General features: G+C 72.4%; 54 protein-coding genes (2 of these 54 running past the window's edge). 30 read left to right on the plus strand and 24 right to left on the minus strand.

The annotated features are described in order from the left end of the window. From ACWD35_RS24535 to ACWD35_RS24555, 5 genes are all read left to right on the plus strand, one after another. Window positions 1-376 carry the 3' portion of a TauD/TfdA dioxygenase family protein gene (locus tag ACWD35_RS24535; protein WP_451353428.1) on the plus strand. Its footprint begins 524 nt before the window's first position, so only the last 376 of its 900 coding nucleotides appear in the window; its start codon lies off the left edge, out of view; the stop codon is at window positions 374-376. Window positions 377-468: 92 nt separating this feature from the next. Beyond that, window positions 469-927: an RrF2 family transcriptional regulator gene (locus ACWD35_RS24540; RefSeq protein WP_451353429.1), complete on the plus strand. Its 459-nt coding sequence runs from the start codon at window positions 469-471 to the stop codon at window positions 925-927. A 471-nt stretch (window positions 928-1,398) separates the two neighbouring features. Beyond that, the gene (locus tag ACWD35_RS24545) at window positions 1,399-2,505 is read left to right on the plus strand and encodes an aliphatic sulfonate ABC transporter substrate-binding protein (protein WP_451353430.1); all 1,107 of its coding nucleotides are present in this window, start codon (window positions 1,399-1,401) and stop codon (window positions 2,503-2,505) included. A 15-nt stretch (window positions 2,506-2,520) separates the two neighbouring features. Continuing rightward, window positions 2,521-3,342: an ABC transporter ATP-binding protein gene (locus ACWD35_RS24550; RefSeq protein WP_451353431.1), complete on the plus strand. Its 822-nt coding sequence runs from the start codon at window positions 2,521-2,523 to the stop codon at window positions 3,340-3,342. After that, entirely contained in the window at window positions 3,329-4,255 is a 927-nt protein-coding gene (locus ACWD35_RS24555; protein ID WP_451353432.1) for an ABC transporter permease, read from the plus strand. The genes ACWD35_RS24550 and ACWD35_RS24555 overlap by 14 nt, the downstream gene beginning before the upstream one ends. Before the next feature lie 174 nt (window positions 4,256-4,429). Here the strand turns inward: ACWD35_RS24555 and ACWD35_RS24560 are convergent, their stop codons facing one another. Next, window positions 4,430-4,894 (minus strand): phosphatase PAP2 family protein, encoded by a 465-nt coding sequence (locus ACWD35_RS24560; RefSeq protein ID WP_451353433.1) that lies wholly within the window; start codon window positions 4,892-4,894, stop codon window positions 4,430-4,432. Window positions 4,895-5,857: 963 nt separating this feature from the next. Here ACWD35_RS24560 and ACWD35_RS24565 point away from each other — a divergent pair. Continuing rightward, window positions 5,858-7,243: an MFS transporter gene (locus ACWD35_RS24565; protein ID WP_451353434.1), complete on the plus strand. Its 1,386-nt coding sequence runs from the start codon at window positions 5,858-5,860 to the stop codon at window positions 7,241-7,243. A gap of 45 nt (window positions 7,244-7,288) precedes the next feature. On the opposite strand, the gene ACWD35_RS24570 is transcribed toward ACWD35_RS24565, so the two are convergent. The 4 genes from ACWD35_RS24570 to lnt all read right to left on the minus strand — a co-directional run bounded on the left by ACWD35_RS24570 (window position 7,289) and on the right by lnt (window position 12,341). Then, window positions 7,289-9,214: a helix-turn-helix domain-containing protein gene (locus ACWD35_RS24570; RefSeq protein WP_451353435.1), complete on the minus strand. Its 1,926-nt coding sequence runs from the start codon at window positions 9,212-9,214 to the stop codon at window positions 7,289-7,291. Between the two features lie 85 nt (window positions 9,215-9,299). After that, complete coding sequence (locus tag ACWD35_RS24575; protein WP_451353436.1) at window positions 9,300-10,121, minus strand: 3-hydroxybutyrate dehydrogenase; 822 nt, start codon at window positions 10,119-10,121, stop codon at window positions 9,300-9,302. Between the two features lie 55 nt (window positions 10,122-10,176). Continuing rightward, window positions 10,177-10,659 carry an NUDIX hydrolase gene (locus ACWD35_RS24580; protein ID WP_451353437.1) on the minus strand — a complete coding sequence of 161 codons (483 nt, stop codon included), beginning with the start codon at window positions 10,657-10,659 and terminating at the stop codon, window positions 10,177-10,179. 68 nt (window positions 10,660-10,727) lie between these two features. Then, window positions 10,728-12,341 carry an apolipoprotein N-acyltransferase gene (lnt, locus tag ACWD35_RS24585; protein WP_451353438.1) on the minus strand — a complete coding sequence of 538 codons (1,614 nt, stop codon included), beginning with the start codon at window positions 12,339-12,341 and terminating at the stop codon, window positions 10,728-10,730. A 371-nt stretch (window positions 12,342-12,712) separates the two neighbouring features. Here lnt and ACWD35_RS24590 point away from each other — a divergent pair, with 371 nt between their 5' ends. Further along, window positions 12,713-13,684 carry an O-antigen ligase family protein gene (locus ACWD35_RS24590; RefSeq protein WP_451353439.1) on the plus strand — a complete coding sequence of 324 codons (972 nt, stop codon included), beginning with the start codon at window positions 12,713-12,715 and terminating at the stop codon, window positions 13,682-13,684. Between the two features lie 37 nt (window positions 13,685-13,721). On the opposite strand, the gene ACWD35_RS24595 is transcribed toward ACWD35_RS24590, so the two are convergent. Beyond that, complete coding sequence (locus tag ACWD35_RS24595; RefSeq protein ID WP_451353440.1) at window positions 13,722-14,261, minus strand: hypothetical protein; 540 nt, start codon at window positions 14,259-14,261, stop codon at window positions 13,722-13,724. 88 nt (window positions 14,262-14,349) lie between these two features. Then, window positions 14,350-15,129, minus strand: a complete 780-nt coding sequence (locus ACWD35_RS24600; protein WP_451353441.1) for a glutamate racemase — start codon at window positions 15,127-15,129, stop codon at window positions 14,350-14,352. Window positions 15,130-15,213: 84 nt separating this feature from the next. Between ACWD35_RS24600 and ACWD35_RS24605 the strand changes: the two genes are divergently transcribed. Further along, complete coding sequence (locus ACWD35_RS24605; protein WP_451353554.1) at window positions 15,214-16,386, plus strand: glycosyltransferase; 1,173 nt, start codon at window positions 15,214-15,216, stop codon at window positions 16,384-16,386. Between the two features lie 21 nt (window positions 16,387-16,407). Here the strand turns inward: ACWD35_RS24605 and ACWD35_RS24610 are convergent, their stop codons facing one another. After that, window positions 16,408-17,778 (minus strand): TerD family protein, encoded by a 1,371-nt coding sequence (locus ACWD35_RS24610; RefSeq protein ID WP_451353555.1) that lies wholly within the window; start codon window positions 17,776-17,778, stop codon window positions 16,408-16,410. A 292-nt stretch (window positions 17,779-18,070) separates the two neighbouring features. On the opposite strand from ACWD35_RS24610, the gene ACWD35_RS24615 reads away from it, so the two are divergent. The 4 genes from ACWD35_RS24615 to ACWD35_RS24630 all read left to right on the plus strand — a co-directional run bounded on the left by ACWD35_RS24615 (window position 18,071) and on the right by ACWD35_RS24630 (window position 22,853). Beyond that, the gene (locus ACWD35_RS24615) at window positions 18,071-18,520 is read left to right on the plus strand and encodes a DUF6643 family protein (protein WP_451353442.1); all 450 of its coding nucleotides are present in this window, start codon (window positions 18,071-18,073) and stop codon (window positions 18,518-18,520) included. Window positions 18,521-18,562: 42 nt separating this feature from the next. After that, a complete protein-coding gene (locus ACWD35_RS24620) occupies window positions 18,563-19,387 on the plus strand; it encodes an MOSC domain-containing protein (RefSeq protein WP_451353443.1) in 825 nt (274 codons plus the stop codon). A gap of 260 nt (window positions 19,388-19,647) precedes the next feature. Further along, window positions 19,648-20,253: an Rv1733c family protein gene (locus ACWD35_RS24625; RefSeq protein WP_451353444.1), complete on the plus strand. Its 606-nt coding sequence runs from the start codon at window positions 19,648-19,650 to the stop codon at window positions 20,251-20,253. A 161-nt stretch (window positions 20,254-20,414) separates the two neighbouring features. Then, window positions 20,415-22,853 (plus strand): right-handed parallel beta-helix repeat-containing protein, encoded by a 2,439-nt coding sequence (locus tag ACWD35_RS24630; RefSeq protein ID WP_451353445.1) that lies wholly within the window; start codon window positions 20,415-20,417, stop codon window positions 22,851-22,853. 49 nt (window positions 22,854-22,902) lie between these two features. On the opposite strand, the gene ACWD35_RS24635 is transcribed toward ACWD35_RS24630, so the two are convergent. Continuing rightward, window positions 22,903-25,305 (minus strand): hypothetical protein, encoded by a 2,403-nt coding sequence (locus ACWD35_RS24635; RefSeq protein ID WP_451353446.1) that lies wholly within the window; start codon window positions 25,303-25,305, stop codon window positions 22,903-22,905. A gap of 292 nt (window positions 25,306-25,597) precedes the next feature. On the opposite strand from ACWD35_RS24635, the gene ACWD35_RS24640 reads away from it, so the two are divergent. Next, window positions 25,598-26,428, plus strand: coding sequence for a DeoR/GlpR family DNA-binding transcription regulator (locus ACWD35_RS24640; RefSeq protein WP_451353447.1), 831 nt, complete (start codon window positions 25,598-25,600; stop codon window positions 26,426-26,428). 63 nt (window positions 26,429-26,491) lie between these two features. Continuing rightward, a complete protein-coding gene (locus ACWD35_RS24645) occupies window positions 26,492-26,956 on the plus strand; it encodes an SRPBCC family protein (protein WP_451353448.1) in 465 nt (154 codons plus the stop codon). 29 nt (window positions 26,957-26,985) lie between these two features. On the opposite strand, the gene ACWD35_RS24650 is transcribed toward ACWD35_RS24645, so the two are convergent. Further along, window positions 26,986-28,110: a PLP-dependent cysteine synthase family protein gene (locus ACWD35_RS24650; RefSeq protein WP_451353449.1), complete on the minus strand. Its 1,125-nt coding sequence runs from the start codon at window positions 28,108-28,110 to the stop codon at window positions 26,986-26,988. A gap of 295 nt (window positions 28,111-28,405) precedes the next feature. On the opposite strand from ACWD35_RS24650, the gene ACWD35_RS24655 reads away from it, so the two are divergent. Both ACWD35_RS24655 and ACWD35_RS24660 read left to right on the plus strand, forming a co-directional pair. Beyond that, window positions 28,406-28,729: a hypothetical protein gene (locus tag ACWD35_RS24655; RefSeq protein WP_451353450.1), complete on the plus strand. Its 324-nt coding sequence runs from the start codon at window positions 28,406-28,408 to the stop codon at window positions 28,727-28,729. Window positions 28,730-29,008: 279 nt separating this feature from the next. Next, on the plus strand, window positions 29,009-29,650 hold the full coding sequence (locus ACWD35_RS24660; RefSeq protein ID WP_451353451.1) for an ATP-binding protein: 642 nt from the start codon (window positions 29,009-29,011) through the stop codon (window positions 29,648-29,650). A gap of 61 nt (window positions 29,651-29,711) precedes the next feature. Here the strand turns inward: ACWD35_RS24660 and ACWD35_RS24665 are convergent, their stop codons facing one another. Genes ACWD35_RS24665 through ACWD35_RS24675 form a run of 3 tightly spaced genes read right to left on the minus strand, consistent with a single transcriptional unit; the run spans window position 29,712 to window position 33,315 of the window. Then, complete coding sequence (locus ACWD35_RS24665) at window positions 29,712-32,273, minus strand: ABC transporter permease (protein ID WP_451353452.1); 2,562 nt, start codon at window positions 32,271-32,273, stop codon at window positions 29,712-29,714. Further along, entirely contained in the window at window positions 32,270-33,028 is a 759-nt protein-coding gene (locus tag ACWD35_RS24670) for an ABC transporter ATP-binding protein (RefSeq protein ID WP_451353453.1), read from the minus strand. Before ACWD35_RS24670 ends, ACWD35_RS24665 begins: the two co-directional genes overlap by 4 nt. Beyond that, complete coding sequence (locus ACWD35_RS24675; protein ID WP_451353454.1) at window positions 33,025-33,315, minus strand: SHOCT domain-containing protein; 291 nt, start codon at window positions 33,313-33,315, stop codon at window positions 33,025-33,027. The genes ACWD35_RS24670 and ACWD35_RS24675 overlap by 4 nt, the downstream gene beginning before the upstream one ends. Before the next feature lie 203 nt (window positions 33,316-33,518). Here ACWD35_RS24675 and ACWD35_RS24680 point away from each other — a divergent pair, with 203 nt between their 5' ends. From ACWD35_RS24680 to ACWD35_RS24700, 5 genes are all read left to right on the plus strand, one after another. Further along, the gene (locus ACWD35_RS24680) at window positions 33,519-34,082 is read left to right on the plus strand and encodes a TetR/AcrR family transcriptional regulator (protein WP_451353455.1); all 564 of its coding nucleotides are present in this window, start codon (window positions 33,519-33,521) and stop codon (window positions 34,080-34,082) included. Between the two features lie 51 nt (window positions 34,083-34,133). Then, window positions 34,134-34,523 (plus strand): (R)-mandelonitrile lyase, encoded by a 390-nt coding sequence (locus tag ACWD35_RS24685; RefSeq protein WP_451353456.1) that lies wholly within the window; start codon window positions 34,134-34,136, stop codon window positions 34,521-34,523. Between the two features lie 37 nt (window positions 34,524-34,560). Then, window positions 34,561-35,163, plus strand: coding sequence for a DUF4865 family protein (locus tag ACWD35_RS24690; protein ID WP_451353457.1), 603 nt, complete (start codon window positions 34,561-34,563; stop codon window positions 35,161-35,163). Beyond that, a complete protein-coding gene (locus tag ACWD35_RS24695; RefSeq protein WP_451353458.1) occupies window positions 35,160-36,068 on the plus strand; it encodes a phosphotriesterase family protein in 909 nt (302 codons plus the stop codon). Before ACWD35_RS24690 ends, ACWD35_RS24695 begins: the two co-directional genes overlap by 4 nt. 161 nt (window positions 36,069-36,229) lie before the next feature. Beyond that, entirely contained in the window at window positions 36,230-36,418 is a 189-nt protein-coding gene (locus ACWD35_RS24700) for a DUF1272 domain-containing protein (RefSeq protein ID WP_451353459.1), read from the plus strand. Window positions 36,419-36,425: 7 nt separating this feature from the next. Here ACWD35_RS24700 and ACWD35_RS24705 read toward each other — a convergent pair whose 3' ends face one another. Both ACWD35_RS24705 and ACWD35_RS24710 read right to left on the minus strand, forming a co-directional pair. Then, window positions 36,426-37,664 carry an ROK family protein gene (locus ACWD35_RS24705; protein ID WP_451353460.1) on the minus strand — a complete coding sequence of 413 codons (1,239 nt, stop codon included), beginning with the start codon at window positions 37,662-37,664 and terminating at the stop codon, window positions 36,426-36,428. Between the two features lie 46 nt (window positions 37,665-37,710). Then, window positions 37,711-38,361, minus strand: a complete 651-nt coding sequence (locus ACWD35_RS24710) for an alpha-ketoglutarate-dependent dioxygenase AlkB family protein (RefSeq protein WP_451353461.1) — start codon at window positions 38,359-38,361, stop codon at window positions 37,711-37,713. A gap of 79 nt (window positions 38,362-38,440) precedes the next feature. Between ACWD35_RS24710 and ACWD35_RS24715 the strand changes: the two genes are divergently transcribed. Then, window positions 38,441-39,574: a methyltransferase gene (locus ACWD35_RS24715; RefSeq protein ID WP_451353556.1), complete on the plus strand. Its 1,134-nt coding sequence runs from the start codon at window positions 38,441-38,443 to the stop codon at window positions 39,572-39,574. Between the two features lie 40 nt (window positions 39,575-39,614). Here the strand turns inward: ACWD35_RS24715 and ACWD35_RS24720 are convergent, their stop codons facing one another. Then, window positions 39,615-40,475, minus strand: a complete 861-nt coding sequence (locus ACWD35_RS24720; protein WP_451353462.1) for a class II fructose-bisphosphate aldolase — start codon at window positions 40,473-40,475, stop codon at window positions 39,615-39,617. A 99-nt stretch (window positions 40,476-40,574) separates the two neighbouring features. Further along, entirely contained in the window at window positions 40,575-41,456 is an 882-nt protein-coding gene (locus tag ACWD35_RS24725; protein WP_451353463.1) for an SIS domain-containing protein, read from the minus strand. A 179-nt stretch (window positions 41,457-41,635) separates the two neighbouring features. Between ACWD35_RS24725 and ACWD35_RS24730 the strand changes: the two genes are divergently transcribed. Further along, entirely contained in the window at window positions 41,636-42,415 is a 780-nt protein-coding gene (locus ACWD35_RS24730; RefSeq protein ID WP_451353464.1) for a DeoR/GlpR family DNA-binding transcription regulator, read from the plus strand. Between the two features lie 12 nt (window positions 42,416-42,427). Here ACWD35_RS24730 and ACWD35_RS24735 read toward each other — a convergent pair whose 3' ends face one another. Next, on the minus strand, window positions 42,428-42,823 hold the full coding sequence (locus ACWD35_RS24735) for a luciferase domain-containing protein (RefSeq protein WP_451353465.1): 396 nt from the start codon (window positions 42,821-42,823) through the stop codon (window positions 42,428-42,430). 243 nt (window positions 42,824-43,066) lie between these two features. On the opposite strand from ACWD35_RS24735, the gene ACWD35_RS24740 reads away from it, so the two are divergent. Together ACWD35_RS24740 and ACWD35_RS24745 are read left to right on the plus strand one after the other, a co-directional pair. After that, complete coding sequence (locus ACWD35_RS24740; RefSeq protein WP_451353466.1) at window positions 43,067-44,233, plus strand: MFS transporter; 1,167 nt, start codon at window positions 43,067-43,069, stop codon at window positions 44,231-44,233. Between the two features lie 77 nt (window positions 44,234-44,310). Next, a complete protein-coding gene (locus ACWD35_RS24745) occupies window positions 44,311-45,054 on the plus strand; it encodes a maleylpyruvate isomerase family mycothiol-dependent enzyme (RefSeq protein ID WP_451353467.1) in 744 nt (247 codons plus the stop codon). A gap of 37 nt (window positions 45,055-45,091) precedes the next feature. Here the strand turns inward: ACWD35_RS24745 and ACWD35_RS24750 are convergent, their stop codons facing one another. After that, window positions 45,092-45,496 (minus strand): MarR family winged helix-turn-helix transcriptional regulator, encoded by a 405-nt coding sequence (locus tag ACWD35_RS24750; protein WP_451353468.1) that lies wholly within the window; start codon window positions 45,494-45,496, stop codon window positions 45,092-45,094. Between the two features lie 85 nt (window positions 45,497-45,581). On the opposite strand from ACWD35_RS24750, the gene ACWD35_RS24755 reads away from it, so the two are divergent. Then, on the plus strand, window positions 45,582-47,072 hold the full coding sequence (locus tag ACWD35_RS24755) for an MFS transporter (protein WP_451353469.1): 1,491 nt from the start codon (window positions 45,582-45,584) through the stop codon (window positions 47,070-47,072). Between the two features lie 102 nt (window positions 47,073-47,174). Continuing rightward, a complete protein-coding gene (locus ACWD35_RS24760) occupies window positions 47,175-47,468 on the plus strand; it encodes a DUF6332 family protein (protein ID WP_451353470.1) in 294 nt (97 codons plus the stop codon). Here ACWD35_RS24760 and ACWD35_RS24765 read toward each other — a convergent pair. The 3 genes from ACWD35_RS24765 to ACWD35_RS24775 form a co-directional block, all read right to left on the minus strand. Next, on the minus strand, window positions 47,429-48,094 hold the full coding sequence (locus ACWD35_RS24765) for a response regulator (protein ID WP_451353471.1): 666 nt from the start codon (window positions 48,092-48,094) through the stop codon (window positions 47,429-47,431). The genes ACWD35_RS24760 and ACWD35_RS24765 overlap by 40 nt on opposite strands. Then, window positions 48,091-49,311, minus strand: a complete 1,221-nt coding sequence (locus ACWD35_RS24770; RefSeq protein WP_451353472.1) for a sensor histidine kinase — start codon at window positions 49,309-49,311, stop codon at window positions 48,091-48,093. Before ACWD35_RS24770 ends, ACWD35_RS24765 begins: the two co-directional genes overlap by 4 nt. Before the next feature lie 109 nt (window positions 49,312-49,420). Further along, the gene (locus tag ACWD35_RS24775) at window positions 49,421-50,107 is read right to left on the minus strand and encodes a TetR/AcrR family transcriptional regulator (RefSeq protein WP_451353473.1); all 687 of its coding nucleotides are present in this window, start codon (window positions 50,105-50,107) and stop codon (window positions 49,421-49,423) included. A 127-nt stretch (window positions 50,108-50,234) separates the two neighbouring features. On the opposite strand from ACWD35_RS24775, the gene ACWD35_RS24780 reads away from it, so the two are divergent. Next, window positions 50,235-50,714 (plus strand): nitroreductase family deazaflavin-dependent oxidoreductase, encoded by a 480-nt coding sequence (locus ACWD35_RS24780; protein WP_451353474.1) that lies wholly within the window; start codon window positions 50,235-50,237, stop codon window positions 50,712-50,714. On the opposite strand, the gene ACWD35_RS24785 is transcribed toward ACWD35_RS24780, so the two are convergent. Next, complete coding sequence (locus tag ACWD35_RS24785; protein ID WP_451353475.1) at window positions 50,704-51,963, minus strand: geranylgeranyl reductase family protein; 1,260 nt, start codon at window positions 51,961-51,963, stop codon at window positions 50,704-50,706. The two genes, ACWD35_RS24780 and ACWD35_RS24785, sit on opposite strands and share 11 nt — an antisense overlap. A 131-nt stretch (window positions 51,964-52,094) precedes the next feature. Between ACWD35_RS24785 and ACWD35_RS24790 the strand changes: the two genes are divergently transcribed. Together ACWD35_RS24790 and ACWD35_RS24795 are read left to right on the plus strand one after the other, a co-directional pair. Continuing rightward, window positions 52,095-53,450, plus strand: coding sequence for a M20/M25/M40 family metallo-hydrolase (locus tag ACWD35_RS24790; RefSeq protein ID WP_451353476.1), 1,356 nt, complete (start codon window positions 52,095-52,097; stop codon window positions 53,448-53,450). Window positions 53,451-53,512: 62 nt separating this feature from the next. Continuing rightward, the gene (locus tag ACWD35_RS24795) at window positions 53,513-54,217 is read left to right on the plus strand and encodes an MBL fold metallo-hydrolase (RefSeq protein ID WP_451353477.1); all 705 of its coding nucleotides are present in this window, start codon (window positions 53,513-53,515) and stop codon (window positions 54,215-54,217) included. Window positions 54,218-54,224: 7 nt separating this feature from the next. Here the strand turns inward: ACWD35_RS24795 and ACWD35_RS24800 are convergent, their stop codons facing one another. Continuing rightward, a protein-coding gene (locus tag ACWD35_RS24800; protein WP_451353478.1) for an NUDIX hydrolase crosses the window boundary here: on the minus strand, window positions 54,225-55,104 show its 3' portion. It continues 176 nt past the right edge of the window; the window shows 880 of its 1,056 coding nt (coding positions 177-1,056); its start codon lies off the right edge, out of view; its stop codon occupies window positions 54,225-54,227.

Consider the following 55,104-nt stretch of genomic DNA (forward strand, 5'->3'; position numbering starts at 1 on the left):
CGTCTCCCGGAAGTACCGCACCGCCCACCCCGTCGTCCGCGTCCACCCCGAGACCGGGGAGCGCGGGCTGTTCATCGGCGGCTTCGCCCAGAGCATCGTCGGCCTCGACCCGTCCGACTCCCGCGACCTGCTGCGCATCTTCCAGTCATACGTCACCCGCCCGGAGAACATCGTGCGGGTGACCTGGACACCGGGCGACCTCGTCCTGTTCGACAACCGCATCACCCAGCACTACGCCCCCGACGACTACGGCGACCTGCCGCGCCTGCTGCACCGGGTGACCGTCGCGGGCGACGTCCCCGCCGGGATCGACGGCACCCTCAGCCACGTCATCGAGGGCGACGACGCCTCCCACTACACCCCCGCCGCGGCCTGACCCCCACGGGCTGCCGGGCAGGGACACCCGCCACCTGCCCGGCGGCCCGCCCGCAAGGGACACCGGCCGAAGCCGTACGGGATAATGCGCACATGCGGATCTCAGCCAGGGCGGACTACGCGGTACGTGCCGCGCTGCAGCTCGCCGCGTCACGGGATGACGGGCCACTGAAAGCCGAGGCCATTGCCGCCGCCCAGGACATTCCGCACAAATTCCTCGAAAGCATCCTGAACGACATGCGCCGGGGCGGCCTCGTGCTCAGCCAGCGCGGCGGCAACGGAGGCTACCGACTGGCCAGGCCCGCCGAGTCCATCAGCATCGCCGACGTCATCCGCACCGTGGACGGACCGCTGGTCTCGGTGCGCGGCGTCCGCCCCCCGGAACTGTCCTACACCGGCCCCGCCGAGTCGCTGCTCCCCCTGTGGATCGCGCTGCGGTCCAACGTGCGCGAGATCCTCGAGGGTGTGTCGCTCGCCGACGTCGCATCGGCCCAACTGCCCGCCGACGTTTCCGCGTTGACCAACGCCCCGGGTGCCTGGGTAAACCCCTGACACGCTGGGCCCATCACCCACCGATCCCAAAACGCGAGATTGCGACGTCCATCATGTGAACTACCCCTTGGGGACGACGCCACCTTCTGCCACGATCCCTAGCAACGAGGTAGGAAAACTAGGGATCTATGGGGGTGGCCATGGGAACGCTCGACCGCACAGCCCAGTCGCTGCCTCTTCTGACCTCGCGCCGGCACATCGACCTCGGCCATACCTCCAGCGCCATCTGTCGGCCCCTCTGACGCCACAGAGCCTCCTCTCTCCCAATGAGCGCTGCTCTCCCGCCCGTCCCGCCTCGGTTCGGCGTTTCGGACACCCCCGGCTGACCGCGTCCCCCACGTTCCATTTCTCAGCCCGCGACGGCTTGCCTGCCGCCGACGGCCGACGAGTGGAGTGTCGGTGCATGCCGACAAGCAGTCGCCTCGCATCTTCGTATCTCCCTGCTCACTTATCCCCTGAAAGGACACCGCCGTGTCTGCCGCAAGACCGCTCACCACCCTGCGCACCATCGCCGCCGTAGCCGCACTCCCCCTTCTCCTCACCGCCTGCAGCTACGGCTCCAAGGCCACCGACGACGGCAAGCAGACCGCGGTCCCGGCAGGCGCCAAAAAGCTCTCCGCCGACGAAGTGAAGATCGGCTACTTCCCCAACCTCACGCACGCCACCGCTCTGGTCGGCGTCCAGGAGGGCCTGTTCCAGAAGGAGCTCGGCGGCACCACGATCAAGCCGTCCACCTTCAACGCCGGCCCCTCCGAGATCGAGGCGCTGAACGCCGGCTCCATCGACATCGGCTGGATCGGCCCCTCCCCCGCCATCAACGGCTACACCAAGTCGAACGGCAAGAACCTGCGCATCATCGGCGGTTCCGCCTCCGGCGGCGTGAAGCTGGTCGTCAACCCGAAGAAGATCAAGTCCCTGGACGACGTCAAGGGCAAGAAGATCGCCACGCCGCAGCTCGGCAACACCCAGGACGTCGCGTTCCTCAACTGGATCGCGGAGAAGGGCTGGAAGGTCGACGCTCAGAGCGGCAAGGGCGACGTCTCGGTCGTCCGTACGGACAACAAGATCACCCCGGACGCCTACAAGTCGGGCTCGATCGACGGCGCCTGGGTGCCGGAGCCGACCGCGTCCAAGCTCGTCGCCGAGGGCGGCAAGGTACTGCTGGACGAGTCGTCGCTGTGGCCCGACAAGAAGTTCGTGATCACGAACATCATCGTGTCGCAGAAGTTCTTCAAGGAGCACCCGGACGTCGTCGAGGCCGTGCTGCGCGGCTCGGTGAAGACCAACGCGTGGATCAACGCCAACCCGGAGAAGGCGAAGGCGTCCGCCAACGCGGCGCTGGAGAAGCTGTCGGGCAAGGCGCTGCCCGCCGACGTCATCGACCCGGCCTGGAAGTCCATCACCTTCCTCGACAACCCGCTGGCCTCCACCCTCAACACCGAGGCAGAGCACGCGGTCAAGGCCGGTCTCCTGGACAAGCCCAATCTGAAGGGCATCTACGACCTCACCCTGCTCAACAAGGTCCTCAAGGCCCAGGGCAAGGGCGAGGTCAGTGACGCCGGTCTCGGCGCCCGGTAACGGCAACCGGATCCGATGAGTTCCCAGGAGGTGACGACCGTGGCTGCCACGATCACCGAGGCTGCCGAGGACGCCGCGGCGGTGACGCACGCCGCCCGGATCGAGCACGTCTCGAAGTCCTTCCACGCCCCGGGCACGCCCGGCGGACAGCAGCTCGTCCTGGACGACATCACGCTCGATGTCGCACCGGGCGAGTTCGTCACCCTCCTGGGAGCCTCGGGGTGCGGCAAGTCCACCCTGCTCAACCTGGTCGCGGGACTGGACCGGCCGTCCACCGGCTCGATCGATACGGACGGCCGACCCGCCCTGATGTTCCAGGAACACGCACTGTTCCCCTGGCTGACCGCGGGCAAGAACATCGAACTCGCGCTGAAACTGCGCGGAATCGCGGGGCCGGAGCGCCGGCAGGAGGCTGAGCGGCTGCTGGAACTCGTACGGCTGCAGGGCGCGTACGGCAAGCGGGTGCACGAACTGTCCGGCGGTATGCGGCAGCGCGTCGCGCTGGCCCGTGCGCTGGCCCAGGACAGCCGGCTGCTGCTGATGGACGAGCCGTTCGCCGCCCTGGACGCGATCACCCGTGACGTCCTGCACGACGAACTGACCCGCATCTGGACCGAGACCGGACTCTCGGTGCTGTTCGTGACGCACAACGTGCGGGAGGCCGTGCGGCTGGCACAGCGGGTGGTGCTGCTGTCTTCACGGCCGGGGCGCATCGCCCGGGAGTGGACGGTCGGCATTCCGCAGCCGCGCCGCATCGAGGACAGCGCGGTCGCCGAACTGTCCGTCGAGATCACCGAAGAACTGCGTGGGGAGATCCGCCGCCATGGCCGGCACTGACACGGGTGTCGACATCGGCAAGGACGGCTTGCTGGCCGCCGGGCAGCCCCGGGATCCGCACGATCTGACGGGGCTGGAGGCCGGGCTCGACGCGCTGGAGTCGGTGCAGGCCGGTCGTACGCCGCTGCGCGAGACGCTGATACGCAAGGTACTGCCGCCCGTCACCGCCTTCGCACTGGTACTGGTGGTCTGGCAACTGCTGGTGTGGGCCGAGGTCGCCCCCGACTACAAACTGCCCTCGCCTTCCGAAGTGTGGGGCGAGGTACGCGATGCCTGGCTGCAGGGCGCGCTGCTCGACTACATCTGGACCAGCGTCTCGCGCGGTCTGCTCGGCTTCCTGATGGCGCTCGCCATCGGTACGCCGCTCGGCCTGCTGGTCGCCCGGGTGAGGTCCGTGCGGGCGGCCATCGGCCCCGTCCTGTCCGGCCTGCAGTCGCTGCCGTCGGTGGCCTGGGTACCGCCCGCCGTGATCTGGCTGGGCCTGAACGACTCGATGATGTACGCCGTGATTCTGCTCGGTGCGGTCCCGTCCATCGCCAATGGCCTCGTCGCGGGCATCGACCAGATCCCGCCGCTGTTCCTGCGCGCCGGACGGACACTGGGCGCGACCGGACTGCGCGGGGCCTGGCACATCGTCATGCCGGGCGCGCTTCCCGGCTATCTCGCCGGGCTGAAGCAGGGCTGGGCATTCTCCTGGCGATCGCTGATGGCCGCCGAGATCATCGCCTCCTCGCCCGATCTGGGCGTCGGCCTTGGCCAATTGCTGGAAAACGGGCGGAACAACTCCAGCATGTCGCAGGTGTTCCTGGCCATCTTCCTGATCCTGCTCGTCGGTATCGCCATCGAACTGCTCATCTTCAGCCCACTGGAGCGGCGGGTGCTGCGCAGCCGTGGCCTGCTGGTCACCCGCTGAACGAACGGTCCCGATCGACACGGGATGCGCGCCGCATCCCGCCGCACACCAGCACACCCCCGGCGCACGGCACCGGCTCCGCAGAGGCATCACCCCACAGCGGAGCCGGTGCCGCTCTGTGCCTGGGCTCCAGGACATCCGGAACGGAGACGAGCCGGGTCGCACCGGCCGGGGTCAGCCACCGTGCGTCCTTTTCCAGCCCGACGGTTTCGACGAGCCCCGAAGCTGTCGATGCCGTGGCACCACCGCCGAACGAGATGCCTGGGTCCACCACAGCTTCACCTGCACGGACATACGGAGCTCGCACAGCTCCGAGGCGGCGAACCAGCCGTACCCGAACAACCAGCCGCCGACCACGTCCGAGGGCCAGTGAACACGTAGCGCCACGCGGCTGAGTCCGACGAGCACGGCCACCACACCGGCGGCATCCGGCACAGCCCCGGCGGACAGCCCGGTCGCCAGCAGGGCAGCGCAGTGGCCGGGATGGAAAACTCGCTCCACGGCAGTCCGACAGCCGTTCCTGCGCCGGAGGGCGGGGACGGTCGACAGCGCGGCAGAGGGCAGTGCGCGCCGCGTCGCCGGCCGCCAGAACCAACAAGGCCCGGCACCGGTCGAGTTCGGACGCGACGGCCGACTCACGTGCCAGACATCGTACGGCCACCGCGGTGTACGCCACCGGACGTGAGCCCAACGCGGTTACGGCCAACCACATCCGTCTCCCCGTACGTGTTCGTGGCGCTGGCAGGGCCGTGCGTCGATCGAAGAAAGCAAGTGGCTGCTCGTATCGAGTCGGGCTGTGAAAGTTGCCGGCCGACCTGGGCGAGTGAATCTGAGTCGACCCTCGTTCGAGGTATCCCGTAAGTCGTTCGTAGGCGTGATGGGCGTCGTTGATCAGGTGCTCGGCCTCGGCACGGGTGCCGCAGTCGGTGACCTTGCCGACGCCCGTCGCAAGGAATTCCCCTGCACTGTGCTGCCGATCGGCCGCACAGCTCGTATCGTCGCCGCCTCACTCCTCCGCGTCCTCGAGAGCGGCGAGCCGACAGCCCCGCCGGATCAGGCCGGCGGGGCTTCGTCCTGCTGTCAGGTGTCACGCGCGAATCACAGACCTCGCGGACACGCTCCCGGCACAGGATCCCAAAACTGGACATACATGTCCACATAGGACTGGACGGACGGTCCTGGACGGCTTCTACTACATGTGCCATGTAGGACCGCGGAAAGCTCCCCCCTGCACATCGGGCGATTCCGCCCGTTGCCGCAGGTCAGAAGCGGGTAGTGCTGTGTACCACCAGCAGACGAAGAATCTGCTGGGACGAACGCGCACCACGCCCAGGCACAGCGTCTTGTCCGTGCCCGCAGAACCGAGCCCTCAGCGCGGGAGTCAGCACCGCGCTGTCAAATTACCCCGAACTACGCGTCCCGGACGGCACTCGTTCCGACCACCTTCGAGCCCCTGAACCGCCCTTCCGCGAGCCGGCATGGTGGCCGCACGCATAGCCAACCCGCAAACTATGTTGCCCCGCCACATGTGCGCCTGACCTGCATGTTTCTACCGTGTGCCGACACGTTCCCGTCCCCACCGCACACGAGGAAGTGGCGCACATGGCCTCCCCGACCACCGCTCCCCCACCCCCCACCAGCCTCCCCCGCATCGTCGCCGCCAGCCTCATCGGCACCACCATCGAGTGGTACGACTTCTTCCTGTACGGCTCCGCCGCCGCGCTGGTGTTCAACAAGCTGTTCTTTCCGGGCTCCGATCCGCTGGTCGGGACGCTGCTGTCGTTTCTGACGTACGCCGTCGGGTTCGCGGCCCGGCCGCTGGGGGCGCTCGTGTTCGGGCACTACGGCGACCGGCTGGGGCGCAAGAAGCTGCTGGTGCTGAGTCTGCTGCTGATGGGCGGGGCCACCTTTGCCATCGGGCTGTTGCCCACGCACGCGACCGTCGGCACCGCCGCGCCCGTGCTGCTCACCACGCTGCGGCTCGTCCAGGGGTTCGCGCTCGGCGGCGAGTGGGGCGGGGCCGTGCTGCTGGTGTCCGAGCACGGGGACGCGCGGCGGCGCGGTTTCTGGGCCTCGTGGCCGCAGACCGGTGCGCCGGCGGGGCAGTTGCTCGCGACCGGTGTGCTCTCACTGCTCACCGCGGTGCTCTCGGACGCCGCCTTCGACACCTGGGGCTGGCGGATCCCGTTCCTGCTCTCCGGTGTGCTGGTGCTGATCGGTCTGTGGGTTCGTCTCTCCGTCGACGAATCCCCGGTCTTCAAGGAGGCGTTGGAGCGCGTCGAGTCCCGGCGGGCGACCGGTGGCACGGAGACCCTGCCGCTCGTCTCCGTGCTGCGCCACCACTGGCGGGACGTGCTCGTCGCGATGGGCGCGCGGATGGCCGAGAACATCAGCTACTACGTCATCACCGCCTTCATCCTCGTCTACGCCACGGATTCGGCCGGCGTCTCCAAGCAGACCGCGCTCAATGCCGTACTCATCGGCTCCGCCGTGCACTTCGCCGTGATCCCGGCCTGGGGCGCGCTCTCCGACCGGGTCGGGCGGCGGCCGGTGTACCTGTTCGGCGCGGCCGGTGTCGGTCTGTGGATGCTCCCGTTCTTCTCGCTCGTGGACACCGGATCGTTCGGGTACCTGGTGCTCGCGGTGACCGTCGGCCTGGTGCTGCACGGTGCGATGTACGCGCCGCAGGCCGCCTTCTTCGCCGAGATGTTCGCGACCCGGATGCGGTACTCCGGCGCCTCCATCGGCGCCCAGTTCGCCTCCGTGGCCGCGGGTGCGCCCGCCCCGCTCATCGCCACCGCGCTGCTCGCCGACTACGGCAGCTCCACCCCGATCGCCCTTTACGTGATCGCCGCCGCGGTGGTCACTCTGGTCGCCGTGGGCGTGGCCCGGGAGACGCGGCACCGGGACCTCGCGGAGGTGACGGCAGCCGGTGACGGCGAGGGCGCCACGGCGGGCAACGCGACCGCCGAGGCACGGACAGTCTGACCGGCAGCACCCCACTGCCCCCCGTACGGCGCTCGCCTACGGGGGTCAGTGCCGTTCCGGCACAGACAACCGGTGCAGTCGCAGGGCCAGTTGGATCTCCAGGGCGCGGGCCGGGGTCTGCCAGTCCTCGCCCAGGAGACGGCCCACCCGTTCCAGCCGCTGGGCGACGGTGTTCACGTGGACGTGCAGCGCGTCCTTGGTGCGAGCCGGGCTCATCCCGCAGGCGAAGTACGCGTCGAGCGTGCGCAGCAGCTCCGTGCCGCGTCGCTCGTCGTAGGACGCGATCGCGCCGATGGTGCGCTCGACGAATCCGCCCACGTCCCGTTCGCCCGCGAGGAGGAGGCCGAGGAAGCCGAAGTCCTCGGCCGCCGCGCCGTCGCCCGCGCGGCCGAGCAGGTGCAGCGCGTCCAGGCAGCGGCGGCCCTCGGCGTAGCCGGCGGTCACGGCATCGGGGTGTGCGGCCAGGTCGGCGACGGGCGCCGAGGCGCCGACGGTGACCGGCTGGTGGACGGCCGTGCCCAGCTGGCGGGCGGTGCGGCGGGCCACGTCCGCGGCGGTGTCGCCGCAGGCCAGCGGCAGCAGCAGGACCGTGCCGCCGTCGCGGGCGGCGGCCAGGCCGTGCCGGGTGGCGGCGAGGTGGGACGCGGCCGACCACAGGCGGCGGCGTGCGGCGGCCTCCTCGTCGGCGTCGGCGGACGGGCCGTCCAGGCGCGCGGCGAGGACGACATGGGTGGCGTCCAGGTTCGCGTCGAGGCGGGCGGCGCGTTCGCGCAGCAGGCGCGGATCCCGGTCGCGGGCGTCGAGGAGGTCGTCCAGCAGCTCGCCCCGTACGCGCTGCTCGGCCTCGGCCGCAAAGCGGCGGGCGAGCAGGAGCAGCGAGGTGACCATCGCCGCGCGCTCCAGCGTGCGCTGGTCGACGGGGTCGAGGCCCGGGTGCCCGCGCAGCACGAGCGCGCCGAGGAGTTCACCGCCCGCGGCCACCGCGGCGATCCAGTCGCTACCGTGCCGTACAGCGTGTCCTTCGGCGCGCGAAGCCTCCAGCGCGTCGGCGGGTGCCGTACCGTTCTCTGCGAACTCGACCGTGCCGTCCAGGACTTGGGAGACGGCGGCGGCCACGTCGTGGACCCCGCCGCCGCGCAGGACGAGTTCGGCGAGCCGGTCGTGGACCTCGGAGGCGCGCTCGATGACGGCGCTGCGGTCCCGGATGATCTCGTTGGCCCGCTCCAGGCCGGACAGGGCCGCGCGCGTCTCGGTGAGCAGGTTGGCGGTGTCGATGGCGGCGGCGGCAAGCGCGGCGAAGGAGCCGAGCAGGGCGATCTGCTCGCGCTCGAAGACGCGGGCGCGGCGGTCGGCGGCGTAGAGGACGCCGATGACGTGCGGGCCCAGCATCAGCGGCACACCGAGGATGGCGACCAGGCCCTCGTCGCGGACGCCGGTGTCGATGGCGCGGGTGTGCTGGAAGCGGTCGTCCTGGAAGTAGTCGTCGGTGACGTAGGGCCGCGCGGTCTGGGCGACCAGTCCGCCGAGTCCCTCCCCCATGCCGAGGCGCAGCTGCTGGAAGCGGGCGGCTACGGAGCCCTCGGTCACGCGCATGTAGGTGTCGCCGCGCGCGGGGTCGTTGAGGCTGAGGTAAGCGACGTCCGTGCCGAGCAGCGAGCGGGCGCGCTGCACGATCGCCTGGAGGACGGCGTCCAGGTCCCGCAGACCGGCGAGGTCGTGGGCGGTCTCGAACAGCGCGGACAGCTCCGCCTCGCGCCGCCGCCGTCCCTCCAGCTCCGACCGGACGCGCAGGGCAAGCAGCTTGGCCTGTTCCAGTGCGGCTATCCGCTCGGCCGGGAGACCCTCGGCGCGGGCGAGCAGCACCGGCTGCTCGTACGCCTCCACGGAGGCGTCACGGGCCAGCAGTGCGAGGTACGGGGCGTCGGCGTGGTCGGCGGGACGCTCGGCCGGCTGGACGTGATCGCGAGACATGGTCACAGGATTCCGCATCGGCGGCCCGGCCGTTCGGGCCTGTGGACAACTTCCGCGCCCGGCGCCGCAGGCGGGCTCAGCGGGTTCAGTGCGCTGTCCACCCGCCGTCGAGCACCAGTGAGGTCCCGGTGACGAAGGATGCCTGGGGGCTGCACAGATACGCGACGGCCTCGGCGACCTCCCCCGGTTCGAGGAGCCGCCGCACGGCGCTGTCCTTCAGCAGCACCTCCGACACCACCCGCTCCTCCGGAATGCCGTGCGCCCGGGCCTGGTCGGCGATCTGCTTCTCGACCAGGGGGGTACGCACATAGGCCGGGTTCACACAGTTGGAGGTCACGCCATGGGCCGCGCCCTCCAGCGCGGCCGTCTTGGACAGGCCCTCGAGACCATGTTTGGCAGCCACATACGCGGACTTGAATGCCGAGGCGCGCAGTCCATGGACGGAGGACACATTGACGATCCGGCCCCAGCCCTGCTCGTACATGTGCGGAAGCGCGCCGCGGATGAGCCGGAACGGCGCCTCCAGCATCACGGTCAGCACCATGTGGAAGACGTCGGGCGGGAACTCCTCGATGGGGCACACCAGTTGGAGGCCGGCGTTGTTGACCAGGACGTCGGTGCCGACGGCGGCGCGTTCGGCGGCGCCGAGATCGGTGAGGTCCAGGGTGTGCGGCACGACCGTGCCCGCGAGGTCGCCGTCCCGCCGGGCGAGTTCCGCCAGCTCGGCCAGGCCCGCCGCGTCCCGGTCGACGGCTCTCACCCGGGCGCCTGCCGCGGCGAGCCGCAGCGCACAGGCGCGGCCGATGCCGCTCGCGGCACCCGTGACGAGGGCGGTCCGGCCGCCGAGGTCGAGCGGGACGGGCTGGGTGTGCGGCTGGGCGGCGAGCGGGGGGCTGGACGAGGTCATGTGCCGACCCTAGGCCGGACCCCAGCCCTCAACACATGTGGTGAACAGCCATACTTCAGTCGTGGCTCGTAGGGTCAAACCATGTGGGTGCCTCGGCCAGGGCCTGCTTGATCCGGAAGAGTCCGAACTCGTTGAGGTCGGGCAGCGCGTCCACCTCGAACCACCCCACCTCCAGCGACTCGTCGTCGTTCACCCGCGCCTCGCCGCCCACGGCCCGGCAGCGGAAGGTGATGTCCATGTACTGGCAGACGTCCCCGTTGCCGTAGGTGACCGGTTCCGGGGAAGCCTGGACGAGGACGACCTCCTCGGCGACGCAGCGCACCGCCGTCTCCTCGAAGACCTCCCGCACCGCGCAGGCCGCGGGCTGCTCGCCCGGCTCCGGGATGCCCCCGATCACCGCCCACCGGCCGGTGTCGGACCGCCGCCCCAGCAGCACCCGGCCCTCGTCGTCGAAGACGATCGCGGTGACCCCGGGGAGCCAGAGCAGCTGATGGCCCGCCGAGGCCCTGATGGTGCGGATGAAGTCCGGAGTAGGCATGCGTCCGACCCTATCGGGCCGGTCCGCGGCCTTCTCGCCGGTTCAGGGGGCGTACAGCGGTCGTACGGCTACGCGCCACCGGCGCGCCGGCCGCGCACTCCGGACCCGATCGCCCAGCCGATACCGCCCGCGGCGACCAGCACCAGGGCCATCTCCGGCAGGATGCCCAGCTGCGTCGCGGGCGTCTTGGAGGTGCGCAGCGGCACCTTCTGGACGAGGTAGGCGGGCACGAACATGCCTGTCTTCTGGGTGATCTTCCCGTCCGGCATGATGATCGCGCTGACCCCGCTGGTCACCGGCACGGTGACGGTCCGGCTGTGCTCGACGGCGCGGACACGGGACATGGCGAGCTGCTGGTAGGTCATCTCGCTGCGGTCGAAGGTCGCGTTGTTGCTCGGCACGGAGATCATCTCCGCGCCGTGCGTGACGGTGTCCCGCACGGCCCAGTCGAAGGCGGCCTCGTAGCAGGTCGCAAGGCCTACCTTGGCGCCGTCGATGTCGAACACGCCCGGCGTGCTGCCCCGGCTGAAGTCCTGACGGACCATGCTGGTCCAGTTCTTGTTGATCGCGCCGACGAGCCCGCGCAGCGGGAGGTACTCACCGAACGGCTGGATCTGCCGCTTGTCGTAGGTCTGGGTCGGTCCCTGGCCCGGGTACCACAGGATCTGCTCGTTGAGCAGCCTGCCGCCCTTCTCCACCACGCCGCCGACCGAGACGGGCGCCCCGACGGCCTTGGCAGCGCCGTCGATGACGGCAGCCGCGTCGAAGTTGGTGTAGGGGTCGATGTCGGAGGAGTTCTCCGGCCACAGCACGTAGTCGGGCTTCGGGACCTTGCCCGCCTTGATCGCGGCGGCGAGCTTGAGGGTCTCGCGCGCGTGGTAGTCGAGCACGGCCCGCCGCTGGGCGCTGAACTCGAGCCCGGAGCGCGGCACGTTGCCCTGGATGACAGCGACGGTCGCGGTGCCGTCCTCCGCCTTGTCGCTCACCAGCGACCTGGCGGCGACCGCGCCCGCCACCGGCACGGCCACGCTGAGCAGCGCGGCGGCAGCGGTCGCGCGCCGGACGTCCAGGCCGCGTCGCCGCTCCACGATCAGCCGCACGGCCTCGTACAGACCGAACCCGCACAGGACGACCGCGAAGCCGAGCACCGGCGCGCCGCCCACGGCGGCCAGCGGCAGGAAGACACCGTCCGCCTGCCCGAAGGCGATCTTGCCCCAGGGGAAGCCGCGGAACGGTACGCGCGCGCGTACCGCCTCACCGGCTATCCAGACGGCGGCGGCCCACACCGGCCAGGCCGGCAGCTTGGCCACCGCGGAGATGCCGACCGCGACCAGGGCGACGAAGACCGCCTCGATGGCGACCAGGGCGAGCCAGGGGCCGGGACCGACTTCCACGCCGGTCCACACCAGCAACGGCAGCAGGAAGCCGAGCCCGAAGACGTAGCCGAGGCCGAGCGCCGCCTTCCACGTGCGTCCGCGCAGGAGCCAGGCGAAGCCGGCGAAGGCGGGCACGGCCAGCCACCACAGGATGCGCGGCGGGAAGCTGAGGTAGAGCAGCACTCCGCAGAGCGCGGAGAGGGCGGCCGGGGCCAGCCGGCGCACCAGACGGCTGCCGCGCGCGCCGGGCCCGGGCTGCGACTTGAGCTGGTCCGACTGGTCCACGGAAGTTGCGGTGACGGTCACCCGGGGAGTGTACGGCGCGTGACCAGGCCGCCGACAACGCAGCCCGGACGCCGGTACCCGCCACCGAGGCCTTCGGCGCGAGCATCCGTACATGTGCCCCAGGGGCGGCACACGTCCCGTAAGTGGGCGGGAATCACGACCTTCCTGTGCAACTCGTCCACAAACCGGCCATCAGCCGTTACGGTGTGCCCGAGCCTCGGCGCTGCGGCCGGATCCGGTGCGCGACCGAGGGCTGCACGGGCCGGGAGACCGGAGTACGAGGGCGGCGGGTGGGTCGTCAGGGGAGCGGCGGGTTGGGTTCTACGGGGACGAGGTCCGCGGGCGGGGTGGACGTGGACAGCAGCAGGCGAAACGTTTCTGACGGGGTCGGCATGATCCTGCTGGGGTCCTGCGCGGGGTGGTCGCTGATCACCGCGGCGGCTCACGACGGGCGCCCCGAGGGCGTGCTGCTCGCGGTGCTCGCCGTGGCCGCCGGCTATGCCTCGGGCCGGATCTCCGGGGCGTTGCTGCCGGTGGTCGCGCCCGGCGCCGGTGCCGTGGCCGGGCTCGCCCTCGCCGTGTCCGTCCCCGATCTCTCCCCCGGTCTGCGCTCCGCCGCCCCGCTCGGGCACGCCGGTGCCACCGGGGCCCTGCTGGCGCTTGCCACGGGTTCCGCGTGCTGCGCCGCATGGGCGACGCCCGTGCCGGTGCTGCGGCTCGGGCTGCGGGTGCTCGCGGTCGGGATCACGCTGACGGGGGCGGCGGTCGGGTCGACGGCCGGTTGCGCAGCCAGTGCCGTCGTCCTGCTGTGCTCGCTCGCCGCGGGCTCGATGCCCCACCGGGGCGCCGGTGTCGCGGGCCTGGCCGTGGCCGCGGCTCTGGTGGCGGGGACCACCTGGGCGGTCGCCGCCGACGCCCTGCCCGGCGGTCTCGCCGATGCGCTCGGCGGCCGGTTCACCGTGCACCGCGTGCAGCTCTGGCACGACGCGCTGCGGCTCGCGTGCCGGGACGCCGTCCTGGGCGCTGGTCCCGGGCGCTTCGGCGAGCTGAGCCGCACCGCGTCGCAGGCGCTGCCGCCCGACGGCAGGCCGCACTCGGCCCCGCTCCAGCAGGCGGCCGAGCAGGGGCTCGTCGGGGTGCTCCTGCTCGCGGCAGCGTTCGGCTGGGTCCTGCACGCCCTGTGGCGCACCCCGCGCTCCACCCCGGTCGCCCTCTCCGCGGGCGCGGCGTTGACGGTGCTGGCCGCGCTCGCCTCGGTCGGCAACGCACTGAGCTTCCCCACGGTGACGGCGGGGGCGGGGCTTCTGGCGGGGTGGGCGACCGCGCGCCCGTGGGCGGGTGAGGGCATGGAGCCCCCGGGGTGAGCCCTGCCTGAGGCGGACGTGGGACCTGAGCGGTGATTCAGCCTGCTGTGCCCGGCGTGATCGTCCGCAGCCGGGCCCTGATGGCCCGTACCGCCGATTCGGCGTTGTCGACGGTGATCGTGAAGGTGTGGCCGTCCCACAGGCTCAGCACGATGCCCTCGCCGCGCCGGACGACGACCGCGGTGCCCTTCTCGGGGCGCCACCGGTAGCCCCAGCCGCCCCAGTGACGCGGGGTGACGAGTGCGGTGAAGTCGGCGCCGGCGACCTGGGAGAGCGGGATGCGGCGGCGTGGCACCCCGATGTGGCCGCAGCGCACTTCGAGGGACTCCTCGTCGAGCCTGAGGTCGACGTGCACGAAGGCGAGCGTGCCGAAGAGGACCAGCAGACCGGCCGCGATGCAACCCACGACGGACATCACCAGCGGGGCGATGCCCGAGGTCCAGGCCGAGTCCACGGCCAGCTCGATACCGAGGGCCATGCAGGCCGCGCCGACCAGCGCCAGCAGCCACTGGACCCGGTTGGTGGCGCGTCCGGTCCAGACGCACGCAGCGTCCTTCGCATGGGGGCGGTCCCTCATGTTTACGAGGTTACTCAGGTTTCCGTGCGCGGGTACCCGCTCGCACAGGGTGACTGCTCCGGGCGGCCCAGCGAGGTCGCCCGCCGGTTCACGCCCGGTCGGCCAGCGGGCCGGCGGCGGTCAGCAGCCGTCCTTCGGCGTAGTGCAGCGCCGGCCCCGGCAGCTCGCCCTCCCGCCCGCTCAGCAGCACCGTCAGGGTGCCGTCGGCGGGGGCGTCGGGGGCGGGCTGTTCGCCGATGCGGCGCAGGGCCTGGGTGGCGACCGCGCCGGCGGAGCCGTGCAGGACGAGCGGGGCGGCGCCGGGGCGCTGCACAGCGGTGCGGATACGTTCCGCCACCAGTTCGTAATGGGTGCAGCCCAGGACGACGGTCGTTACATCGTCCGGCGTCAGCTCCGTCGCCGCGGCGACCGCGGCCTCGATGGCCGCCTCGTCCGCGTGCTCGACGGCCTCGGCGAGGCCCCAGCAGGGGACCTCGGTGACCTTGACCCCGTCGGCGAATTCTTCGATGAGACCGCGCTGGTAGGGGCTGCCGGTGGTGGCGGGGGTCGCCCAGATCGCGACGGATCCGCCGCCGGCCGCGGCCGGCTTGATGGCCGGGACCGTGCCGATCACCGGGATGCCAGGCTCCAGGCGGGCGCGCACGGCGGGCAGGGCGTGCACGGTGGCCGTGTTGCAGCCGATGATCAGGACGTCGGGCCGACGGGCCGCGGCGGCCTCGGCGACGGCCAGGGCACGCGCGGTGAGGTCCTCGGTGGTGCGGGGCCCCCAGGGCATGCCGTCGGGATCCAGGGAGAGGACGAGATCTGCGTCGGGCCGCAGGCGCCGTACCGCGGCAGTGGCCGCCAGCAGGCCGATTCCGGAATCCATGAGCGCGATCTTCACCCGGCAACGATAGACGATGGGCCCTTGTGAGCCCGTCCGGTGGGGCAGACTGCGCCCGTGAGCGCCCACATGTGGATGACCGTCGTATCGCTCGTCTCGCTCGCCGCCTGGTGCTGGCTGCTGCTGTGTCAGGGGTTCTTCTGGCGCACGGACGTACGGCTGCCGCCGCGCCGGGACCCGGGGGCGTGGCCGTCGGTCTGTGTGGTCGTCCCGGCCCGCGACGAGGCCGCCGTGCTCTCCGTGAGCCTGCCGTCGCTGCTGGCGCAGGACTATCCGGGGCGGGCGGAGGTCTTCCTGGTGGACGACGGGAGCACGGACGGCACCGGGGAGCTGGCCCGTGAGCTGTCCCGGCGGCACGGCGGGCTGCCGCTGACGGTGGACTCCCCCGGTGAGCCGCCCGCGGGCTGGACGGGCAAGCTGTGGGCGGTGCGGCACGGCATCGGCCTCGCACACGCGCGTGAGCCCGAATATCTGCTGTTGACGGACGCGGACATCGCGCACGCGCCGGACAGCCTGCGCGAGCTGGTGGCCGCGGCCCGCACCGGTGGCTTCGACGTCGTGTCGCAGATGGCGCGACTGCGAGTGGAGAGCCTGTGGGAGCGGCTCGTCGTTCCCGCGTTCGTGTATTTCTTCGCGCAGCTGTATCCGTTCCGCCGGATCGGGCGGAAGGGCTCGCGCACGGCGGCAGCAGCGGGCGGCTGTGTGCTGCTGCGCGCGGACATGGCCGAGCGGGCGCGGATCCCGGACGCCATCCGGCACGCCGTCATCGACGACGTGGCGCTCGCGCGCGCGGTGAAGGGCGTCGGCGGGCACGTGTGGCTGGGGCTGGCCGACCGGGTGGACAGCGTGCGACCGTATCCTCGGCTGGGCAGTCTGTGGCGGATGGTCTCGCGCAGCGCGTACGCCCAGCTGCGGCACAACCCCCTGCTGCTGCTCGGTACGGTCGCCGGGCTCGCGCTGGTCTACCTGGTGCCGCCCGCGGCCGTGGTGACGGGCATGGCCACGGGCAGTACAGCGACGGCGGTCATGGGTGCGGCTGCGTGGACGGTGATGACGGGAACGTACGTCCCGATGCTCCGTTACTACCGGCAGCCACTGTGGCTCGCACCGCTGCTGCCGTTCACCGCGTTCCTCTACCTCCTCATGACGGTCGACTCCGCCGTGCAGCACTACCGGGGGCGCGGGGCGGCCTGGAAGGGCCGTACGTACGCCCGTCCCGACGCCGTGCCCGACGAGAGCTGAGCCGGTCGAGAGCCGATCGGGCTACTTGCGCCCAGGTGTCCAGTTCATGCCCCACCCGTAGGCGCGGTCCATGGTCCGCTGCGGGCTCACCCCGCGCTCGGGTACCAGGTAGCGCGCCTCGCGCTGGACGACGAGATCGCCGCCCGTGTTGGTGATCAGGGCGAGCGCGCACACCGTGGAGGGGACCGTGCACTCGTCCAGCGAGAAGTCGATGGCGGCGCCGTGCTGGGGCTGGAGGGTGACGGTGGCGTGCAGGTCGGCGAACGATGCGGCGCCTTCGTAGATGGTGACGAAGACCAGGATGCGCCGGAAGTCCTGTTTGTGGTCGAGGTTGATGGTGAGGTTCTCACCGCTCGTCACGGCGCCGGTGCGGTCGTCGCCGTCGAGGTGGATGTACGGCGGCCGGTGCAGCGAACCGAACGCGTTGCCCAGGGCCTGGACGACTCCCTTGCGGCCGTCGGCGAGTTCGTACAGGGCGCACAGGTCGAGGTCGAGGTTCCCCTGCCCGGCGCCCCAGCGTCCGCCCCAGCCCGGGAGCTGATTGCGCATCTGCCAGTTGAGGTTGACCCGCATGGCTCCGGACGTGCCGCCCTGCTTGGCGAGCGACACGGAGGGGGCTGCCTTGGTGAGGGTGACCTTGGAGAGGCGGACCGGCGGCGTGGACGGGGGCGGGGGCGGCAGCGGGGCGGCCGTTGCGCCCGGGGGCGGTGGGGGCAGGGGAACGGCCGTCGCGCCGGGAGGCGGCGGGGGCAGGTGAGCGGCCGGGGGCCCCATGGGCGCCGGGGGCGCCCCAGGCAGGACTGTCGGTACGGACGGTACGGCAGGCGGCGCGGCGGGCGGGGCGGGCGACACGGGCGACGGTGCCGCGTGCTGCGGCTCGTCCACGGTGATCCCGAAGTCTGTTGCCAGGCCCTCGAGTCCGCTGCTGTAGCCCTGGCCTACGGCGCGGAACTTCCAGCCGCCCTGACGGCGGTAGAACTCTCCGAGAACAAAAGCCGTCTCCACGGTGGCGCCCGAGCTGTCGAAGCGGGCGACCACCGTGCCGTCGGCCGCGTCGGTCACCTCGATGTACAGGCCGGGGACCTGGCCGAAGGTCCCGCCGTCGGCGGAGGCCGCGAGGACGACCCGCTCGATGGCGCCCTCCACGCGCGCGAGGTCCACGGAAAGGGTGTCGGTGACCCGGTCCCCGGCGGCCCGCTTGCCCTCGTGGCGCACCGCGCCGGAGAGGTGCGCGGGCTGGTTGTAGAAGACGAAGTCGCCGTCGGAGCGGACTTTTCCGGTGGCGAGCAGCAGCGCCGAGGCATCGGCGTCGGGCACGCCGGGTCCGGAGCGCCAGCCCAGTTCGACGCGCAGGGCCGTGCCCGGCACCGGCGTATTGGAGCCCTTCGGCATTGACATGTCCGCCCCCATCCTGTCGGCGCCGGGTACACCCGGCGGTCCCAGGCCATCTCTGCCCGCTCAACCTATTCCCGGGTACGGCGAACTCCCATGAACGGCACAGGAAGATCGCCGGTCAACCGACGGTAACCCAACAGGAACTCGCCATTTACACGATCCAAACGTTGACCGGCGCCCCTTTTGGGAAAGTTCGCTCGCATTGGGGATCTCAAGGCACTGCCGACACGGAAAACAACCCTCTTATCGGTCTCCCCAACCAGCACATCGTGGGCTTAACTTATGTGCCATGACCTCCCCCCGCTCCACTTATGGTGGCGGCTACTACTCCGCCTCCTTCCCGGACACCCCGATCTACGACTCGCTCGTGGCCGAGCGGGGCACCCCGCAGATCGCCCCGATCCGGGTCCCCGCCGTCTACGACTCGGGCAGCAACCTGCCCGCGCTGCCGTCGGCGCTCCCCGCGCTCCCGGCGGCCCCGTCGCCGCAGGTCCCGGCCTACGGCTACCCGCAGCAGGCGCAGCCCGCTCCGCTGCAGCAGGCACCCACGGCGTACATCCCGCAGCAGGCGAGCGCGCCGCGCGGCTATCCCGGCCCGCAGGCCCCGCAGCAGCGCCCGATGGCGGCGGGTCCGATGGCGACGGGCACCGGGTACGAGGCCATGCGCCCCGCCGCGCCGCGCCCCGTGCAGGCCCAGTACCAGGACCCGTACAACAACCAGCAGTACCGCGGCTACTGACGGGGACCCCGGGCTGTCGGTGCCACCTGGCACGATGGCGGCATGGGGAACGCGAAATTGCAGTCGATCCATGTCCATCCGGTCAAGGCGTTCCGGGGCCTCGCGCTCCGGGAGGCCGTGGTGGAGCCCTGGGGCCTGTCCGGGGACCGGCGCTGGACGCTGATCGACAACGGGGGAATGGTCGTCACACAGCGGGAGCAGCCGCGTCTCGCGCTCGCCGCCGCCGAGCCACGGCCCGGCGGCGGCATCAGTCTGTCGGCGCCCGGCTTCCGGTCGCTGATAGTGCGGGAGCCGGCGCCCGGTCCGACGGTGCAGGTGAACATCTTCGGCACGAAGGTGGAGGCGGTGCCGGCCGCTGCGGCAGCCTCCGCCTGGTGCAGCCACTATCTGGGGGCGGAGGTCCGCCTGGTCCACATGGACGATCCGGCCACCCGCCGCCCGGTCGATCCCCGGTACGCGCTGCCCGGCGAAACGGTCAGTTTCGCCGATGGCTGCCCGCTGCACGTGACCACGCTCGCCTCGCTGGGCGCCCTGAACTCCCTGATAGCCGAGGGCAGGAACGCGGCCGAGGGCCCGCTGCCCATGAACCGTTTCCGGCCGAACCTGGTTGTCGGCGGCACCGAGCCCTGGGCGGAGGACCACTGGTCGCGCATCGCCGTCGGCGAGGTGGAGTTCCGGGTCGCCAAGTCGACCGCGCGCTGCGTCGTGACCACCACCGACCAGGACTCCGCGGTACGCGGCCGGGAACCCCTGCGCACGCTGGCACGGCACCGCAACATCAACCAGCGGCTGATCTTCGGGCAGAGCCTGGTGCCCGTGTCCCCCGGCACGATCCGGGTCGGCGATCCGGTGCGGGTGCTCCAGTAGGGCTCGAGGACCGCACTGTGTCCTGACGGGAGGGGGCCGGAGCACGAGAACCGGCGCGATCACGCCGGTTTTCCGCGACCACTCCGGCATTCCCCAACTCGGTCGGCGAACGGGGAACCAGGGGCCGGGACCCGGTCGTTGGGACGTGTGAGAAATTCGTGAGGGATCCCGGTCGGATGTGAAGTCGCTCTCTCCTGGACCGGGCTGGGGGCGATTGACCGCGCCGGGGGTTGTGTCGGTGCGGAAGGGGGGTGGGGTACGTGCGGGCACTGACGGGACTGTGGCGCTGGCGGCACAATCCGCTGCGCCGTGCGACGGATGTGGCCGAGGCGTGGGTGGCCCTCGTGGCACTGGTGCTGATCACCGTGGCCGCGCCGGTGATCGGCAGTCTGGTCGGCGCCGCGGCCCAGGACTCGCTGCAGCGGTCCGCGCGGGAGCAGCAGCACTCCCGCCACCTCGTCACGGCCACCGTGGTGCGTGACCTGGGGGACGCCCCGCCGGAGACCGACCCCGACACCTCCGCGGTGCACGCGTCCCGGCGCCGCGTCGTCGCCGACTGGACGGCACCGGACGGCACCCGGTGGCACGGCCGGGCCCTGACGCGCCTCCAGTCCCCGCAACACGGCGACCATTTCAGACTGTGGACGGACGGGCACGGCCGAATAACGACCCGCCCGCTGGACTCCGCGACGGCGACGGCACACGCGGTGCTCGCCGGCCTCGGCGCGGCCCTGATCACCGCGGGCCTGGTCGAGGCCGGGCGGCGCGTGACCGTGTGGCGCATGGTCCGACGCCGGTACGCGCGTTGGGACCAGGCCTGGGACCGAGCGGGTCCGGACTGGGGCAAGGCAGGCACCGGCAGCTGACCGCCTTCCGGCTCTGGTCAACCCATCCCTCGCGCGCACGCTACGGTGGACCGGCCGAAGCGCTTTCGGTGACGGCCCACGGACGATGAACCGCACGGGCCTGCCGGTTTCGTGGGCGCGATGGAGCCATCAGTACGACGAGGTGGGGGCACAGCAACGCCATGGCACAGGGCACGGTCCAGGTGACGCACAGCGGTACCTCGCGGTGGCGGCGCCGCACGGGTGAGTACGCATCGCTCGCCGCCGCCCTGGACGCCGCCACCGACGGCGACGTCCTCACCATCGCCCCCGGCACCTACCGGGAGAACCTGGTGATCCAGCGCGCGGTGACGCTGCGCGCTCCCGAGGGCGCGCCGGGCTCGGTGCGGATCGCGCCCGTGGACGGGGTGCCGCTGACCCTGCGCGCCTCGGCCGTGGTGCACGACCTGCACGTCGAGGGCCAGGACGCGGCAGCGCCCGCCCTGCTGGTCGAGGAGGGCGCGCCCGAGCTGACGGGCCTGCGGATCGTCACCCGGTCCGCCACGGGCATCGAGGTGCGCGGCGGGGCCCGGCCGACCGTGCGGCGCTGCAGCGTGGACAACCCGGCCGGCATCGGCATCGCCGTGCTCGACGGCGGTGGCGGGGTGTTCGAGGAGTGCGAGGTCGTCGCCGCCGGGCAGGCGGGCGTGGCGGTGCGCGGCGGCGCCCACCCGCGCCTGGAGCGCTGCCGGGTGCACCACGCCTCCGGCACCGGCGTGTCCGTGACCGGCGAGAACTCCGCGCTGGAGGCGGTGGGTTGCGAGGTGTACGAGGTCCGGGGCGCCGGTGTGCAGGTGACCCAGCAGGCCAGCGCGCACCTGACGGACTGTGATGTGCACCGCACCGCGACCGACGGGGTCACGCTGGACACGGACGCGGTGCTCACGCTCGCCGACTGCCGGATCCACGACATCCCGGAGAACGCGGTCGACCTGCGCTCGCGTTCGGTGCTCACGCTGACCCGGACGACGGTCCGTCAGTTCGGCCGCAACGGCCTGTCGGTATGGGACCCGGGCACCCGGGTGGACGCCAACCAGTGCGAGATCTTCGACAGCACCGGCGACTACCCGGCCGTGTGGGTGAGCGACGGCGCCACCGCGGTCCTCGACTCCTGCCGGGTGCACGACGTGCCGGACGCGCTGTTCGTGCTGGACCGCGGCTCACGCGCGGACGTCGTGGACAGCGACCTGTCGCAGGTGCGCAACACGGCGGTGTCGGTGAGCGACGGGGCGACCGCGCAGCTCGACGACTGCCGGATCCGGGAAGCGGCCACGGGCGCCTGGTTCCGCGACCACGGCAGCGGGGGCACGCTCAGCAACTGCACCCTGGACGGCACCCAGACCGGCGTGATCGTCACCAAGGGCGCCGACCCGACCATCGAGCGCTGCACGGTCGACTCCCCCACAGAGGCCGGTTTCTACGTGTCCGCCGGCGGCCGGGGCAGTTTCCTGGGCTGCCGGGTCAGCGGCAGCGGCGGCTACGGCTTCCATGTGATCGACGGCTGCCGGGCGACCCTGCGCAAGTGCCGTACGGAGCGGTGCGCGCGCGGTGGTTACGAGTTCGCCGACGCGGGGCCGGACGCGGGTTCCGGGACGGGACCGGTGGTGGAGGACTGCACCAGCGACGAGAGCGGCGGGGTCAAGCCGCGCGCGGTGCACGAGACGGCCGTACAGACGACGGCACAGTCCCCCGGGCTGCTCGGCGCGATTCCCGGGCAGCGCACCACCGAGCAGGAGCCGCTCGTCGCCGCGGCGGAGCCGGAGAAGCCGGCCCGGACGTCGAAGGCCGTACTCGGTGAACTCGACGCGCTGGTCGGCCTGGAGAGCGTCAAGCGCGAGGTGCGGGCTCTGACCGACATGATCGAGGTGGGCCGGCGCCGGCAGCAAGCGGGCCTGAAGGCGGCCTCGGTCAAGCGGCACCTGGTCTTCACCGGCTCCCCCGGCACCGGCAAGACGACGGTCGCCCGGCTCTACGGCGAGATCCTCGCCTCCCTCGGGGTGCTGGAGAAGGGTCACCTGGTCGAGGTGTCACGGGTCGACCTGGTCGGCGAGCACATCGGCTCCACGGCGATCCGTACTCAGGAGGCGTTCGAACGGGCGCGCGGCGGTGTGCTGTTCATCGACGAGGCCTACGCGCTGTCCCCGGAGGACGCCGGGCGGGACTTCGGCAAGGAGGCCATCGACACGCTGGTGAAGCTGATGGAGGACCACCGGGACGCGGTGGTGGTGATCGTCGCCGGGTACACGGCGGAGATGGAACGCTTCCTGTCCGTCAACCCCGGCGTGGCCTCCCGCTTCTCACGGACGATCACCTTCGGCGACTACGGCCCCGAGGAACTGCTCAGGATCGTGGAGCAGCAGGCCGACGAGCACGAGTACCGGCTGGCGCCGGGCGCGTCCGAGGGGCTGCTGAAGTACTTCACGGCGATCCCGAAGGGCCCGGCGTTCGGCAACGGCCGGACCGCGCGTCAGACCTTCGAGGTGATGGTGGAGCGGCACGCGAGCCGGGTCGCCCAGGTGGACGACCCGACCACGGACGACCTGACCCTGCTGTTCGCGGAGGACCTGCCGGAGCTGCCCTGACCGCCGGCAGGCCGAACAGCGGGCGTCGACGGCCTCATCCGAAGGTGCCTTACCCGGAGCTGACTTGGCCCGCTCGCTCCGGTTCCGGGCGCTGTTCCGGCAGTTCCGGGTGCAGGCGGGCCAGCAGGCGTGCGCGTTCGCGGGCGAAGACCGGGTCCGCCTGGTAGTCGCAGTGGCCGAGGATCGGGGCCGGGAGCGGGTGTTCGGGCGTGCGGCCGTAGGCCAGTGGGTCCCGCAGGGGTTCGTGGTCCACGTCGGGGCCGGTGGTGTCGCGCACCCGGACCGGGCCGCCGATCGGGTCGGTGAGCCGGTAGAGGTTGCGCCAGCAGGCGACGTCGCGGTGCAGGGCGGCCAGCGCGGGCGGTCCGAAGTGGGCCGGGAACCAGCGGCCGTACAGGCGCTCCAGCGGGGAGCCGTAGGTCAGCAGGGCGACGCGCCCGCGGGCCTCGGGCGTCAGCTGCCAGGCGGCAGCAGCGGCCAGGACGCTGCCCTGGGAGTGCCCGGAGAGGACCAGACGGCCCCCGGTGCGCCGGGTCCAGGTCGCCATCCGCCAGGTCAGGTCCGGTACCGCGCGCTCGGCGTAGCAGGGCGGCGCGAAGGGGTGGGCGGCGCGCGGCCAGAAGGTGCCGACGTCCCAAAGGATGCCGATGGTGCGCCGGGCGGAGGCGTCCTTGTAGGCGCGGCGGCCCCAGGTGACGAACGTCAGGAAGCCGAGCCCGATCAGCCAGGAGCCGAGTGCCTGTGAGGTCTCGACCGCGGCCTGGACGGCGTCGTGCGCGCGGCGCGTGGCCCCGTCGGGGGTCTCTCCGGTGGCCGCGGCCCCGGCCAGCGCTCCGGCGCCCAGTACCAGGGTGGTGACGCAGAGGACGGCAACGACGAGAGGCGTTCGGTCCGTGAGGCCGGCCATCGCCCGGACGTGGGCGATGGCGCGGCTGCGGGCGTGGTCCTCGGGCTCGCCGGGGTGCTCGTCGTGCAACCGCGCGCGTTCGGCGCGGCTGAGCCGGGCGGTGTGTACGGCGAGTCCGGCGGCCAGGACCAGCAGGACCGCGAGCAACGGTGGGATCGCGGACGCCTGCCAGGTCAGCAGCACCGGCGGCCCGGCGAGGGAGGCGCGGGTGCCGTCCAGCCAGTCGGCGACGCGCTGGGCCACCCCGCCGGACATCACTCCGCCGAGCGCGCAGCCGAGCAGGGCGACCGCGGGTCCGCCGAGGCCGCTCATCCCGGTGCGCGGGTCGGGGCGGCGGCGGTACAGGTCGTGGGCGACGGCGGCCAGGGCGAGGACGAGCAGCCCCTGGGCCAGCATCAGGCCGCCGAAGGCCGGGTCCGAGGGCAGCCGCCCGGCGGACCGCCAGCCGGGCCGGGGCCAGCAGGCGTACAGCAGCGTGAGCAGCAGCAGACCGAGCCCGGCGAGCGGCAGGCCCCGTACGAGGTGCCGGTCGAGCGTGTGGTCGAGGTGCTGCTCGCTGCGGCCCCGGCTGCAGACCACGCCCACGACGGCGACCGCGCCGCCGCACAGGGCCGCGGCCAGCAGCCAGCTCAGGACGTTCAGGGCCGCGGGGCCGCCGGGGCGGTGGTCGAAGCGGGCCGCCGGTGTCGCAACGGCGGCGGCGACGGTCAGCAGGCCCGCCGCGGTGTGCGCGGCACGCAGCCGGGCCACGAGGCGGCGCCCGTACCAGAAACCGGGCCGGCTCAGGGCGCTGCTGTCGGTCTGCGGTTCAGGCTCGTGGGTCGGTTCAGGCTCGTGGGTCGGTTCAGGGTCGCGGTTCATCGGCCGGTGGGACTCGTAGTCGCTCCAGGTGCGGTGCGACAGGTACCAGAGCAGGCCGGTGAGCGCGGCCGGGGCCAGTGCGGCGAGGGTGAGCCGGCGGCCGGGCGCGGTCCACCAGCCGCCGGACGTGCCGGGCGAGAGGAAGCCCAGCCAGGAGTGGCGGCGGGAGCAGGCGCGCACGCCCGCGCATTGCCAGGCCACCAGATCCACGGCGACCTCGCAGACGGCGGCCACCAGCAGCACGGTCAGGGTGAGTGCGGCCAGGCGCACCAGGAGGCCGTACAGCCGGACAGTGCGCTGCCGGCCCGGTGCGGCCGGGCGCATCCAGTGCGCGAGGTTGACCACCATGAACGGCAGCAACAGCAGCCACAGCGCGCGGCTGCCGTCACCGGAGGTGAGGTTGCACCAGACGTACGCCTCCTGCACCGGCCCGCTCCGGGACCGCTCCCCCGCTTCGGCGCCGACGTCCGCGGCGCGCCGGAAGACGGCGGCCGTGTCGTCGCCGGTGATCCGGACGGTGCGCGGATCGTCGAGCATCTTCTCGGGCGTGGTGCCGCCGACCCCGTGGACCAGGAGTTCCAGGTCGGTCTCCGGCTCCCCCGGCCGGGCGGCGGCGCTGTCCGAATGCGCTGCGGTGGCGCTGTCCGTGTGCTCCAAGACGGTTCGTTCCTGTGCACGTTCCACTGTTCTCGCACTTCCCCCGTGACGCGGCCTGCGGCCTGTGTGCGTGCCCACAAGGATGGCGTGTTACGGGCCGCTGTGCACCTCTCGTCATGGAATCTCCCCGATCCGTGTGACAGCGGGCTGGGAACCTGTCATCGGGTCGGCATGTGCGCATCGTCACGGATGGTGGCGCAACCGGTACCGACCCGTGAAAGGATGGGACGCCCGCGCACCGTGGACGGATGGAAGAACCTGGTCGGAGCAGGTGCGCCTGGCATGTCGGACGGTTGACGGCGAAAGGACCGGAGCGTACGTGAGCGAGAATCAGAACCTCCTCGCGGAGCAGCGCCGCGCCCTGATCCTGGACGAGGTCCGGCGCCGCGGCGGCGTCCGGGTCAACGAACTGACCCGCAAGCTCGGCGTGTCGGACATGACCGTGCGCCGTGATCTGGACGCGCTGGCCCGCCAGGGCATGCTGGAGAAGGTGCACGGCGGCGCGGTGCCGGTGGTCGAGGCGAGCACCCACGAGCCGGGCTTCGAGGCCAAGTCGGGTCTGGAGCCGACGGCCAAGGAGGACATCGCGCGCGCCGCCGCCCAGCTGGTCACGCCGGGTACGGCGATCGCCCTGTCCGGCGGTACGACGACGTACGCGCTCGCGCACCACCTGCTGGAGGTGCCGGATCTGACCGTGGTGACGAACTCGGTGCGGGTCGCGGACGTCTTCCACGCGGCGCAGCGGTCCTCGGGGCAGCGGCCGGGCGCGGCCACGGTGGTGCTGACCGGCGGGGTGCGCACCCCGTCCGACTCGCTGGTGGGGCCCGTGGCCGACCAGGCGATCGCCGCGCTCCACTTCGACCTGCTCTTCCTCGGGGTGCACGGAATATCGGTCGAGGCCGGCCTCTCCACGCCGAACCTCGCGGAGGCCGAGACCAACCGGCGCCTGGTGCACTCGGCGCGCCGGGTCGTGGTGGTGGCGGACCACACCAAGTGGGGCACGGTGGGCCTCAGTTCGTTCGCCACGCTGGAGCAGGTGGACACGCTGGTGACCGACGCGGGGCTGCCCGCCGAGGCGCGGGCGGAGATCTCCGAGCACCTGCGGCAGCTGGTGGTGGTGGGCGGGACCGAGGACGACGAGGACATCTGACGGCACATCAGCTAGGCTCTGACGGTACGTCAACTCGACAACTATACGAGGGAGTTCGTCGCGATGGCTCGTCGACTGCGCCCGGTCGGGACCGACTTCGTCCAGGCCGCACCCGTGCGGCTCGTGTTCACCCGGGACATCGCCGCCACCCCGGACGCCGTCTTCCACGCCCTCGCCGAGGACGTCGGTGGCTGGCCGGAGTGGTTCTCGGCGGTGTCCTCGGCCCGGCCCACCGAGGGCGGGCGCGAGGTCAGGCTGCGCGGTGGCACCCGCTTCGAGGAGACGGTGCTGGTCGCGAAGGCGCCCGAGGTCTACACGTACCGCGTCGACGTGACCAACACGCCGGGAGCCCGCGCCTGGGTCGAGGAGTGGCAGCTGGCTCCGGCGGGCACCGGGACGCGCGTGCGGATGACCTTCGGGCTCGACGGTACGACTCCGTTCCGCCTGGTGTGCCGTCTCGCCCGGCCGGGCGTCGGGCGCGCCTTCCGGCAGGCTGTCGGCGCGCTGGACCGACGGCTGCGCAACTAGGCCGAGAAGAGGGTGACGCGCGGGGCGCGTCAGTCCGGCCACACCCCGGTCTTGAGCAGGGACTCGATCGCCTCCGCGTACGGCGTGATGTCCAGGCCCTGCTCCGCGAGCCAGGCGTCCGAGTAGTACTTGTCGAGGTACCGGTCGCCCGGGTCGCAGAGCAGGGTGACCACGCTGCCCCTGCGGCCCGCGGCGGCCATCTCGGAGACGATCTTCAGCGCGCTCCACAGGCCGGTGCCGGTGGAGCCGCCCGCCTTGCGGCCTATGGCGCGCTCCAGGGCGCGTACGGCGGCGACGCTGGCCGCGTCCGGGACCTTCATCATGCGGTCGATCGCGCCGGGCACGAAGCTCGGTTCCATGCGCGGCCGGCCGATGCCCTCGATGCGGGAGCCGCAGTCGCAGGTGACGTCCGGGTCGCCCGTGGTCCAGCCCTCGAAGAAGCAGGAGTGCTCCGGGTCGGCGACGCAGATACGGGTGTCGTACTGCATGTAGTGGACGTAGCGGGCGAGGGTCGCCGAGGTGCCGCCGGTGCCGGCCGTGGCGACGATCCACGCGGGCTCCGGGAACCGCTCCAACTCCAGCTGGCGGAAGATGGATTCGGCGATGTTGTTGTTGCCGCGCCAGTCGGTGGCCCGCTCGGCGTAGGTGAACTGGTCCATGTAGTGGCCGCCGGTCTCCGCCGCGAGGCGGGCGGACTCCTCGTACATCTTCCGGGAGTCGTCCACGAAGTGGCACTGTCCACCGTGGAACTCGATCAGGCGGCACTTCTCGGCGCTGGTCGTGCGGGGCATGACCGCGATGAAGGGCACGCCGATCAGCTTGGCGAAGTACGCCTCGGAGACAGCCGTCGAACCGCTGGACGCCTCGATCACCGGGCGGCCCGGGCGGATCCAGCCGTTGCAGAGGCCGTAGAGGAAGAGCGAGCGGGCGAGCCGGTGCTTGAGGCTGCCGGTGGGGTGCGTGGACTCGTCCTTCAGGTAGAGGTCGATGCCCCACCGTTCGGGCAGCGGGAAGCGCAGCAGGTGCGTGTCGGCGGAGCGGTTGGCGTCGGCCTGCACCTTGCGGACGGCGTCTTTCAGCCAGTCGCGGTAGGCGGCATCACTGCGGTCGACGTCGAGGGTGGCGCCGGTCCGGGACTTCTGGATCGTACTCACGGCGGGGCTCCTTACGCTGGGCACCGACGACGCCTCGCGCAGCCGGCACCTCGATCATAAGCAGCTTCCACACCACATCCCACCTGCATAAACCCATCTTTGAGCCACCCAAAGACGGGCTGTTGCCCGCATGCGCCAAGCGCACGGGTCGCACGGCGCGATCGCTCCGGGCGCCGGGCGCACACACTCCGTGCGCACTGGTGCTCCCGGCCACACGCGGGCAGACTGCAAGGCATGGGACGCTCGTCCCGGACGGGGGCGCTCACGGGGATCACGCGCAAGGGGGCGGCGAGACATGGCGGAGCCGGAGTTCACGGCCAAGGGCGTGCGGATCGGGAAACGGCTGCGCTCGCTCACCCGGGCCGGGCAGGTCCGGATCAGCGACGGCAGGCTGGAGTTGCTGACCAGCTACGGCAGCGAGATCGACAGCGCGCCGGTGCAGGCGGTACGCGCCTCCAAACCCTGGTACGCGCCGGAGGACCGGGCGTTGGCCGATCTCAACGGCAAGCGGTACCTGCTGACGATGGGTGAGCAGGACCCCGCTCCGGGAAAGCCCGGGCCGCCCGCGGCACGGAGTTTCATCGAGGCGGTGCGCCGGGCCGCCCGGCGCGGCGGCTGAGGGTCACAGCAGGTGAGCTGAGAGTCGCAGCAGCTGAACCGAGGGGCGCGGCGGCCAGGTAGCGCGGCCCTTTCGGGAGCGCCGGTCGCGGCGAGTTGCGGGAGTGCATCCGCTGCGTCACGCTGGTCTCACGTCACTCTGGGTTTACCGGCGATAACGCTGCGAACCAGCCCGCCGGCCACGACAGCAGGCGGCCGGCTGGACGCGGGCACCCTGCTGGATCCGTTGTTCTCCGTGTTCCTCCGGTCCCTCCGGACCTCACATCGGGGAGTCGCAGCCGTGATCAGTCACCCAAGCAGGCACTGCACGGTGGAGCTCCAAGCCCTGCCGTCGCGGATCGGCCAGGTCCGCAGAATCGTATCTGCGCAGTTGCGCTACTGGCATCTGGAACCCTTGATAGACCGGGCCGCGCTCGGTGTGACCGAGCTGCTCAGCAACGTCCACCGGCACGCCCGACCCGACAAGTCGTGCACCGTCGAGCTGGAGCTGCTGCCGGACCGGCTCACCGTGTCGGTGCGCGACAACGATCCGCGGCTGCCGGTGGTGGCGGAGGTCGAGGACGTGGCCGAGGCCACGGACGCGGCCGACGTCGGCCCGCTGGCCACCTGCGGGCGGGGCCTGGCGATGGTGGCCGCGCTGAGCGAGAGCTGGGGTGCGCGCCCGGACGGCGACAGCGGGAAGGTCGTGTGGTTCACGCTGCCCGCCTCGACGCCGGTGCGCCCGCACCCGGCACGGACACCGCGCCGCACGCCGGAGCAGCCGTCCACGCCGCACTTCGTGGACGTCCAGCCGGCGCCGGCCCCTGTCACGGCCACCGCACCGGCCCGCGCCGTCGTCCACGCCTCCGTCACGGCCCCCGCCCCGGCCGTGGTCCCCGCGGAGGCCACACCGACTCCCGCCCGGTCGGCCGTCCCCGGCTGACCGGGCGGTGAGCCTCCACCGGCAGGCGGACGGCCGGCCGGACGGCGTCCTCCCGCGCTCCTCACTCCATGGCGATCGCGCGCAGGACGTCCAGGCGGGCTGCCCGGCGCGCCGGGCGCAGGCCCGCGAGGGCGCCGGCCGCCAGGCCCACCAGGGCCACGACCACGAGCCGTGCGGGCGGCAGGGCGAAGGCGAACGCGGTGTCGCTCGCGCCGTCGGAGGCCTTCACCAGCACCCAGCCGAGGAAGGCGCCGAGGCCGAGCCCGCCCGCCGTGCCGAAGGCGGCGACCAGGACCGACTCCCAGCGGACCATGGCCCGCAGTTGGGCGCGGGTCTGACCGACGGCCCGCAGCAGCCCCAGCTCCCGGGTGCGCTCGTGGATCGCCAGGGTCAGCGTGTTGGCGATGCCGAGCAGGGCGATGACGACCGCGAGGGCGAGCAGCGCGTAGACGAGCGTCAGCATGATGTCGATGCCGGCGGCCGAGGACTGCGCGTACTCGTGGCGGGTCTGCACCTCGGGTTCGCCGAATCGCGCGGCGACCTGTTTCACCGCCGCCTTGCCCGCGTCGGTGCTCACGCCGTGCTTGAAGGTGACGGCGACGAGCGTGTCGGAGTCCTGGGTGCGGTGCGGCGCCCAGGCGGCGCGGGTGATGACGTAGTCACCGGCGAGTTCGGACCGGCCGTAGACCGCTCGGACGGTGAAGTTCCGCGTCCTGCCGTCGGTGAAGGTGAGCCGGGCGGTGCCGCCGGTGTGCAGGTGCTGCCGGTCGGCCTCCGCGTGCGTGACGGCGATGCCGTCGGCGCCGAGGTCGCGCAGGGAGCCGGTGACCGTGCCGAGGTCGAAGGTGCGGTCGAGCGCGGCCGGGTCGGTGACCGTCAACGCCCTCCCCTTTCCGTCGACTTCGGCGACTCCACGGCCGAGTCCGACGGCGGTGTCCACCTCGGGCAGCCGCTGCAGGGCCGGGGCGAGCCGCGGGCTGAGCCCGCTGCCGCCCGCGCCGAAGGACGGGGTGCTGACGGCCACGTCGCCCGCGAAGGACCGCGACACCGTCTGGTCCATCGTGGCCTTCAGCGAGGCGCCGAACACGGTGAACAGCGAGACGACGGCCACGCCGATCATCAGGGCGCTCGCGGTGGCGGCGGTCCACTTGGGGCTGCGCAGGGCATTGCGCCGGGCGAGGCCGCCGGTGACGCCGCGGAGCCGGTCGAGCGGGCCGCCGAGCAGCCGTACGGCCGTGGTGGCGGCGACCGGGCCGAGGGTCACGAAGGACACCAGGGCGAGCAGTGCGCCAAGTCCGGCCAGCCATACGGACGGTGAGACGAAGACGCCGGTGAGGGCCGTCGCGACCGCCAGTGCGGCGAGGACCGTACCGGCGATCGCCCGGAGTCGGGATGCGCCCGAGCCGTCGACGGCCGTCTCCCGCAGCGCGGCCAGGGGGGCGGTGCGTCCCGCACGTACGGCGGGCAGCAGCGCGGAGCCGAGGCAGACCACGATGCCGACGGCGAGCGGCAGCGCCATGGACAACGTCTTGATCACCAAGTCGCCGTCGGGGAAGGGGAATCCGATCGCCGGGAACAGTGCCTGGAGCCCGGCGGCGATTCCGATGCCGCCCGCGAGTCCGGCCAGGGAGGCCGTGACGGCGACACCGGCCGCTTCGGCGAGGGCGGCGGCGGTGACCTGCCGGCGGGAGGCCCCGAGGGCGCGCAACAGGGCGTTCTCCCGCGTGCGTTGGGCGACCACGATCGCGAACGTGTTGTGGATGGAGAAGGTCGCGACGAGCAGCGCGACACCGGAGAACACGAGCAGGAAGGTCGTGAAGATGGTCAGGAACTGGCTGGAGACCATGTCGGTGTTCTCCTGCGCGGACCGCTGACCGGTGATCGCCTCGACTCCCTCGGGAAGCACCGGAGTCAACCGCCGGACCAGCTCCCGCTGGCTCACTCCGGGCTCGGCCCGCACCTGGACGCTCGCGGCCTGGCCGGGCCGCGCGGTGAGGTACCTCTCGGCGTCGACCCGGGTCATGCCGGTGAACGTCACCTGGGCCATGCCGTCCTGGCCGCCGAAGGTGGCGAGCCCGACGATCGTCACCTTCACCGGGTCCGGGGTGCGCAGCGTGGTGGTGTCACCGATCTTCAGGCCGCCCTTCTTCGCCGCTCCCCGGTTCACCACGACCTCACCGGACCGGGCGGGGACCCGGCCCTCGGCGAGCCGGTACGGGTTGAGCTTCGGGTCGGTGATCCAGTTCCCGGCGAGGGTGGGCGGTCCCTGGCCGCCGACGGGCTTGCCGTCGGAGCCGACGAGTTGACCGGCGCCCTGGATGTTCGGGGCCGCGGCGGCCACACCGGGCACCTTCTCGACGGTCTTGACCAGCCCGATGTCGACGGGGCTGCGTACGCCCTGGGCCTCGCCGGGCGTGGTGATGGCGTCGGAGCCCCGTACGACCGCGTCCGTACCGCTCGCGGCCTCGCCGAACATGGAGTCGAAGCTCGCGCGCAGCGTGTCGCCCATGACGAGTGTGCCGGCGAGGAAGGCGACGCCGAGGAACACGGCGAAGAACGTGCCGGCGAAGCGACGCCGGTGCGTGCGCAGGGAGTTGAGGCTGAGCCGCAGCGAAGCGTTCATGACCGCACCTCGAAGGCCTTCATGCGGTCAAGGACCTTGTCGGCGGTCGGGGACGCCATCCGGTCGACCAGGCGCCCGTCGGCGAGGAAGACCACCTCGTCGGCGTGGGCGGCGGCCACCGGGTCGTGGGTGACCATGACGACCGTACGGTCCATCTGCCGTACGGCCCGCCCGAGGAGTCCGAGGACCTCCCCGCCGGAGCGGGAGTCGAGGTTGCCCGTCGGCTCGTCGGCGAAGACGACGTCCGGGCGGCCCGCGAACGCCCGTGCCACCGCCACGCGTTGCTGCTGTCCGCCGGACAGCTCCGAGGGCCGGTGGTGCAGCCGCTCGCGCAGTCCGACGATGTCCACGAGCGCGTCGATCCACTCCTGGTCGCCCCGCTTTCCGCCGAGGTCCAGGGGCAGGGTGATGTTCTCCGCGACGGTCAGCGTCGGCACCAGGTTGAACGCCTGGAAGACGAAGCCGACCCGGTCGCGGCGCAGCAGGGTGAGTCGGCGGTCGTCCAGCGCGCCCAGCTCAGTGTCGCCGATGTATGCCGCGCCCGAGGTGAGCGTGTCGAGGCCGGCCGCGCAGTGCATCAGGGTGGACTTGCCGGAGCCCGAGGGGCCCATGATCGCGGTGAAGCGTCCGGCGGGGAAGTCGACGTCCACGCCGTCCAGGGCGTGTACGGCGGTGTCGCCACCGCCGTACACCTTGACCGCGCCGGTCACGCGGGCGGCCGTACGCAGTGCGGTCGTGGTCGTGGATGCGCTCATGCCGCACCGCCCTTGACCGCACGGCCGAACTGCTCCTCCAGGACGGAGAGCCGGCGCCAGTACTCGTCCTCGTCGATCTCACCGGCGGCGAAGCGGCGGCCGAGCACCGCGAGCGGCGAGTCGCCGGCCGGGCGTCCGCCCTCGACCGGCCGCCAGGGTCCGCCGCGTCCTCGCCAGACGGTGCGGCGCAGGAAGGTGACGGCGCCGATCACGACAACCGCCCAGATCAGCGGGAAGAACAGGATCCACGGGCCGGGTCCGCCGTCCCAGTTCGCCAGAGTTTGCATGTCGGTTCATCTCCGTCGTCGGAGGGGTGGGTCTTCGGGTGATGTCCCGAGACTCCCTCCGGGAGGGCGTCCGGGTCGTCGTGCGGCCGGCGGCGGTGCGGGTACTTCCAGGGGAGTACGTACGGGGCTCGCGACTGCTCCCGGCAGGGGTGGCGTGCGGAAAGGGCTGGCGGACTGTAACTACTAGTATGTACAGTGATCGCATGAGCACCTCGGAACGACTGATCGAGTCCACGCGCGAACTGCTGTGGGAGCGCGGTTACGTGGGCACGAGCCCCAAGGCGATCCTGGAACGCGCCGGGGCCGGTCAGGGCAGCATGTACCACCACTTCAAGGGCAAGCCGGATCTCGCCCTGGCCGCGATCCGGCGCACCGCCGAGGAGCTGCGGGCCACCGCCGAGAGACTCCTCGACGGGCCGGGCACGCCGTACGAGCGCATCGAGGCGTATCTGCTGCGTGAGCGTGACGTGCTGCGCGGCTGCCCGGTCGGCCGGCTGACCATGGACCCGGACGTGATCGCGAGCGACGAGCTGCGCGCGCCGGTCGACGAGACGATCGCCGCCATCCGGGCACGGATCGCCGAGCTCGTCGAAGAGGGCAAGCGTGAGGGGCAGTTCGCTCCCGGCCTGGACGGCGAGGAGATCGCCGCGGCCGTCCTCGCGACCGTGCAGGGCGGCTATGTGCTGGCCCGCGCGTCCGGCTCTCCCGCCGCGTTCGACGCGGGTGTCCGCGGCCTGCTCTCCCTCCTCGCACCCCAGGCTTCCTGAACCGCCCCAACTCCCCGTCCTCCCGAACTCCCCGACAGGAGCAGTGACTTCGTGCACATCACCCGACGGCGGCCCGACACCTGGCAGGGCCCGGCGGAGAACTTCACCGGCACGGTCTGGCTGGACGAGATAGCCGCCCCCGCCGCCCCGTCCCGGCTGCGCATGTTCAACGTCCACTTCGCACCGGGCGCCCACACCGCCTGGCACCGGCACCCGCACGGCCAGGTGCTGCACGTGCTGGAGGGCGAGGGGCTGGTCCAGCGCAAGGACGGCGACGTGGAGGAGATCCGCGCGGGCGACACCGTGTGGATCGAGCCCGGCGAATGGCACTGGCACGGGGCGGCGCCCCACACCTTCATGACCCACCTCGCGGTCGTGGAGGCCGCCGAGGACGGCACCACCACCGAGTGGGACGCGCACGTGAACGACTACCCCGCCTGAGACCTGAGACCTGAGACCACAGACAGGGAATCGCGACATGCACGCCATGCAGTACGAGTTCACCTTGCCCGCCGACTACGACATGGGCATCATCCGCTCCCGCGTCGCCCGCGTCGCACACCTGCTGGACGACTGGGACGGCCTCGGCATCAAGACGTACATCCTGCGCGAGCGCGGGTTTCACGGCTCGCCGGTGAACCAGTACGGGCCGTTCTACCTCTGGAACACCATGGAGGGCATGAACAGCTTCCTCTGGGGAGGCACCTTCCAGGGGCCCGTCAACGACTTCGGACGGCCGGAGATACGGCAGTGGACGGGGCTGGCGTTCGAGGAGGGCACCGCCGCCGGGTCCTCCGCCGCCTTTGCCGTGCGACGGCGTCAACCGGTCCCGGAGGGCGTGGAGTTGGCTGCGTTCATGGCGGACGCGGTGACCGAGACCGGACGGCTGGCCGCGGAGGACGGTGCGGTGCTGGCGGCGTCCGTCGTGGACACGCGCGCCTGGGAGCTGGTCCACTTCTCGCTCTGGGAGCGCTGGGAGCACGGGGTGGACGGGATTCCCAAGGCCGAGGGCGACGTCTTCGAGGTGCTGCACCTGTCGGCGCCGGAACGCGGCGAGCTGCCGCGCGGGCGACAGTGGTGAGAACCGTCCGTACGGTCCTCGGTGACCTGCCTCCCGAGGAGCTGGGCGCGTGCGACGCGCACGACCATCTCTTCTTGCGCAGCCCGCAGTTGCCGGGGCAGGAGCTGAACGACCTCCGTGCCGCGCGGGCCGAGCTGGCCGCGTTCCGGGCGGCGGGCGGAGCGGCCGTCGTACAGTGGACCCCGTACGGCATGGGGCGGCGGGCGGCGGACCTGCCGGGGCTGTCCCGGGCGAGCGCAGTGCACGTGCTCTGCGCTACAGGCCTGCATCAAGCCGCCCAGTACAGCGAGGAGTTGCTCGCGGGACTGCGCGGCCGGCTCGCCGACGTCTTCGTCTCGGAGCTGACCGAGGGCATCGGCACGACGGGCGTGCGCGCCGGGTTGATCAAGGTGGCGGGTGGGTTCCACGCCCTCGACGCGCACGCTCGCTGGACCATGGCCGCGGCGGCCGAGGCGCACCACGCCACCGGTGCGGCCATCGCCGTCCACCTGGAGCTGGGCACCGGTGCGCTGGACGTACTCGACCTGCTGTGCGGCGAGTTGGGCGTGCCCGGCGACCGGGTGGTCCTGGGACACCTGAACCGCTCTCCCGACCCGGTGGTGCACCGCCAGGCCGCCGCGTCCGGCTGCTGGCTGGCCTTCGACGGGCCGTCCCGCGCCCATCACGCCACCGACTGGCGGATGCCCGAAGCCGTACGCGCCCTCGCGGAGGCGGGGTTCGGGGACCGGCTGCTGCTGGGCGGGGACACGGTACTCGCGGGGACCCGCTCGGTCGACGGCGGCCCCGGCATGCCCTACCTGCTGCGCCGGGTGCGGCCCCGGCTGGAGGAGGCGGTGGGCCGTGACCTGGTGCACCGCATCCTCACGGAGCATCCGGGGCGGGCGTTCGGGGCCGACTGGCGGTGACCGGCTGTTCCCGGCGGTGGCGGTGGCGGTGGCGGTGGCCCGATCGTACGGAACTCTGTCCTCGAGACGGCTGGCCGCCCCGGCCGCCGTCCGGAGGATGGAGACGGAGATCGAGATGGAGGGAGCCGACAGACCCTCCCGAACCGAGGAGACGAGCACACATGGCCCTGGAGATGCGCGACCGCTGCGAGCGCTGTGAAACCGCCGAGCTGTCGGCCGACGGTCCGGCCCGCATCTGCTCGTACGAGTGCACCTTCTGCGTCGCCTGCGGCGCGGCCATGGAGCAGATCTGCCCCAACTGCGGCGGCGAACTGGTCGCCCGGCCCCGCCGCGTGGCCCGCGCCGTCTAGGGTGCCGTCACCGCAGTGCGTCCAGCGGGTCGTCCAGCACCGGCTGCCAGGCCAGTTCGGCCGCGCCGACCAGGCTGTTGTGGTCCAGGGTGCAGGGCAGAATCGGTACGCCGCCGCTCTGGCCCCAGAGGCTGCGGTCGGCGACGACCGCGCGGAGCCGGCCGGGGTCGGCGTCGAGCAGGGTGCGGTGCAGACCGCCCAGGATGATGCGGTCGGGGTTGAGGATGTTGACCAGGCCGGCGAGGCCGAGGCCGAGGCGGTCGATCAGGGCCTCGGCGGCCGTGCGGACGGCCGGGTCGGCGTACTGGGTGCGCAGGAGGTCGTTGGCCTGCTGGAGCAGGGAGACCTCGGGGCCGGGTTCGCGGCCCGCCTCGATGAGCAGGGCCAGCGGGTCCGCCTCGACGTCCAGGCAGCCGCGGCTGCCGCAGTGACAGGGGCGGCCCTCGGGGTTGACGGTCAGATGGCCGACCTCCAGGGCCAGGCCCGAACTTCCGGTGTGCAGGCGGCCGTCGAGGACCAGGGCGCCGCCGACTCCCCGGTGCCCGGTGGCCACGCACAGCAGGTCCCGGGCGCCCCGGCCCGCGCCGTGCCGGTGTTCGGCGAGCGCGGCGAGGTTCACGTCGTTGCCCGCGAAGGCGGGGCCGGTGATCCCGGCGGCGCGCACGCACTCCGCGAAGATCCGGCGCACCGGGGCGCCCACGGACCAGGCCAGGTGAAGGGGGTTGAGGGCGAGGCCGTCGGGTTCGGCGACGGCGGACGGGACGGCGAGGCCGGCGCCCACGCACCGGCGGCCGGTGGTCCGCAGCAGGTCCGCGCCCGCCTCGACCACGGAGCCGAGCACCTTCGCCGGGTCGGCGTCGACGGTCTCGCAGCCGGGCGCGGTCGCCACGATCCGCCCGCCGAGGCCGACCAGTGCGGCCCGGAAGCCGTCGGCGTGCACCTGCGCGGCGAGCGCCACCGGCCCGTCCTCGGCGACCTCCAGCCGGTGCGAGGGGCGCCCCTGGGATCGGGCCGCCGCGCCGGGCCGGGCATCGACCCGGATCAGGCCCAGCGCCTCCAGTTCGGCGGCCACCGCCCCGGCCGTCGCCCGCGTCACCCCGAGTTCGGCGGTGAGCACGGCCCGCGTCGGCGCCCGCCCGGTGTGCACCAGCTCCAGCGCGGGTCCGAGCGCACCGCGCCCCCGGTCCAGCCGTGCCCTGGAGGTGGTCCCTTCCCCCGCCTTCCGGGGGTCCGCCTTGCCGCTCATGAGGGCGAGTCTCCCATGATCCGCTCCGGTCGTGGCATGCCGTGGTCTACAGGCCGCTCACCCGCAGCGTCATGTTCAGCCGCCCCGTAAGACCCAGCTCCGGCGGCGCCGTGCCGGGGTGCACGCGCGGCACCCCGTGGTAGGCGAGGCGGGACGGCCCGCCGAAGACGAACAGGTCGCCGCTGCGCAGCTCCACGTCGGTGTACGGCTTCGCGCGCGTCTCGGTGTTCCCGAAGCGGAACACGCAGCTGTCGCCGAGGCTCAGCGACACCACCGGCGCGGCCGACTTCTCGTCGCCGTCGCGGTGCATGCCCATGCGGGCGTCGCCGTCGTAGAAGTTGATCAGCGCGATGTCGTACGGCTCGGCGGGGACCGCCTCCGGGCCGAGCGCGTCGGCGACCGCGCGACGGCCCAGTTCGCCGAGCCAGGCCGGGAAGGGCTTCACCGGGGTGCCGTCGCCGTCGACCACCGTGCGGGCGTAGGCGTACGGGTACCAGTGCCAGCCCAGGCAGACCTGGCGGGCGGTCATCGTGCCGCCGCCCGGGGTGCGGACCGTGCGGAGTCCGGCCGGTGGCCGCGCCCAGTCCCGGCAGGCGGCGAGCAGGGAGCGCCGGCGGTCGTCGTCCAGCCAGTCCGGGACGTGCACGGCGCCCGGCGCGACCTCGGCGCGCGCCCGGGGAAACAGTTCCACGTCCATGTGCCCCATCCTGCCGCATGGCAGCCCCACCCCGGCTGAGCTGCGGCTCCGCTAGCCTGGACGCACGATGAACGACCGTATGACGACACCGTGGGGCGAGTTCGAGCTGTTCCGCTTCCCCGAGGACCCGCGTGACCGGCTGCGCGCCTGGGACGCCTCCGACGCGTACCTGCTGCGGCACCTGGCCGAGGAGGGGGTGCCGCTCACCGGCTCGGTCGTGGTGGTCGGGGACCGCTGGGGCGCCCTGGTCACGGCGCTCGCCGAGCACCGCCCGACGCAGATCACCGACTCCTTCCTGAGCCAGGAGGCAACCCGGGCGAACCTGGCCCGGGCAGGTGTCGAGCCCGGTGTCGTACAGCTGCTCACCACCCAGGATCCGCCGCCGGAGCGGGTGGACGTGCTGCTGGTGCGGGTGCCGAAGAGTCTCGCGCTGCTCGAGGACCAGTTGCTGCGGCTGGCGCCCGCCGTGCACGCGGGCACGGTCGTGGTGGGCAGCGGGATGGTGAAGGAGATCCACACCTCCACGCTTCAGCTGTTCGAGCGGATTCTCGGGCCGACCCGGACCTCGCTCGCGCAGCAGAAGGCGCGGCTCATCTTCTGCACCCCGGACCCGTCGCTGGAGCGGCCCGCGAACCCGTGGCCGTACAGCTACGCGCTCCCGGACGGCATCGGACCGGCCTCGGGCCGCACGGTCGTCAACCACGCCGGCGTGTTCTGCGCCGACCGGCTGGACATCGGCACCCGGTTCTTCCTCGGCCACCTGCCCGCGCCGGGCGCCGCTCGGGTGGTGGACCTGGGGTGCGGGAACGGCGTCGTCGGTACGGCGGTGGCGCTCGCCGACCCCGCCGCCGAAGTGCTGTTCGTGGACGAGTCGTTCCAGGCGGTGGCGTCGGCGGAGGCCACGTACAAGGCCAACGGGGTGCCGGGGCACGCCGAGTTCCGGGTCGGGGACGGGCTGGCGGGAGTGGCGCCCGGCAGTGTGGACGTGGTCCTGAACAATCCGCCGTTCCACTCCCACCAGGCGACCACGGACGCCACGGCGTGGCGGATGTTCACCGGGGCGAAGCGCGCGCTGCGGCCGGGCGGCGAGCTGTGGGTGATCGGCAATCGGCACCTGGGCTACCACGTGAAGCTGAAGCGGCTCTTCGGGAACAGCCAACTGGTGGCCGGCGACCCGAAGTTCGTGGTGTTGAAGGCCGTCAAGAAGAGCTAGCGCCCAACGCCCCTAGCTCGGGCGGGCGTACGACCGTGGACTAGGCGGACGTACGGCCCAGTACGCCGATGATGCGGATCACCTCCCCCGCCATCGCCTCCCGGCCGACGCCCAGGTACTTGCGGGAGTCGACGGCCTCGGGGTGGGCCGCGAGGAACTCGCGGATCGCCGCGGTCATCGCCGCGTTCAGGGCGGTGCCGACGTTGACCTTGGCGATGCCGCCCGCGACGGCGTCGACCAGGCCGTCGTCCGGTACGCCGGAGGAGCCGTGCAGGACGAGCGGCACGGGCAGCGCGGCGGACAGCCGCTTGAGGAGGCCGTGGTCGAGGGCCGCGGTGCGGGTCGTCATGGCGTGCGTGCTGCCGATGGCGACGGCCAGGGCGTCGACGCCGGTGCCGCGGACGAAGTCGCGAGCCTGGTCGGGGTCGGTGCGGGCGCCCGGCGCGTGCGCGTCCAGCCGGGGCTGGCCGCCCTTGCCGCCGATCTGGCCCAACTCGGCCTCGATCCACAGACCTTGGGCATGGGACCAGTCGGCGGCGGCACGGGTCGCGGCGAGGTTCTCGGTGTACGACAGGTGGGCCGCGTCGTACATCACCGAGCTGAATCCGGCGCCGGCTGCCTGGCGGAGCAGGTCGTCGCTCTGCACATGGTCGAGATGCAATGCGACAGGTACGTGGGCCCGTTCGGCGGCGGCGACCGCGGCGCGGGCCAGCGGCAGGAGCCGCCCGTAGCGGAACTTGACGGCGTTCTCACTGATTTGGAGGACGACGGGCACCCCGGTCGCCTCCGCGCCGGCGATGACGGCCTCGATGTGTTCCAGGGTGACGACGTTGAAGGCGGCGACGGCGGAGCGGGCCTCGGCGGCGCGGGTGACCAGTTCGCCGGTGGTCGTGAGGGGCACGGCTGGGTTGTCCCTTCGTGAAACGTCCTGATGTAAAACGTCCTGACGTAAGGCGTCCTGACGTAAGGCGTCCTGACGTGCGGCGTCCTGAGGCGTCGGTCAGGGGGCGAGGATCACGGAGCGGGTCAGGTGGCGCGGCTGGTCCGGGTCGAGGCCTCGGGTGGCGGCGACCGCGACCGCGAGCCGCTGGACGCGGACGAGTTCGGCGAGCGGGTCGAGCCCGTCGGCGACCCACAGCCCGCCGGTGCCGAGGACCTGTTCGGCGAGACCGTCGGGTGCCTCGCCGAGCATCCAGGTCGCCGTGCCGTCGGTGGTGATGCTGATCGGGCCGTGCCGGTACTCCATCGCCGGGTAGGCCTCGGTCCAGGACAGCGAGGCCTCGCGCATCTTCAACCCGGCTTCGTTGGCCAGCCCGACGGTCCAGCCACGGCCCAGGAAGGTGAACTGCGTGCAGTCGACCAGCCCTTCGGGCAGCGGCGCCGACAGGGCCGTGCGTGCGTCGGCCACGGCGGTGTCGGGGTGCAGGCCGAGATGGGCGCGCAGGAGGGTGAACGCGGTGGTGGCGAAGCGGGTCTGGACGACGGAGCGTTCGTCGGCGAAGTCCAGGACGACGAGGTCGTCGGCGGCGGTCATCACGGGGGTGGCCGGGTCGGCGGTGACGGCCGTGGTCCGCGCCGTCCCGGCCAGCTCGCTCAGCAGGTCGAGCACTTCGGTGGTGGTGCCGGAGCGGGTGAGGGCGACGACACGGTCGTACGACCGTCCGCGCGGGAACTCGGACGCCGCGAACGCGTCGCTCTCCCCCAGTCCGGCGTTCTCGCGCAGCACGGCCGCCGCCTGCGCCATGAAGTACGACGTCCCGCACCCGACGAATGCGACGCGCTCGCCCGGCGCCGGGAGCGCCCCCGCGTGTTGTCCGGCCGCCTCGACCGCGCGCGTCCAGCACTCGGGCTGGCTGTTCAGCTCGTCCTCGACATGGCTCATGCCACACCCTTCCTTAGCTGCCTGATTGTTCCTGCAAGATATAGCGAGTTTTCGAGCACAATCAAGCATCCACGCTCAACGTGGGGTGCGCTAGGGTCGCCGTGAGATCGAAGAGCGATCGAAGAACGGAAGAACGGCCGGAGAAGCGGTCGGAGAGCGATCGGGAGCGGAGGTTGCGGATGTCCCGGGACGCCCGCTGGAAGGCGCTGCTGGAACTGCTCGTGGAGCGCGGCCGGCTGGAGGTCGAGGAGGCCGCGACCGAGCTGGAGGTGTCGGCGGCGACGATCCGCCGGGACTTCGACCAGCTCGCCGAGCAGCAGATGCTGGTGCGCACGCGGGGCGGGGCGGTGGTGCACGGGGTGTCGTACGAACTGCCGTTGCGCTACAAGACGGCCCGTCGCGCATCCGAGAAGCAGCGCATCGCCAAGGCCGTCGCCGATCTCGTCGCGCCGGGCGAGGCGGTCGGGCTGACCGGCGGCACGACCACCACGGAGGTGGCCCGCGCGCTCGCTGTACGCGGCGACCTGAGCAGCGGCACTCCGGCGCTGACGATCGTCACGAACGCGCTCAACATCGCCAACGAGCTTGCCGTACGCCCCCAGTTCAAGATCGTGCTGACGGGCGGGGTGGCGCGCCCGCAGTCGTACGAACTCATCGGCCCGCTGGCGGACGGGGTGTTGAGCCAGGTCACGCTCGACGTGGCGGTCCTGGGCGTCGTCGCCTTCGACGTCACGCACGGCGCGGCGGCGCACGACGAGGCGGAGGCCGCGATCAACCGGCTGCTGTGCGAACGCGCCGAGCGGGTGGTGGTCGCCGCGGACTCCAGCAAGCTCGGCCAGCGGGCGTTCGCCCGGATCTGCGGCGCGGATCTGGTCGACACGCTGGTGACGGACAAGGCGGTGGGGCAGGACCAGGTACGCCGCTTCGAGGAAGCGGGCGTTCAGGTGTTGACGGTCTGACGCCCGCCGGCGTCAGATGCCCCCGAGGTCCGCTTTCACGAACCCAGCGCCCCGCTGGTCGTTGCAGCCGACCGGCTTCCGGTCCCCGGGGTCGGGCCAGGCCTGCTGCGCCTGGAGGGCCACGCTGACGAGGGTGAGCAGCAGATCGACGTCGCTGGCGGCGTCGAGCCGCAGGGTCACCCACTGCGACCCCGGCACGATCCGGATCGCGCCCGAGGCCTTGAGATCCTTGGCGAACCGCCGGATGGCCCGGGTGGTCAGCCGCAGATCGACATCACGGCCCGAGTGGAAGTGGGCGATCTCGCCCTGCGGCGAACTCACCGCCTGCCCCCGGCCGCAGCTGGGCACGGCCGGTCTCAGATCCGGCCAGGTCGCCAGTAGCGCGAGCGCGCGCGAGGCCAACGTCATGGGCCCATCATGGCCTGCTCATCCCTCTGCAACCAGCTCGTGAGCAAGCATTAACCGACTTGTATCCGCTGTGCGTTCATGAATCGCACAGGTGCCCCGCCCCCGAACGCGCACCGCAGCTCGTGCAGGAAGGCGACGGCCGCGCGGGTGCCCCGGGCAACCATCAACTCCCTTGCAGCCACCGGCGGACATCTCTACGCTGACTTTGTGCCGCTAATAAACAAAACCCGAACGCACAGCGTCGTGCCGAGCACCGGTCTCCTACGTCTGCGCGCGGCGATCACCGCCTTCTTCGCCCTGGACGGCTTCATCTTCGCCGGCTGGGTGGTCCGTATCCCCGACATCAAGCAGCAGACGCACGCCTCCGCCGGCGCCCTCGGGCTCGCGCTGCTCGGGGTGTCCGCGGGTGCGGTGCTCACCATGACGCTGACCGGCCGGCTGTGCCGGCGTTACGGCAGTCACCCGGTGACCGTCGTGTGCATGGTGGTGCTCGCGCTGAGTGTCGCGCTGCCTCCGCTCACCCACTCCGCGGCGGCGCTCGGCGCCGTCCTGCTGCTCTTCGGGGCTGGGTACGGCGGCGTCAACGTGGCTTTCAACAGCGCTGCCGTAGACCTGGTGGCCGCGCTGCGCAGGCCCATCATGCCCAGTTTCCACGCCGCCTTCAGCCTGGGCGGGATGGTCGGCGCGGGCCTCGGCGGACTGGTCGCCGGTGCCGTCTCCCCCGCGCGGCATCTGCTCGGTCTCACCCTGATCGGGCTGGTGGTCACGGCCGTCGCCGGGCGGACGCTGCTGCGGCACGAGCCTCCCGTTCCGCCGGAGCGTGAACTGACGGAGACGGACGGTCGAGCACGCCGGGCGGACGGCCGTACCCGGAGGCTGGTCATGGTGTTCGGGCTGATCGCGCTGTGCACGGCCTACGGCGAGGGGGCCATGGCCGACTGGGGTGCCCTCCACCTCCAGCAGGACCTGGCAGCCTCGTCGGGCGTGGCGGCGGCCGGGTACGCATGCTTCGCGCTCGCCATGACCGCCGGCCGGCTGACCGGGACGGCCCTGCTGGAGCGCCTCGGCCGCGCCCGGACCGTGATCGCCGGCGGCACCACCGCGGCGGCGGGCATGCTGCTCGGCTCGCTCGCGCCGTCCGCGTGGGCGGCGCTGCTGGGCTTCGCCGTCACCGGACTCGGCCTCGCCAACCTCTTCCCGGTCGCCGTGGAACGGGCCGGCGCCCTGACCGGCGCGTCCGGTGTCGCCGTGGCCTCCACGCTGGGCTACGGCGGCATGCTGCTCGGGCCGCCCGCGATCGGGTTCATGGCCGACTGGTTCTCCCTGCCCGCCGCGCTCACGAGCGTCGCCGTACTGGCCGCCGTGGCCGCGGTCATCGGGGTGTCGACCCGGCGGGTGATGAGCGGCTGAGGACGGGTGGGGAAAGTCGTGCCCCCAGGGACTAATGGCGTGCCTTGTAGCAGCCTCCATCCGGCAGACTCACCCGCATGGAGACTGCTGAGTACCTTGAGACGCTGGACCGAGAGGGCCGCCTGCTGGCGGCAGCCGCCGAGCAGGCGGGTACCGATGCCAAGGTGCCGACCTGCCCTGAGTGGCATGTCCGGGACCTGTTGCGGCACACGGGCGCGGTGCACCGGTGGGCCGCCGCCTTCGTCGCCGACGCGCACACCGCCCCCCGCCCCCTCACGGACAGCCCGGACCTGGACGGCGCCGAGCTGGTGGCCTGGTACCGGGACAGCCACCGCCTGCTGGTGGACACCCTGGCCGCCGCGCCCGCCGACCTGGAGTGCTGGACCTTCCATCCGGCGCCCTGCCCTTCGCCGCTCACGTTCTGGACCCGGCGGCAGGCGCACGAGACGACCGTGCACCGCTACGACGCCGAGGCCGCGCGGGGCGGTACGGCCACCCCGGTCGCCACGGACTTCGCGGTGGACGGCATCGACGAGCTGCTGCGCGGCTTCCACGCCCGTAGCAGGAGCCGGTTGCGTGCGGAGGAGCCGAGGGTGCTGCGGGTGCGCGCGGAGAACGGGGGCGCGGACGCTGTGTGGACCGTACGGCTGAGCGCTGAGCCGCCGGTGACCTCGCGGGACGCGTCCGGCGCGGCCGATGCCGAACTGACTGGCTTCGCCGACGAGTTGTACCTGGCGCTGTGGAACCGGGTGCCGGTGCCTCAGGTGTCCGGCGACCGTTCGCTGGCGGCGCTGTGGCAGGAGAAGGGCGCTATCGGTTAGCCGAGTTGCTTCGTCGGGCGGGGTGCCCGACGGGGCGTCAGTTCCCCAGCATCCGGGCCAGCACCGCGCGTTGTACGGGCCGTACCTCGCCGTGCAGCGCGCGCCCCTTCGCCGTGAGCGCCACGCGCACCCCGCGCCGGTCCTCCGGACACATGGCCCGCTCGACCAGGCCGTCGTTCTCCAGGCGGCCAATCAGCCGGGAGAGCGCGCTCTGGCTGAGGTGGACCCGCTCGGAGATCTCCTGCACGCGGTAGGCGCAGGTGCCGTCCGCCGTCACGCCTTCGGCGAGCACGTCGAGCACCTCGAAGTCGCTGGCGCACAGGCCGTGTCCGCCGAGCGCCCGGTCCAACTCGCACTGGGTGCGGGCGTGCAGGTCCAGGATGTCCCGCCACTGCTCCACGAGCGCCTGATCGGCCGTCACTTGGGCCTTCTTCGCCGCCATGAACGCACCGTAGCAGAGAAGCGAAATTATTGCATCAGAATTAAATGCGTTTGCATTCGATGCATGCGCATGTAGTGTCTTGGGCATGACCTCTCCGCTCACCTCCCCCGCGACCCCTTCGCCGGCGGTTCGCTGGACTCCCCGACTGTGGGGCACCCTTCTGGTGCTGTGCGCCGCGATGTTCCTGGACGCGCTCGACGTCTCGATGGTCGGCGTCGCACTGCCGTCCATCGGCTCCGATCTCCATCTGTCCACGTCGACGCTGCAATGGATCGTCAGCGGCTACATCCTGGGATACGGCGGTCTGCTCCTGCTCGGCGGACGCACCGCCGACCTGCTGGGGCGGCGCCAGGTGTTCCTCGTCGCCCTCGGCGTCTTCGCGCTGGCCTCGTTGCTCGGCGGTGTCGTGGACTCGGGTCCGCTGCTGATCGCGAGCCGCTTCATCAAGGGGCTGAGCGCGGCCTTCACCGCACCGGCGGGTCTGTCGATCATCACGACCACGTTCCCGGAGGGCCCGCTGCGCAACCGCGCGCTCTCCATCTACACCACCTGTGCCGCCACCGGCTTCTCGATGGGCCTGGTGCTCTCCGGCCTGCTCACCGAGGTGAGCTGGCGCTTCACCATGCTGCTGCCCGGGCCCATCGCCCTGATCGCGCTGCTCGTGGGTGTGAAGCTGCTGCCGCGCAGCACCCGCGAGGAGAGCCACGACGGCTACGACATCCCCGGCGCCGTCCTCGGCACCGCGGCCATGCTGCTGCTGGTCTTCACTGTCGTCCAGGCGCCTCAGGCCGGCTGGGCCTCGGCCCGCACCCTGCTGTCGTTCCTCGCGGTCGCCGCGCTGCTGACCGCGTTCGTCCTGGTCGAGCGGCGCTCGCCGAGCCCGCTGATCCGGCTCGGGGTGCTGCGCTCGGGCAACCAGATCCGCGCCCAGCTCGGCGCGGTGGCCTTCTTCGGGTCGTACGTCGGCTTCCAGTTCCTGACCACGCTCTACATGCAGTCCCTGCTCGGCTGGTCGGCGCTGCACACGGCCCTCGCCTTCCTGCCGGCGGGCACGCTGGTGGCCGTGTCGTCGACGAAGGTCGGCGCGATCGTGGACCGGTTCGGCACGCAGCGGCTGATCGCGACCGGGTTCGCGCTGATGGCCCTCGGGTACGCGCTGTTCCTGCGCATCGACCTCGACCCGGTGTACGCGGCCGTCATCCTGCCGTCGATGCTGCTGATCGGCGCGGCCTGCGCGCTGGTCTTCCCGTCGCTCAACATCCAGGCCACCAACGGGGTCGAGGACCACGAGCAGGGCATGGTGTCCGGGCTGCTCAACACCTCGATCCAGGTGGGCGGGGCGATCTTCCTCGCCGTGGTGACGGCCGTGGTGACCGCGCAGGCCCCCGGGCACGCCACCCCGCAGGCCGTCCTCGACAGCTACCGGCCCGGCTTCATGGTCGTCACCGGCATCGCCCTGGCCGGCCTGCTGATCACCCTCACCGGGCTGCGCACCCGCCGCAGCCACCAGACGATCGTCGTCGCCAGGTCCACCGTGGAGGAGGCGGAAGCGGACCGCGTACCGGTCCGCGACTGATCGACCGCGTACCAGTCCGCGACTGATGGGGGGTCCGCCTCCGTACGTGCGCCCGGCGGGAGTTGGTTGTCCCGCCGGGCGCACGTCTGTGAGACTGACGGTATGTACGAATATGAGGGACAGGGGGGACGGCGCACCAAGGCCGAGCAGGACGCGGCCATGGTGGAGGTCGGGTACGCGCTGGTCAGCGCGGCCTTCGCGGCGGCCGTGGTGTTCGGTGCCGTCGCCGGGCCGGCGCTGCTCTTCGACCTGCCGCGGCTGCTCGGCACCGCCCTGCTGCGGCTCGGCCTGACGGCCGCGCCGGTGGTCTTCGTGGCCCGGGTGGTGAGTGTGCTGGTCCGCTTCCGGCGGGCCGCTCAACCCAGCCAGCCCGGCCGCACCAACCCCGACTCGTAGGCCAGGACGACGAGTTGGGCGCGGTCCCGGGCGCCCAGCTTCACCATCGTGCGGCTGACGTGGGTCTTGGCGGTGAGCGGGCTGACCACGAGGCGCCGGGCGATCTCCTCGTTGGACAGGCCGATCCCGACCAGCGCCATCACCTCCCGTTCCCGCTCGGTGAGTTGGGTCAGGGCGTCCGCGGCGGCGGGTTCCTTGGAGCGGGCCGCGAACTCGGCGATCAGACGGCGCGTGACACCCGGCGACAGCAGCGCGTCGCCCTCCACCACCGCCCGTACGGCACGCAGGAGTTCGTCCGGCTCGGTGTCCTTCACCAGGAAACCGGAGGCGCCCGAACGGATCGCCTCAAAGACGTACTCGTCCAGTTCGAAGGTGGTCAGCATGACCACCTTCACGTCCTTCAGCTCCGCGTCCCCGGTGATCCGCCGGGTCGCGGCCAGACCGTCCAGCAGGGGCATGCGGATGTCCATCAGGACGACGTCGGGCCGCAGTTCGCTCACCTTGCGCAGCGCTTCGTCGCCGTCCGCCGCCTCTCCCGCCACCTCGATGTCGGGCTGCGCGTCGAGCAGTGCTCTGAAACCGGCCCGCACGAGCGACTGGTCGTCGGCGAGCAGTACCCGGATCACTGGTCCTCCCTGGTGTGCAACGGCAGTACGGCGAGCACCCGGAAGCCGCCGTCGGGGCGCGGGCCCGCCTCGATGGTGCCACCCAGCGCCCCGGCCCGCTCCCGCATCCCGGCCAGCCCGTTCCCGCTGCCGCCGGCGTCCGCGCCGGTCGCGGGCCCGTCGTCGTCGATCCACAGCCGCAGGGCGCCCGCGTCGTGGGCGAACCGTACGCGCGCATGCCGCGATCCGGAGTGCCGTACGACGTTGGTGAGGGCCTCCTGCACGATCCGGAAGGCGGCGAGGTCGGCGCCGGGCGGCAGCCGGGGCGACTCGCCCTCGATGTCGACGGTCAGCCCGGCGGACGCGGCCTGTTCCACGAGTTCCGGCAGCCGGTCCAGGCCCGGCGCGGGGGTACGCGGGGCGGCGCCCGGGGCGCGCAGGGTGTCGAGGACCTGGCGCACCTCGCCGAGCGCCTCCTTGCTGGCGGCCTTGATGGTGGTGAGCGCGGCGCGCGCCTGCTCGGGGTCGCTGTCGAGGAGCGCGAGCCCCATACCCGCCTGGACGTTGATGACCGAGATGCTGTGGGCGAGGACGTCGTGCAGTTCGCGGGCGATCCGCAGCCGTTCCTCGTCCGCGCGCCGCCGGGCCGCCTGCGCGCGGTCCGCGCGCTCCCGCGCCCACTGCTCGCGCCGCACCCGGGCCAGTTCGGAGACCGTCGCGATGGCCAGAACCCAGGTGGCGACGCCGAGCTCCTGGACGATGCTCCCCCTCTTGTCCCCCGCGGGTGGCAGCCAGCGGTAGAGCCAGAGCGCGACCAGGGCGTGCCCGGCCCACAGCAGGCCGACCGCCGTCCAGGCGGCCCGCCGGTGCCCGGCGACGACGGCGCTGAAGCAGCCGACGGCGACGGCCAGGAAGACCGGGCCGTAGGGGTAGCCGACAGCCAGGTAGACCAGGGTCGCGGCGCTCGCGGCGTAGACGGCGAGGACGGGGTGGCGGTGCCGCCACAGCAGCACCAGCGAGGCCAGGAGCAACAGCACGCGCGCGTAGAGGTCGAGGGGCTGGCGGTGCGGCTGAGCGTGCGCGGCGAAGTTCGAGCCGATCAGCACGAATGCGGTGAGCAGCGCGGTGGAGCGCCACGGCAGGCGCGCGCGGTGCGCCTCGGGGCCGTCGGCGCGCTGCCACCACGGGGGTCCGTACCGCCACCAGCGCGAGGGCCCCTCTCCGTGCTGCTCATCCATGACCGCCACGCTAGACGCCGACGGGCGCCAAGGTCGTCAGCCGGGCGAGGTGATCACCAGTACTCCCCGGGGAGTACGACAGCACGAAGTGCGGCACCCTGCCGCGCAATCAGCGCAGCCCCACCCCATGCGCCAGCCGGGTCGCCGCGTGCAGGAAGAAGGTCTCCCGGTCCTCCACCACCCGGTTGAACTGCCCGAACAGCTCGAATCCGACGAGTCCGAACAGCTGGGCCCAGGCCGCCACCAGCGCGGCAGCCACCTCGGGGGGCAGATCGGGGGTGAGGTCCGCCGCCATGCGTTCGGCCTCGGGGCGCAGTTCGGCGGGGAGGGGGAGGTCGGCGAGGCCCGGACCCTGGTGGGCGTCGCGGACGATGCCGATGAGAAGCAGGCCGACGCGGGCGGCGGACGGGACGGTGGTCTCGGGGGCGGAGTAGCCGGGCACGGGCGATCCGTAGATCAGGGCGTACTCGTGCGGGTGGGCGAGGGCCCAGTCGCGCACCGCCCCGCACACGGCGGTCCAGCGCCGCACGTGGTCCGCGTCGGCGCTCTTCAGGTGGGCTGCCTCTGCCGCCTCGCCGAGGGAGTCGTAGGCGTCGATGATCAGGGCGGTCAGCAGTTCGTCGCGGCTGGGGAAGTAGCGGTAGAGCGCCGAGGAGACCATGCCCAGCTCGCGGGCGACGGCCCGTAGCGAGAGCTTGGCCGCGCCCTCAGCCGCGAGCTGTCGGCGCGCCTCGTCCTTGATGGCGGCGGTGACTTCGATCCTGGCCCGCGCGCGGGCGCCTTGTGCGGTGCTCATGGCAGCAGTGTGCCATGCAGACAGAGCAGTGCACACATTCCAGAGCACTGCTCTTGCTTTGGAGCACCTGCATCCCCCACACTGAAGTCAAGCGAGAGCACCGCTCTCCCAAACCGTGGGGGTCACCATGCCGTCTGCGTCTTCTTCTTCGTCCGCTTCCTCTTCGCCCTACTACCGCAAGGGCAGCCCGATGGAGGTGCGGCTGAACGGGATCATCGGCTGGCTCGCCCGGCACGGGATCAGCCTCGCGGGCAGCGCGGAGCTGTCGGTGCGCGGGCGCAAGAGCGGGCAGATGCAGCGCATCCCGGTCAACCCGCACACGTACGAGGGCGAGCAGTACCTCGTCTCGGCGCGCGGCCACTCCCAGTGGGTGCGCAACATGCGCGCCGCCGCCGGCGGCGAGCTGCGGGTGGGCCGGAAGGTGCGCACGTTCACCGCGATGGAGCTTCCCGACGCGGAGAAGCTCCCGATCCTGCGGACCTACCTGGAGAAGTGGGGCTGGGAGGTCAACCAGTACTTCCAGGGTGTGACGGCCACGTCCTCCGACGAGGAGATCGTCGCGGCGGCCGGCGACCACCCCGTCTTCCGGATCAACGTCACGAAGTGACCGGGTCCTCCGCAGGAGCCGGGTCCTCCACGGGGACGGAGCGCCCCCGGTCCAGCGCGGTCAGGGCGCGCTGGGCCAACGGGCGGGACCGGACGATCTCGGCCAGCGTGGTGGAGCCCTGGGTGATCTCCCGGAACGCCCGCCACGCCGGGCGGAAGCCGGTGAGGGCCGCGTGGAAGAAACCGGGGCGGCGCTCGAACGCGGCCAGCAGGTGCTTGCCGACGCTCATCTCGACGCCGAGCCCCGCCTTGATCGCGAAGGCGTAGTTCAGGGCCTGGCGACGGGCGTCGACCGCGTCGTGCGCCTCGGCGATCCGCACCGCCCACTCCCCCGCCAGCCGGCCCGAGCGCAGCGCGTAGGAAATACCCTCGCGGGTCCACGGCTCCAGCAGGCCCGCCGCGTCCCCGCACACCAGCACCCGGCCGCGGGACAGCGGCGAGTCGTCGGCCCGGCAACGGGTCAGGTGGCCGGAGGAGACGCTCGGTTCGAACCCGGCTAGCCCGAGCCGGCCGACCAGGTCCTCCAAATAGCGCTTGGTGGCCGCGCCTTCGCCCCGCGCGGAGATCACGCCGACCGTAAGGGTGTCGCCCTTCGGGAAGACCCAGCCGTAACTGCCGGGAATCGGGCCCCAGTCGATGAGGGCCCGGCCCTTCCAGTCCTCGGCGACGGTCTCCGGCACCGGGATCTCCGCCTCCAGGCCGAGGTCCACGTGGTCCAGCTTCACACCGACGTGGGCGCCTATGCGGCTGGCGCTGCCGTCGGCGCCGACGACCGCGCGGGCCAGCACGGTCTCGCCGCCCTGGAGGATCACGGCGACGGTGCGCCGGTCGGGCACCGCCGAGCCGTGCTGCTCGACCCGCTGCACCGTGACGCCCGTACGCAGCTCGGCGCCGGCCTTCTGCGCGTGCTCGACCAGCTGCTGGTCGAACTCGGGCCGGTTGATCAGCCCGAACAGCATCTGCTTGGAGCGGCGGGTGCGGGTGAAGCGCCCGTTGTTCGAGAAGGTGACCGTGTGCGCGCGGTCCTGGAAGGGCAGCTCGAAGCCGGGCGGCAGGGCGTCGCGCGAGGGGCCGATGATGCCGCCGCCGCACGTTTTGTAGCGGGGCAGCTCGGCCTTCTCCAGCAACAGGACACGCCGTCCGGTCACGGCCGCCGCGTACGCGGCCGAGGCCCCCGCCGGTCCCGCGCCCACCACGACGACGTCCCACACCTGCTGCACGTCGTCCGCCGACCAGTTCTCGCCGCTCACGATGGTCTACTGCTCCGATCAAGCCGCTGCCCAACCTGTCCCCCGCATCCTACGGCGGCCGTCCACGCAGGTCGTTGTGGGAGGATCGGTGTACCCAGCAGTTCAACGTCGCACCCACGAGGAGCGTTCCCATGTCGTCGAATCCGGTCGCCGAGACCGTCGCCTCGCTGATGCCCCGGGCCAAGGCGGAGCTGACCGAGCTGGTCGCCTTCAAGTCGGTGGCGGACTTCGCGCAGTTCCCGAAGAGCGAGAGCGAGGGCGCCGCGAACTGGGTCGCCGACGCGCTGCGCGCCGAGGGCTTCCAGGACGTGGCCCTCCTCGACACCCCCGACGGCACGCAGTCGGTGTACGGCTACCTGCCGGGCCCGGAGGGTGCCAAAACGGTTCTTCTCTACGCGCACTATGACGTGCAGCCGCCGCTGGACGAGGCCGCCTGGACCACCCCGCCGTTCGAGCTGACCGAGCGCGACGGCCGCTGGTACGGCCGTGGCGCCGCCGACTGCAAGGGCGGCGTGATCATGCACCTGCTCGCGCTGCGGGCCCTGAAGGCGAACGGCGGCGTCCCGGTGAACGTCAAGGTGATCGCCGAAGGCTCGGAGGAGCAGGGCACCGGCGGCCTGGAGCGGTACGCCGAGCAGCACCCGGAGCTGCTGGAGGCCGACACCATCGTGATCGGCGACGCGGGCAACTTCCGCGTCGGCCTGCCGACGGTGACCACCACCCTGCGCGGTATGACCCTGGTCCGGGTCCGCATCGACACCCTCGCGGGCAACCTGCACTCCGGCCAGTTCGGCGGCGCCGCCCCGGACGCGCTCGCCGCGCTGATCCGCGTGCTGGACTCGCTGCGCGCCGAGGACGGCTCGACGACGGTCGACGGGCTGGACGCCACGGGGACGTGGGACGGCCTGGAGTACACCGAGGAGCAGTTCCGCGCGGACGCCAAGGTGCTCGACGGCGTGGGGCTGATAGGCGACAGCTCGGTCGCGGACCGCCTCTGGGCCCGCCCGGCCGTCACCGTGCTCGGCATCGACTGCCCGCCGGTGGTCGGCGCCACCCCGTCCGTGCACGCGAACGCCCGCGCGCTGATCAGCCTGCGGGTGCCGCCGGGCGTGGACGCCACGGACGCGACCAAGCTGCTCCAGGCGCACCTCGAGTCGCACACCCCCTGGGGCGCCCGGGTCACCACCGAGCAGGTCGGCCAGGGCCAGGCCTTCCGCGCCGACGCCTCCAGCCCGGCCTACGAGGCGATGGCCGATGCGATGGCCGTCGCCTACCCGGGCGAGACCATGCAGTACGCCGGTGAGGGCGGCTCCATCCCGCTGTGCAACACCCTCGCCGGCCTCTACCCGCAGGCGGAGATCCTGCTCATCGGCCTGAGCGAGCCCGAGGCGCAGATCCACGCGGTCAACGAGAGCGTGTCCCCGGAGGAGCTGGAGCGCCTGTCGGTCGCCGAGGCGCTGTTCCTGCGCAACTACGCGGCGAGCTGAACACTTCTGCCTCAGGCAGAGGGCCCTCGCCGTGCGGCGGGGGCCCTCCCTACGGTCGGGGCATGGACGTCATCGAACTGCTGCCCCGCCTCCATCTCCTGCGCTTCCCGGTCGGCCAGGCCTATCTCTGGCGCGACGGCGTGGAGTTGACGCTGATCGACGCGGGCACGCTCGGCGCCGGCCGGGCCGTCGCCGCCGCCGTCACTGCGCTCGGCCACGCCCCCGGGGACGTACGACGGATCGTGCTGACCCATTTCCACGAGGATCACGCGGGCGGGGCGGGCGAGTTCGCCGCGCTGAGCGGGGCCGAGGTGGTGGCGCACCACCTGGACGCCCCGTTCATCAGGGGTGAACGACCGGGCCCGCCCCCGCTGTTCGAGGACTGGGAGCTGCCGATCCACGCGCAGGCGGCGCGGCACCTGCCCGTCGGTGAGCCGGTACGGCCGCCACGGGTCACCCCGGTGTCCGACGGTGAGGTGCTCGGCTTCGGCGGTGGGGCCCGGGTGATCCACGTCCCGGGCCACACGGACGGCAGCATCGCGCTCTTCCTGCCCGACGACGGGGTGCTGTTCACGGGCGACACGGTCGCGGCCTCGCCGGTCGACGGATCGGTGATGCCGGGCGTGTTCAACCTGAACAAGCCGCAACTCCTCGCCTCCCTGCGCCGGTTGGCGGACCTCGAAGCGGAGGTGGCGTGCTTCGGGCACGGCGAGCCGGTGCTGAGCGGCGCCTCCGCCGCGCTGCGCGAGGTGGCCGCCGCACGCTGATCACGCCTCAGGCGGCCTGCCCGCCCACCGGCACACCGGCCTCCAGATAGAGCGCGGTTCCGCGCTCCCGGGCCCGCAGCGCCCAGCGCAGCCGCTCGAAGCGGACCGGAGGCAGCATCGCGGCAGCCTCCTGCTCGGTGACGAAACGCCAGTCGCGCAGCTCCGGGCCCGGCAGCAGCACCCTCGCGGCCTCGGCGGAGCCCAGCCGGCCGCCGTCGAAGAGCAACCGCAGGCCGCCGTAGCCGGGGGGCGCGGGCCGCTCCCAGTCCACGACGAGCAGCGGCGGCACCTCCCGCAGCCGTATCCCGGTCTCCTCCGCGACCTCACGCATCCCGGCGCGGGCCGGAGCCTCCCCGCGCTCGACCACACCGCCGGGGAACTCCCAGCCGGGCTTGTAGGTGGGGTCCACCAGCAGCACCCGGTCCTGTTCGTCGAAGAGCAGCACCCCGGCGGCGACGGTCTCGGCGGTGGGCTCGGCGGTCTGCACGATGTCGCAGGGCGGTACGGCACCGGAGTCGACGGCCCCGGCGATCCGGACGGCGGTCTCGTACGGGGTGAGGGCGCTGGTGTCGACGACGTGCGCGTCGGCGGTGAGCCAGGAGGCGAGGGCGGCGCGGTAGGGCTCGATGTGGTCGTACGACCACTGGCGCACCCGCAACTCGCCGTCGGGCAGGTCGGCCGGGACCTCGCGCCCGGCTATGCGCTCGCGCAGGATCGTTTCAGCCGGGGCGAGCAGCAGGTGTCGTACCGTGATCCGGCGGGCGGCGAGGCCCCCGAAGATCTCGTCGCGGTACTCCTGGCGCAACAGGGTCATCGGGACCACGAGGGTCCCGCCCAGCTCGGCGAGCATCGCCGCCGCCGTGTCGATCACGAGCCGGCGCCAGATC

The sequence above is a fragment of the Streptomyces sp. NPDC002671 genome, assembly GCF_053592475.1.

Bases quoted from the DNA above. Each gene is read 5' to 3' on its own strand.
- ACWD35_RS24690 (WP_451353457.1), top strand. From the start codon at position 34,561: ATGCACGCCATGCAGTACGAGTTCACCTTGCCCGCCGACTACGACATG.
- ACWD35_RS24540 (WP_451353429.1), top strand. From the start codon at position 469: ATGCGGATCTCAGCCAGGGCGGACTACGCGGTACGTGCCGCGCTGCAG.
- ACWD35_RS24565 (WP_451353434.1), top strand. From the start codon at position 5,858: ATGGCCTCCCCGACCACCGCTCCCCCACCCCCCACCAGCCTCCCCCGC.
- ACWD35_RS24590 (WP_451353439.1), top strand. From the start codon at position 12,713: ATGATCCTGCTGGGGTCCTGCGCGGGGTGGTCGCTGATCACCGCGGCG.
- ACWD35_RS24600 (WP_451353441.1), bottom strand. From the start codon at position 15,129: ATGGATTCCGGAATCGGCCTGCTGGCGGCCACTGCCGCGGTACGGCGC.
- ACWD35_RS24755 (WP_451353469.1), top strand. From the start codon at position 45,582: ATGACCTCTCCGCTCACCTCCCCCGCGACCCCTTCGCCGGCGGTTCGC.
- ACWD35_RS24570 (WP_451353435.1), bottom strand. From the start codon at position 9,214: ATGTCTCGCGATCACGTCCAGCCGGCCGAGCGTCCCGCCGACCACGCC.
- ACWD35_RS24725 (WP_451353463.1), bottom strand. From the start codon at position 41,456: ATGAGCCATGTCGAGGACGAGCTGAACAGCCAGCCCGAGTGCTGGACG.
- ACWD35_RS24580 (WP_451353437.1), bottom strand. From the start codon at position 10,659: ATGCCTACTCCGGACTTCATCCGCACCATCAGGGCCTCGGCGGGCCAT.
- ACWD35_RS24790 (WP_451353476.1), top strand. From the start codon at position 52,095: ATGTCGTCGAATCCGGTCGCCGAGACCGTCGCCTCGCTGATGCCCCGG.
- ACWD35_RS24645 (WP_451353448.1), top strand. From the start codon at position 26,492: ATGGCTCGTCGACTGCGCCCGGTCGGGACCGACTTCGTCCAGGCCGCA.
- ACWD35_RS24735 (WP_451353465.1), bottom strand. From the start codon at position 42,823: ATGACGTTGGCCTCGCGCGCGCTCGCGCTACTGGCGACCTGGCCGGAT.
- ACWD35_RS24680 (WP_451353455.1), top strand. From the start codon at position 33,519: ATGAGCACCTCGGAACGACTGATCGAGTCCACGCGCGAACTGCTGTGG.
- ACWD35_RS24675 (WP_451353454.1), bottom strand. From the start codon at position 33,315: ATGCAAACTCTGGCGAACTGGGACGGCGGACCCGGCCCGTGGATCCTG.
- ACWD35_RS24780 (WP_451353474.1), top strand. From the start codon at position 50,235: ATGCCGTCTGCGTCTTCTTCTTCGTCCGCTTCCTCTTCGCCCTACTAC.
- ACWD35_RS24710 (WP_451353461.1), bottom strand. From the start codon at position 38,361: ATGGACGTGGAACTGTTTCCCCGGGCGCGCGCCGAGGTCGCGCCGGGC.
- ACWD35_RS24550 (WP_451353431.1), top strand. From the start codon at position 2,521: ATGAGTTCCCAGGAGGTGACGACCGTGGCTGCCACGATCACCGAGGCT.
- ACWD35_RS24575 (WP_451353436.1), bottom strand. From the start codon at position 10,121: ATGACCTCGTCCAGCCCCCCGCTCGCCGCCCAGCCGCACACCCAGCCC.
- ACWD35_RS24770 (WP_451353472.1), bottom strand. From the start codon at position 49,311: ATGGATGAGCAGCACGGAGAGGGGCCCTCGCGCTGGTGGCGGTACGGA.
- ACWD35_RS24730 (WP_451353464.1), top strand. From the start codon at position 41,636: ATGTCCCGGGACGCCCGCTGGAAGGCGCTGCTGGAACTGCTCGTGGAG.
- ACWD35_RS24795 (WP_451353477.1), top strand. From the start codon at position 53,513: ATGGACGTCATCGAACTGCTGCCCCGCCTCCATCTCCTGCGCTTCCCG.
- ACWD35_RS24670 (WP_451353453.1), bottom strand. From the start codon at position 33,028: ATGAGCGCATCCACGACCACGACCGCACTGCGTACGGCCGCCCGCGTG.
- ACWD35_RS24760 (WP_451353470.1), top strand. From the start codon at position 47,175: ATGTACGAATATGAGGGACAGGGGGGACGGCGCACCAAGGCCGAGCAG.
- ACWD35_RS24705 (WP_451353460.1), bottom strand. From the start codon at position 37,664: ATGAGCGGCAAGGCGGACCCCCGGAAGGCGGGGGAAGGGACCACCTCC.
- ACWD35_RS24745 (WP_451353467.1), top strand. From the start codon at position 44,311: ATGGAGACTGCTGAGTACCTTGAGACGCTGGACCGAGAGGGCCGCCTG.
- ACWD35_RS24610 (WP_451353555.1), bottom strand. From the start codon at position 17,778: ATGCCGAAGGGCTCCAATACGCCGGTGCCGGGCACGGCCCTGCGCGTC.
- ACWD35_RS24555 (WP_451353432.1), top strand. From the start codon at position 3,329: ATGGCCGGCACTGACACGGGTGTCGACATCGGCAAGGACGGCTTGCTG.
- ACWD35_RS24700 (WP_451353459.1), top strand. From the start codon at position 36,230: ATGGCCCTGGAGATGCGCGACCGCTGCGAGCGCTGTGAAACCGCCGAG.
- ACWD35_RS24775 (WP_451353473.1), bottom strand. From the start codon at position 50,107: ATGAGCACCGCACAAGGCGCCCGCGCGCGGGCCAGGATCGAAGTCACC.
- ACWD35_RS24655 (WP_451353450.1), top strand. From the start codon at position 28,406: ATGGCGGAGCCGGAGTTCACGGCCAAGGGCGTGCGGATCGGGAAACGG.
- ACWD35_RS24630 (WP_451353445.1), top strand. From the start codon at position 20,415: ATGGCACAGGGCACGGTCCAGGTGACGCACAGCGGTACCTCGCGGTGG.
- ACWD35_RS24605 (WP_451353554.1), top strand. From the start codon at position 15,214: ATGTGGATGACCGTCGTATCGCTCGTCTCGCTCGCCGCCTGGTGCTGG.
- ACWD35_RS24615 (WP_451353442.1), top strand. From the start codon at position 18,071: ATGACCTCCCCCCGCTCCACTTATGGTGGCGGCTACTACTCCGCCTCC.
- ACWD35_RS24665 (WP_451353452.1), bottom strand. From the start codon at position 32,273: ATGAACGCTTCGCTGCGGCTCAGCCTCAACTCCCTGCGCACGCACCGG.
- ACWD35_RS24620 (WP_451353443.1), top strand. From the start codon at position 18,563: ATGGGGAACGCGAAATTGCAGTCGATCCATGTCCATCCGGTCAAGGCG.
- ACWD35_RS24715 (WP_451353556.1), top strand. From the start codon at position 38,441: ATGACGACACCGTGGGGCGAGTTCGAGCTGTTCCGCTTCCCCGAGGAC.
- ACWD35_RS24595 (WP_451353440.1), bottom strand. From the start codon at position 14,261: ATGAGGGACCGCCCCCATGCGAAGGACGCTGCGTGCGTCTGGACCGGA.
- ACWD35_RS24750 (WP_451353468.1), bottom strand. From the start codon at position 45,496: ATGGCGGCGAAGAAGGCCCAAGTGACGGCCGATCAGGCGCTCGTGGAG.